At 72.3% G+C, this 43,098-nt stretch carries 39 protein-coding genes and 1 pseudogene; 16 read left to right on the forward strand and 24 right to left on the reverse strand.

What is annotated here, in order from left to right:
- Nucleotides 1–146 precede the first annotated feature (146 nt).
- Entirely contained in the window at nt 147–1,178 is a 1,032-nt protein-coding gene (locus ACIQIB_RS05225; protein WP_363613859.1) for a methyltransferase, read from the reverse strand.
- Between the two features lie 128 nt (nt 1,179–1,306).
- Nucleotides 1,307–2,446: a right-handed parallel beta-helix repeat-containing protein gene (locus ACIQIB_RS05230; protein ID WP_363613857.1), complete on the reverse strand. Its 1,140-nt coding sequence runs from the start codon at nt 2,444–2,446 to the stop codon at nt 1,307–1,309.
- A gap of 589 nt (nt 2,447–3,035) precedes the next feature.
- On the opposite strand from ACIQIB_RS05230, the gene ACIQIB_RS05235 reads away from it, so the two are divergent.
- Both ACIQIB_RS05235 and sph read left to right on the forward strand, forming a co-directional pair.
- Entirely contained in the window at nt 3,036–3,977 is a 942-nt protein-coding gene (locus tag ACIQIB_RS05235; protein WP_363613855.1) for a deoxyribonuclease IV, read from the forward strand.
- 165 nt (nt 3,978–4,142) lie between these two features.
- The gene (gene sph, locus ACIQIB_RS05240) at nt 4,143–5,156 is read left to right on the forward strand and encodes a sphingomyelin phosphodiesterase (protein WP_400756780.1); all 1,014 of its coding nucleotides are present in this window, start codon (nt 4,143–4,145) and stop codon (nt 5,154–5,156) included.
- A gap of 111 nt (nt 5,157–5,267) precedes the next feature.
- Here sph and ACIQIB_RS05245 read toward each other — a convergent pair whose 3' ends face one another.
- From ACIQIB_RS05245 to ACIQIB_RS05255, 3 genes are all read right to left on the reverse strand, one after another.
- Complete coding sequence (locus ACIQIB_RS05245; RefSeq protein WP_400756783.1) at nt 5,268–6,023, reverse strand: transporter substrate-binding domain-containing protein; 756 nt, start codon at nt 6,021–6,023, stop codon at nt 5,268–5,270.
- Nucleotides 6,024–6,124: 101 nt separating this feature from the next.
- On the reverse strand, nt 6,125–7,273 hold the full coding sequence (locus ACIQIB_RS05250; protein ID WP_400756786.1) for a hypothetical protein: 1,149 nt from the start codon (nt 7,271–7,273) through the stop codon (nt 6,125–6,127).
- Between the two features lie 280 nt (nt 7,274–7,553).
- Nucleotides 7,554–7,751, reverse strand: coding sequence for a hypothetical protein (locus tag ACIQIB_RS05255; RefSeq protein WP_400651352.1), 198 nt, complete (start codon nt 7,749–7,751; stop codon nt 7,554–7,556).
- A gap of 428 nt (nt 7,752–8,179) precedes the next feature.
- On the opposite strand from ACIQIB_RS05255, the pseudogene ACIQIB_RS05260 reads away from it, so the two are divergent.
- Nucleotides 8,180–8,698: pseudogene (locus tag ACIQIB_RS05260) on the forward strand (transposase); the annotation flags it as partial.
- Nucleotides 8,699–8,862: 164 nt separating this feature from the next.
- Here the strand turns inward: ACIQIB_RS05260 and cas2e are convergent.
- The 9 genes from cas2e to ACIQIB_RS05305 all read right to left on the reverse strand — a co-directional run bounded on the left by cas2e (nt 8,863) and on the right by ACIQIB_RS05305 (nt 18,411).
- The gene (gene cas2e / locus ACIQIB_RS05265; protein WP_400651350.1) at nt 8,863–9,141 is read right to left on the reverse strand and encodes a type I-E CRISPR-associated endoribonuclease Cas2e; all 279 of its coding nucleotides are present in this window, start codon (nt 9,139–9,141) and stop codon (nt 8,863–8,865) included.
- The gene (gene cas1e, locus ACIQIB_RS05270; protein WP_400756788.1) at nt 9,138–10,166 is read right to left on the reverse strand and encodes a type I-E CRISPR-associated endonuclease Cas1e; all 1,029 of its coding nucleotides are present in this window, start codon (nt 10,164–10,166) and stop codon (nt 9,138–9,140) included. The genes cas2e and cas1e overlap by 4 nt, the downstream gene beginning before the upstream one ends.
- A gap of 3 nt (nt 10,167–10,169) precedes the next feature.
- Entirely contained in the window at nt 10,170–10,931 is a 762-nt protein-coding gene (gene cas6e, locus ACIQIB_RS05275; protein ID WP_400651347.1) for a type I-E CRISPR-associated protein Cas6/Cse3/CasE, read from the reverse strand.
- Between the two features lie 5 nt (nt 10,932–10,936).
- Nucleotides 10,937–11,797 carry a type I-E CRISPR-associated protein Cas5/CasD gene (gene cas5e / locus ACIQIB_RS05280; protein ID WP_363613841.1) on the reverse strand — a complete coding sequence of 287 codons (861 nt, stop codon included), beginning with the start codon at nt 11,795–11,797 and terminating at the stop codon, nt 10,937–10,939.
- A complete protein-coding gene (gene cas7e, locus ACIQIB_RS05285) occupies nt 11,797–12,933 on the reverse strand; it encodes a type I-E CRISPR-associated protein Cas7/Cse4/CasC (protein WP_363613839.1) in 1,137 nt (378 codons plus the stop codon). Before cas7e ends, cas5e begins: the two co-directional genes overlap by 1 nt.
- A gap of 64 nt (nt 12,934–12,997) precedes the next feature.
- Nucleotides 12,998–13,603, reverse strand: coding sequence for a type I-E CRISPR-associated protein Cse2/CasB (gene casB / locus ACIQIB_RS05290; protein WP_363613837.1), 606 nt, complete (start codon nt 13,601–13,603; stop codon nt 12,998–13,000).
- Nucleotides 13,593–15,305, reverse strand: coding sequence for a type I-E CRISPR-associated protein Cse1/CasA (casA, locus tag ACIQIB_RS05295; protein WP_400756791.1), 1,713 nt, complete (start codon nt 15,303–15,305; stop codon nt 13,593–13,595). The genes casB and casA overlap by 11 nt, the downstream gene beginning before the upstream one ends.
- 215 nt (nt 15,306–15,520) lie before the next feature.
- Nucleotides 15,521–17,203 carry a CRISPR-associated helicase Cas3' gene (gene cas3, locus ACIQIB_RS05300; RefSeq protein WP_400756900.1) on the reverse strand — a complete coding sequence of 561 codons (1,683 nt, stop codon included), beginning with the start codon at nt 17,201–17,203 and terminating at the stop codon, nt 15,521–15,523.
- A complete protein-coding gene (locus ACIQIB_RS05305; RefSeq protein WP_400756793.1) occupies nt 17,095–18,411 on the reverse strand; it encodes a CRISPR-associated endonuclease Cas3'' in 1,317 nt (438 codons plus the stop codon). Before ACIQIB_RS05305 ends, cas3 begins: the two co-directional genes overlap by 109 nt.
- 826 nt (nt 18,412–19,237) lie before the next feature.
- Between ACIQIB_RS05305 and ACIQIB_RS05310 the strand changes: the two genes are divergently transcribed.
- The 6 genes from ACIQIB_RS05310 to ACIQIB_RS05335 all read left to right on the forward strand — a co-directional run bounded on the left by ACIQIB_RS05310 (nt 19,238) and on the right by ACIQIB_RS05335 (nt 24,720).
- Complete coding sequence (locus tag ACIQIB_RS05310; protein ID WP_400651337.1) at nt 19,238–19,429, forward strand: YegP family protein; 192 nt, start codon at nt 19,238–19,240, stop codon at nt 19,427–19,429.
- Nucleotides 19,430–19,551: 122 nt separating this feature from the next.
- Nucleotides 19,552–20,796: a glycosyltransferase family 4 protein gene (locus ACIQIB_RS05315; protein ID WP_400651334.1), complete on the forward strand. Its 1,245-nt coding sequence runs from the start codon at nt 19,552–19,554 to the stop codon at nt 20,794–20,796.
- Nucleotides 20,793–22,076 (forward strand): glycosyltransferase, encoded by a 1,284-nt coding sequence (locus ACIQIB_RS05320; RefSeq protein ID WP_400756796.1) that lies wholly within the window; start codon nt 20,793–20,795, stop codon nt 22,074–22,076. The genes ACIQIB_RS05315 and ACIQIB_RS05320 overlap by 4 nt, the downstream gene beginning before the upstream one ends.
- Nucleotides 22,073–22,972 (forward strand): SGNH/GDSL hydrolase family protein, encoded by a 900-nt coding sequence (locus ACIQIB_RS05325; protein WP_400756799.1) that lies wholly within the window; start codon nt 22,073–22,075, stop codon nt 22,970–22,972. Before ACIQIB_RS05320 ends, ACIQIB_RS05325 begins: the two co-directional genes overlap by 4 nt.
- A 148-nt stretch (nt 22,973–23,120) precedes the next feature.
- Complete coding sequence (locus ACIQIB_RS05330; RefSeq protein ID WP_400651327.1) at nt 23,121–24,269, forward strand: NUDIX hydrolase; 1,149 nt, start codon at nt 23,121–23,123, stop codon at nt 24,267–24,269.
- A gap of 37 nt (nt 24,270–24,306) precedes the next feature.
- Nucleotides 24,307–24,720 (forward strand): DUF6188 family protein, encoded by a 414-nt coding sequence (locus tag ACIQIB_RS05335; RefSeq protein WP_400756802.1) that lies wholly within the window; start codon nt 24,307–24,309, stop codon nt 24,718–24,720.
- Nucleotides 24,721–24,805: 85 nt separating this feature from the next.
- On the opposite strand, the gene ACIQIB_RS05340 is transcribed toward ACIQIB_RS05335, so the two are convergent.
- From ACIQIB_RS05340 to ACIQIB_RS05360, 5 genes are all read right to left on the reverse strand, one after another.
- On the reverse strand, nt 24,806–25,180 hold the full coding sequence (locus tag ACIQIB_RS05340; protein ID WP_400756805.1) for a hypothetical protein: 375 nt from the start codon (nt 25,178–25,180) through the stop codon (nt 24,806–24,808).
- Nucleotides 25,181–25,248: 68 nt separating this feature from the next.
- Entirely contained in the window at nt 25,249–25,644 is a 396-nt protein-coding gene (locus ACIQIB_RS05345) for a roadblock/LC7 domain-containing protein (RefSeq protein ID WP_400651322.1), read from the reverse strand.
- 82 nt (nt 25,645–25,726) lie between these two features.
- Nucleotides 25,727–26,815, reverse strand: a complete 1,089-nt coding sequence (locus ACIQIB_RS05350) for a DUF4388 domain-containing protein (RefSeq protein WP_400651319.1) — start codon at nt 26,813–26,815, stop codon at nt 25,727–25,729.
- A 94-nt stretch (nt 26,816–26,909) separates the two neighbouring features.
- Nucleotides 26,910–27,293: a hypothetical protein gene (locus tag ACIQIB_RS05355; protein ID WP_363613817.1), complete on the reverse strand. Its 384-nt coding sequence runs from the start codon at nt 27,291–27,293 to the stop codon at nt 26,910–26,912.
- Nucleotides 27,294–27,984: 691 nt separating this feature from the next.
- Nucleotides 27,985–28,602: a TetR/AcrR family transcriptional regulator C-terminal domain-containing protein gene (locus tag ACIQIB_RS05360; protein WP_363613815.1), complete on the reverse strand. Its 618-nt coding sequence runs from the start codon at nt 28,600–28,602 to the stop codon at nt 27,985–27,987.
- A 243-nt stretch (nt 28,603–28,845) separates the two neighbouring features.
- Between ACIQIB_RS05360 and ACIQIB_RS05365 the strand changes: the two genes are divergently transcribed.
- The 5 genes from ACIQIB_RS05365 (at nt 28,846) to ACIQIB_RS05385 (ending at nt 36,263) form a co-directional block, all read left to right on the forward strand.
- A complete protein-coding gene (locus ACIQIB_RS05365) occupies nt 28,846–30,459 on the forward strand; it encodes an amidohydrolase (protein ID WP_400756807.1) in 1,614 nt (537 codons plus the stop codon).
- Nucleotides 30,460–30,805: 346 nt separating this feature from the next.
- Nucleotides 30,806–32,326, forward strand: a complete 1,521-nt coding sequence (locus ACIQIB_RS05370) for an APC family permease (RefSeq protein ID WP_363613811.1) — start codon at nt 30,806–30,808, stop codon at nt 32,324–32,326.
- A 256-nt stretch (nt 32,327–32,582) separates the two neighbouring features.
- On the forward strand, nt 32,583–33,596 hold the full coding sequence (gene adhP, locus ACIQIB_RS05375) for an alcohol dehydrogenase AdhP (RefSeq protein ID WP_400756809.1): 1,014 nt from the start codon (nt 32,583–32,585) through the stop codon (nt 33,594–33,596).
- Nucleotides 33,597–33,701: 105 nt separating this feature from the next.
- Nucleotides 33,702–35,120, forward strand: a complete 1,419-nt coding sequence (locus tag ACIQIB_RS05380; RefSeq protein ID WP_400756812.1) for a hypothetical protein — start codon at nt 33,702–33,704, stop codon at nt 35,118–35,120.
- A 132-nt stretch (nt 35,121–35,252) separates the two neighbouring features.
- The gene (locus ACIQIB_RS05385) at nt 35,253–36,263 is read left to right on the forward strand and encodes a hypothetical protein (protein WP_400756814.1); all 1,011 of its coding nucleotides are present in this window, start codon (nt 35,253–35,255) and stop codon (nt 36,261–36,263) included.
- 154 nt (nt 36,264–36,417) lie between these two features.
- Here the strand turns inward: ACIQIB_RS05385 and ACIQIB_RS05390 are convergent, their stop codons facing one another.
- On the reverse strand, nt 36,418–36,939 hold the full coding sequence (locus ACIQIB_RS05390; protein ID WP_400756816.1) for a putative immunity protein: 522 nt from the start codon (nt 36,937–36,939) through the stop codon (nt 36,418–36,420).
- A 186-nt stretch (nt 36,940–37,125) separates the two neighbouring features.
- Between ACIQIB_RS05390 and ACIQIB_RS05395 the strand changes: the two genes are divergently transcribed.
- Entirely contained in the window at nt 37,126–37,788 is a 663-nt protein-coding gene (locus ACIQIB_RS05395) for an alpha-ketoglutarate-dependent dioxygenase AlkB (protein ID WP_400756817.1), read from the forward strand.
- A 48-nt stretch (nt 37,789–37,836) separates the two neighbouring features.
- On the opposite strand, the gene ACIQIB_RS05400 is transcribed toward ACIQIB_RS05395, so the two are convergent.
- The 4 genes from ACIQIB_RS05400 to ACIQIB_RS05415 all read right to left on the reverse strand — a co-directional run bounded on the left by ACIQIB_RS05400 (nt 37,837) and on the right by ACIQIB_RS05415 (nt 41,465).
- On the reverse strand, nt 37,837–38,037 hold the full coding sequence (locus ACIQIB_RS05400; RefSeq protein ID WP_400756819.1) for a nucleotidyltransferase domain-containing protein: 201 nt from the start codon (nt 38,035–38,037) through the stop codon (nt 37,837–37,839).
- Nucleotides 38,038–38,070: 33 nt separating this feature from the next.
- On the reverse strand, nt 38,071–38,919 hold the full coding sequence (locus ACIQIB_RS05405; protein WP_363609020.1) for a carbohydrate ABC transporter permease: 849 nt from the start codon (nt 38,917–38,919) through the stop codon (nt 38,071–38,073).
- Nucleotides 38,916–39,893 (reverse strand): carbohydrate ABC transporter permease, encoded by a 978-nt coding sequence (locus ACIQIB_RS05410; protein WP_400651298.1) that lies wholly within the window; start codon nt 39,891–39,893, stop codon nt 38,916–38,918. The genes ACIQIB_RS05405 and ACIQIB_RS05410 overlap by 4 nt, the downstream gene beginning before the upstream one ends.
- 261 nt (nt 39,894–40,154) lie before the next feature.
- Complete coding sequence (locus tag ACIQIB_RS05415; RefSeq protein ID WP_363609024.1) at nt 40,155–41,465, reverse strand: extracellular solute-binding protein; 1,311 nt, start codon at nt 41,463–41,465, stop codon at nt 40,155–40,157.
- 321 nt (nt 41,466–41,786) lie between these two features.
- On the opposite strand from ACIQIB_RS05415, the gene ACIQIB_RS05420 reads away from it, so the two are divergent.
- Nucleotides 41,787–42,701 carry an IclR family transcriptional regulator gene (locus tag ACIQIB_RS05420; protein WP_363609026.1) on the forward strand — a complete coding sequence of 305 codons (915 nt, stop codon included), beginning with the start codon at nt 41,787–41,789 and terminating at the stop codon, nt 42,699–42,701.
- Nucleotides 42,702–43,098: the final 397 nt, after the last annotated feature.

The raw sequence follows: 43,098 nt of genomic DNA on the forward strand, positions 1-43,098 counted from the left end.
CCGGGGGGGGGGGGGGGGGGGGGGGGGGGGGGGGGGGGGGGGGGGTTGGGGGGGGGCCGGGGGGGGGGGGGGGGGGCCCCCGGGGGGGGGGGGGGGGCGCCCGCGGCCCCGGGGGGCGGGCGCCCGCCCGCGTGTGCCGGAGCCGGTCAGCCGCGCACGGTGGCCTCGAAGGCGTGCAGGTACGGGTTGACCGGGTGGACGTCCGCGACGTCGAGGCCGGCCTGCTCCATCAGCCGCACCATGCTCGCCCTGGAGTGCTTGGCGCCGCCGACGTTGAGCAGCAGCATCAGGTCCATCGCGGTGGTGAAGCGCATCGAGGGGCTGTCGTCGACCAGGTTCTCGACCACCACGACGCGGGCACCGGGCCGGGCCACCGCGACCACGTTGGCGAGGGTGCGGCGGGTGCTCTCGTCGTCCCACTCCAGGATGTTCTTGATGATGTAGAGGTCGGCGCGGACCGGGATGTCCACCCGGCAGTCGCCGGGCACCAGCCGGGCCCGGGCGGAGAAGGCGCCGCCGTCCCGGAGTCGGGCATCGGCCCCGCTGACGACCTTGGGCAGGTCGAGCAGGGTGCCGTGCAGTGCCGGGTACCTCTCCAGCAGGCTGGCCAGCACATGTCCCTGGCCGCCGCCGATGTCGACCACGGAGTCGATCCCGGTGAGGTCCAGGTAGTCGGCCAGGTCCGCGGCGGACTGCCGGCTGGAGGTGGTCATCGCCTTGTCGAAGACCTTCGCCGAGTCGACTCCATCGCTGTGCAGGTAGTCGAAGAACTCCTTGCCGAACAGCTCGGGGAAGACGTTGCGGCCTGAGCGGACGGCCTCGTCCAGCCTCGGCCAGGCCTCCCAGGTCCACGGCTCGGTGCACCAGAGGGAGATGTAGCGCAGGCTGTTGGGGGTGTCCTCGCGCAGCAGGCGGGACATCTCGGTGTGCTCGAAGCAGTCGTCGCCGCTCTCGACGAAGATGCCGTAGCAGCTCAGGGCGCGCAGCAGGCGGCGCAACGGCTCGGGTTCGGTGTCGAGTCTGACGGCGAGGTCGGTGACGGTGGTGGGGGTGTCGCCGAGCGCGTCGGCGACACCGAGCCGGGCGGCCGCGCGGACGGCGGCGGCGCAGGCGGCGCCGAAGACGATTTCCCGCAGGCGCATCGCGGCCTGCGGGGTGGTGACGGGTGCGATGGTCATGGACCGTCTTTCTGCTGGTGGCTGGGGGTGTGCGAGCGCGGGGGCCGGAGGCCGGGGGTTTGGAGGCCTGGCGGGTCCGTGGGGCGGGACGTCGTGTGGCGGCGTGCCACGGAGCGGGCGGGCGCGGTTCAGCAGTGGCCGGCCGGCTCGGAGGTCTGGCACTGGTTGCGGGCGAAGGAGTTGCTGGTGCCGGTGTCGCGATCGGCGAGGTCGGCCGGGCCGTTGCCGGTCACGAAGTTGCCGGTGACGGTGTTACGGGCGTTGGGCACGCCGACCATGCTGGGGAAGAGGACGATGCCGCCGGACATCGGGGAGGCGCCCACGTTGTCGCGGACCTGGTTGTCCGTCACCGCGGTTTCCTCGGCGCCGGTGAGCAGGATGCCGGTGCCCTGGATGTAGTCCAGGCGCGGGTTGGGCGGGCAGTACTTGTTGTTGGCGACGACCTGGTTGCGGCTGACCGTCAGCGCGCCGGCCCGGGGCACGCCCTCGTCGCCGACGATGAAGACACCGCCGCAGTTGCCGTGGATGTCGTTCTGGTCGACGCTCAGGTCGCGCAGGCGGCGGACGGTGACACCGATCCGGTTGTCGGCGAGCACGTTGCCGCTGACCACGGTGCCCTCGGTGTCGATGGCACCGCCCTCGCTGTCCACGGAGTTGGCGAGGAAGACCCCGGACTGGCCGTTGCGGGTGGACTCGTTGCCGGAGATCACGGCCCGGGTGGACCGTTCCTGGCTGATGCCCTGCTGCCCGTTGTCGTGGACGTGGACCGAGCGCACGGTCATGCCGGTGGTCTCGGTGGCGTCGATGCCGTTCTTGCGGAAGCCGGTGACGGTGAGGTTCGCGATCTGGACGTCGGCGAGGCGGTGCCCCTCGGTGCCGACCACGCAGAGGCCGTGCCCGGCGGTGGCACAGGCGTTGGCGGCGGCATTGGCCGTGGTGGTGGCGTTGGCCGTGGTGGTAGTGGCGGTGGCGGGGGCGACGGCGCCGGGAGTGGCGGTGTCAGGGGTGATCACGCTCTCCGGGCCGGCGCCGCGCAGGGTGAGCCCGGGGGTGGTGATCCGGACGCTGCCCCGGTAGGTGCCGGGGAACAGCTGGATGGTGTCGCCGGGGAGGGCCGCGTCCACGGCCTGCTGAATCGATTCTCCTGGCTGGACGATGTACAGAGCGCCGACCGCGTGGGCCGGGGGCACGGCGGCCAAAGCCGTGGTCAGAACGGTGGTGGTGGCGGCGGTGGCCGCAGCGAGGTGGTGGACCCGTCGCGTGGGCATGAGTGACGACCTGCTTTCTTACGCGCTCGCGGGGATGCCGACACGGTGACGCGGTGTGCGCGCGGGACGACTGCCGGTAGGTGTCGGCCGAGTCGACGCTATGGGCCCGCGAGTGGCCCCGCCACCAGGGCTGGGCTACGGGGCTGACAGGGCGTCGGCCATGCGCCGTACCCGTCGGCGTGGCGCACGGCGCGGCGCGCGGGGCAGGGCGTAACGGAGGCGGGCGCGGGAGGAGGCGCGACGGCCCTCCGGCCGCGCGGGCGGACGGGCGGACGGGCGGACGGGCGGACGGGCGGAAGCGCTGGGGACAGCCATGACGGGGAGTGCCGTGACGGAGGATGCCGTGACGGGGGGGTCGGGCGCTGGGGGCAGAGGTCGGTCTGCGGCCGGGGCGGCACCGTCCGAGCCGAAGACACCGGCGCGCAGGTCGACCGTCTCGATGGGCTCGGCACTGGTCGTGGATGCCTCCGCCGGGTTGCCGATCTGTCACAGATGGTGACCGGGCCGGCGCCATCCGGTCTAGCGTTCGAGCCTGGCCTCACTCGATGGAGTGGAGCGGGCGCCCGGCGCGCGTGGCATGCTCGGGGCCATGAGCACCGCAGCCGCACCGCCCGTCAGCACCGTCCGCAACCCGATCGGGGCCCATGTGCCGGTGGCCGCGCGCGGGCTGGCGGGGACGGGTCTGGCGTACGCGCGGCGGGTGGGCGCCGAGACGGTGCAGGTGTTCGTGGCGAACCCGCGCGGCTGGGCCACTCCCCCGGGCAACCCGGTGCAGGACGAGAAGTTCCGCACCGCCTGCGCCGAGCAGGGCGTTCCGGCATACGTCCACGCGCCGTACCTGATCAACTTCGGCTCGGACAACGCGGCGACCCGCGAGCGCTCGGCCGACTCACTGCGGCACTCGCTGCTGCGCGGGCACGCGATCGGCGCGCTGGGTGTGGTCCTGCACACCGGTTCGGCGGTCGGCTCGGCGCCCGGCGGCGGTTCGCGGCGGGCGGAGGCGATGGCGCAGGTCCGCGCGGACGTCCGGCCGCTGCTGGACGAGCTGGACGCGCTCGGCGAGTCCGCGCCCCGGCTGCTGCTGGAGCCGACCGCCGGCCAGGGCAGTTCGCTCTGCTCGCGGATGGAGGACCTGGCCGAGTACCTGGACGCGCTGGACGGCCACCCCAGGGTCGGGGTCTGCCTGGACACCTGTCACGCCTTCGCGGCCGGCCACGACCTCGTCGCCCCCGGCGGCACCCGGGAGGCGCTGGACGCGCTGGTCGCGGCCGCCGGGCCGGGGCGGCTGCGGCTGATCCACGCAAACGACTCGGAGGACGTGGTCGGTGCCCGCAAGGACCGGCATGCCAACATCGGCGCCGGGTTGATCGGCGCGGAGCCGTTCCGGGAGCTGTTCGAGCACCCGGCGACGGTCGGTGTCCCCCTGGTCGTCGAGACCCCGGACCGCAAGCACGGCGGGGACGGCACCGGTCACGCGATGGACATCGCGACGCTGAAGGAGCTGCGCGCACGGGCCGCCGTGCCGGCGTAGCGCGCCGCCGGGGGGCCGGAAAGCAGAGGGTGGGGCGGGAAGCCGTCCAGGCAAGTCGGCCCGATCGAGGGAGAGTTGGCCAGACAGCTTTACATTACCGATGAGTTCATATGGTTATCGTCCGACGTCTTGCCGGGCGTGGCCGAGCGCGCGTTGACTGCGCGCATGCCAACTCCTGCCGCCCCCCGCCGGGCCCCGCGCCTCGCCCTCGTCTGCGCGGCCGCCGCCGCGCTGCTCGCTCCCTCCGCCGCCGCCACCGCCGCTGCGCCCGCACCCGTGCCCGTGCCCGCAGCGGCGCCGGCGCCCGTGCCGGCGCTCAACGTGCTGACGTACAACGTCTTCCTGATGAGCAAGAACCTCTACCCCAACTGGGGCCAGGACTACCGGGCGAAGGCGATCGCGGCCGCCGACGTCTTCCGGGGCCACGACGTGGTCGTGCTCCAGGAGGCCTTCGACAACGCCGCGTCCGACCTGCTCACCGCGCAGGCCTCCGCCGCGTACCCGTACCACACCCCCGTGGTCGGCCGCTCGACCAGCGGCTGGGACGCCACCAACGGCAGCTTCAGCGCCGCGACCCCGGAGGACGGCGGGGTGATCCTGCTCAGCAAGTGGCCGATCCTGCGCAAGGAGCAGTATGTCTTCAAAGACGCCTGCGGCAGCGACTGGTGGTCGAACAAGGGCTTCGTCTACGCGGTGCTGAACGTCAACGGCGTGCGCACCCACGTCATCGGCACCCACCTGCAGTCCACCGACAGCGGCTGCTCCGCCGGGCAGCCGGCGGCGGTCCGGGCGGCACAGCTGAAGGCGATGCGGGCGTTCGTCGACGGCAAGAACATCCCGGCCGCCGAACCGGTGCTGATCGCGGGCGACCTCAACATCGACTCGCACGGCTCCGAGTACCCCGCGCTGCTCGCCAACGCGGGCGTCGCCCCGGCCGACGCGCGGACCGGCTGGGCCAACTCCTTCGACACCGTCGACAACTCGATCGCCGCCTACCGCTACCCCGGCGAACCGAAGGAGGACCTGGACTACGTCCTCTACCGCGCCGACCACGCCCGGCCGGCGACCTACACCAACACGGTGGTCCGCCTCCACAGCACGCCGTGGACGGTGAGCAGTTGGGGCACCAGCTACACCTACCAGGACCTCTCCGACCACTACCCGCTGACGGCCGGATAGGGCCCGCCCACGGCCGGGGCCCCGGCAGCCCCGGAGGCCCCGGCCAGGTGGAGGCCGGGGCAGCCGTCAGCGTTCGTGCCCGCTCTGCGCGGGTGGACGGCCGACCACCCACTACCCGACTTTGTCACGGCACGAGAACGTGTCGATGTCGGTTTCCGAGGGCTTGTAGTGGCTCTGCCAGTTCGGATCGGCAGCGACGATGCTGGACAATTCGATGCTGAAGTCCTGGCTCCAGGCAGCCGTTTTCACATAGTTCTTCAGCTTCTCCTTGATCTTCTGACACTCCGAGCGATTTCCCTTGGGGATCCCGATGCCGTAGTACTGCGCCTCCCCGATGTGCAGATTCGGGACGACGGTGAGCTCCGGATAGAGCTGGGTGAAGCCGTACAGGATCATCTGGTCGGTGGAGACGGCGGCCGCCTGCCCTGACTTGAGATCCTCGACGCACTGGGAGGCGGTGGGCGCCTGGTAGGACACCATTCCCGTGGTCCTCTTGTCGACCACCCGCGTCGAGGTGGTACCCGACCAGGTGCAGACCTTCTTCCCCGCCAGGTCGTCCAGGGTGCGAACCTGCGGCCCCTTCGCGAGCACGAGGAAGCCCTGGTACGTGACGGCGTAGGGGCCCGCGAAGTCGTGGGCGGGCAACCCGTTGGTACCCTGCAGACGCTCGTTGTTGATCGAGTACGTGGCGACCACGAGATCGATGCCGTGCTTTCCGTCAAGTACCACCTGGCGGTCCTGGGACGGCACGTCCTCATACTGGGGCAGCTTGCCGAGCGCCCCGGCGACGGCCTCGGCGACCCGCCAATCGAACCCTGACCGCTTGTAGTCGTGTGAATAACCTGTACCCGGCTGGTCGTTCTTCATGGCGACTCGAATCGTTCCCCCCGCATCCGGGCCGCATCCGGATGCGACCCCTGCGACCAGCCCCAGGCACACCAGCGTGATCCGCCAAGTCCTCTGCTTCATCAAGGCAACCACCACTCGTTGTCATGAAGAACGACGGATTCAAGATGAAGATCCATCACGCAGCCCTCCCCCGCCCTGACCACCGCTTCCAGCTCTACGTGCTGTCGTGCTCCATGCAGATCGATGTCACCGGTCTGGTGATCCCCGCTCAGCGTGATCGACTTCGCGCCGTCGCCCAGGAGGCGGATTTCCGCCCTGGTGCCGTTCATCGCGGCACAGACCCCGTCCGGGTAGTGATCGTCCAGGCTGATGCGCACCCGCAGGAAGCTGCGGGGGCTGGGCCCATCAACCACCATCGTCGCCCTGCCGTTGTCGGCCAGCGACTGAACGTCGTGCGGGGTCACCTGGCTGGTGACGTTCACGGCCACATCACCGTGGCCGGCCAACGCCCTTTGCCAGGCAGCGGCGAGCACTCCGCTCACGATGACACCACTGATGAGCCCGAGGTACCCGACGGCCTTCCGCCTGGTCCGTCCGAGAAGCCACCAGAGGCAGAACCCGGCGACGATCGCGCAGATGACCACCAGCAGGACGTACGAAACGACCTGGCTGCCGGAGGCGGCGGGCGACAGGAGGATCCCGGCCACCGCCCCGACCAGCACCACGAGCAGTGCGATCAGTTGCGGCCCATGCCCCCCGAACCTGTTGTACTGGTCACCCGAACCGCTGTGCATGGCGGTCTGCCCGCCGCCGACCTCGACCTCCGTTCGATACGTGGGCGGCCCGTCCGGCCCCGTATCCACCATCAGTTGAAGGTGACGTTCTGGTCGCCGGAGCCACTGTTTGACGGCGGCCTTTCCACCGTTGACGGTGACACTTGTCTCGTGCCGTGCGGGTTCGCGGCCCAGGGCGGTCAGCTCGCCGACGAGTGCGTTCAGGTCCGCTGTACGCATCTGTGCCAGCGCTGCTCGGATCGTCTGCAGCCGCCGAGCGCGATCGCTCTCGTCCTCGCCCTCCGCACCGGTCAGCAGGTCCTGCCAGTTCGGAAGCCCGGCCTCCGGCTCCTGCGGTGACGGTGCGCCACCTCGGTGACGGACCAGAATCTCCCGCGCCCGCCCGACCAGTTGCCCCCAGTCAAGTCGAGTCATCAGAGCAGCAATTGCGTTCACGCCAGCTGTGACGGCAACCGCCCCGAGCTCCTCGCTCATCCTGAACTCCGATCATTCATGGCACTGTTGCGGCCCATCGTAAAGTGGAGAGGGCCGCCCGTCTGCCTCTTCGCAGCACCAAACATCGTCCGGTGGGGACGAGTTCGACACCGGTCGGGCATGGATATCATTCCCTGCTGTCGCAGCACGTCACGAGCCCGAGAGGCCCCGGATTCACGCCGCCCCCGGCCGCGTCGAGATCGGGACTCAAGGGGCGAAACAGGTCTCGGAAGGCATCACCGAGGCGGAGTCGGCGGAACGGAAGTCGCCTCACAACCCATCACCCCAGCCGGACCTGGCCCGGTTCCACCCTTGCTGTCGGCGAACCACTTCGAGCAGGGGTGCCGACCCGGCGATGCGCCTTCGGCTCCACCACCGTCGACCGGGGCGCCGTCCGGGTTTCAAGCGTGGCGGTGGGGGTGTGCGAGCCGTCGACGCCGTGGTCCTCCAGCCGTTGCAGCGTGGTGGCGACCACCACCAGCGCCTGGTGACAGTTACCGGCGGTCCCCCTCCCGCGGGTACGGGCGGACGAACCAGTACACCTCAAAGCTCCACCTGGTCGAGGCGGCGCAGCAGCCGCTCCTGGCCGGGCTTCGCCTTCGTGGCGTGCTCGGCCGCAGTGAGCGGCGGTCGGCCGGGCCAGGCCCGCTTGCGGCCAAGAGGCCAGAACGAGAACGACGGGCGGGTAGACCGTGCTCCAGTGTCGGCCGGCGCGGACGGCGCCGTTATGCTGGGCCGCCCTGGCCCAACGACCTGGTGCGTGATTGCGGTGGCGATGTGACTGCCTGATCGTGCGCTCTCAGTCAGGCGGTCCTACGTTGTTGATGGGTTGGACGGGCCAGTCGTACGGTCCTGAGGCCCAGAGACGCCGGGTATGGCTTTCAGGCGGTTGCCATCGATGGTTCGGTCGCCGACCAGGCCCGCATGCGCCGCGACCTCACGGTGCTGCGGCCGGACGACGAGCACGCCGTCGAGCTGCGGATCCTCACCGGCCGACGAGCGGACCTGAGCGCCGACCGAACCCGCCGGATCAACCGCCTGCGCGGCCAACTCAACGGGATCTTCCCAGCGTTGGAGCGAGGCCTCAACCTGGACAACCAGGGACCGCTGATCCTGCTGACCGGCTACCAGACCCCCGCCGCACTGCGGCGCACCGGCCGCACCCGGCTGACGACCTGGCTCCGCCACCGCAGGGTCCGCGGCGCCGAAGCGCTGGCCCAGGCCGCCACGGAAGCGGCCGAACGCCAGCACACCGCCATCCCCGGGAAGGAAACCGCCGCCCAGGTGATCCACACCCTGGCCAAGGAGGTGACGGGCCTCAACGAGCAGATCACCGAGATCAACAAGCTCATTGCGGCCCGGTTTCGCGAACACGACCTCGCCGACGTGATCGCCAGCATGCCCGGCATCGGCCCACTGCTGGGACAACCCCGCGAGCGCGGGGCCGATCAGCTCGCACGCACGCCAAGGTGATCAGCAAGAGAGCAACCCCCGCGAGCGCGGGGCCGATCTGTTGACGTTCGCTACCCCGTACCGGCTGGCCGAGCAACCCCCGCGAGCGCGGGGCCGATACTTCGTGACCTGCGGCGTTACCGACGAGGCCGGGCCGAGAGAATCAGTCCGTCAAAGTCGACGGGCTTCCAGCGGTCCTTTCCCGCTGTCCGCACAGTCCAGCCCTGCTCGTTGCCGGCAGGCTCGACGAGGACAGCCTGGCCGTCGCCAATGCGGGTGGCGAGGAGTTCCCAGAGGCGGTCGCGGATGCGACGGCTGGGGTTGCCGACGAAGACGCCCGCGTTGACCTCGACCATCCATCGGGTGAGGTGCCCACGTAGGCCTTCAGGGGCTGCGACGAGGATGATGACGGTCATCGGCTGTCCTCTGGTGTGTCCTGGTCGAATTCAGGCCCGATGATGGCCACGTGCTCGTCGCCCATGCCGGAATCAACGACCGTGTCGGCCGGCAGACTCACAGCGGCTGACCAGTTGACGCCGCCCTGAACCGTCCCGACCCGCTCGTCCCAGAGTTCGTTGACCTCGGCGTCGGGCATGTCGATGCCGTCCGGGCTGAGGAGTGCCTTCACATCGTGGACGATCCGGCCCAGGAGTCTGTCTTCGGCAATGCGGTCACGAAGACCGAGGCGGGCGTCTCGCTCTTCGGTATGTCCGAGTTTCGCGAGGTCGAAGGCCAGCGGGATGGTGTATTCGGCCTTGTACAGGTCGGCGATGTCGAGGACGAAGGAGGTGGCCAGGCCGGTGTGGACGAAGCCGAGGCCGGGGCTTGCTCCGAGTCCGGTGATGACGGCGTGGCAGATGCCGTACAGGGCCGCGTTGGCTGCCGAGAGAAGACGATTGAGGTCGTCGCCGGCGGCGTGGGCGTCGCCGGCCTTGTAGACGCGACCGTTCCACTCGACGCCGGTGCGGCGGGACTCGGCCTGGTACAGCTTGCGGATGCGGGCGCCTTCACGGCCGCGCAGTTGCTGCATGGTGGCGGCGCTGACGTCTTCGCCGGGGAACCGCATGCGGTACATGTTGCGTGCGACGGCGAGGCGTTCCTTGGTGCGGCTGACGAGCCAGGCCTGCCGGTTGAGGAGGGCGGCTCCTCTGCTGGGGCCGAGTCCGGCCGCGTACATGCGGACGCCCTGTTCGCCGACCCAGCAGATGGTGGTGCCGGAGTCGGCGAGGAGGTTGACGGCGCCGTGGGTGATACGGGTGCCGGGGCCGAGGAGCATGACAGCAACCATGGCGGCGGGGACGCGTACTGTCTCGCGTTTGTTGACGACCACCACGGCGTTCTCGTCCCGGTCGATGTGGCTGCGTTCGACGTAGACGCTGGAGACGCGGTCGGCGAGGCGGTGCAGGTCGTGGGGGTGGGCTTTCCACCAGATGTCGGCCATCGGTCAGCGCTGTCCGCTCGGCAGTGGGGCGAGGGTGAGCAGGCCGCAGCCGTAGGCCTTGGACGGGCCGATGCCGCCGAGGAGGGCGGTCTGGAGGAGGTCGGGGTCTGTGATGCGCAGGCGTCCTTCGAAGGTGGCGGTGGTGAGGGTGACGGGGGTGCGGGTGCCGGGTTTGGTGAAGGTGCGGCGGCTGCGGTCGGTGATCCTCACCTCCTGGGCGGGCGGGCCGTCGGTGGTGGAGGGTTCCAGACCGGGTGCCGGAACGTCGGTGCGGGCGGCGGGGACGGTGAAGCCCCAGCGGGGGGTGCGTTCCAGGAACCAGGTGAGTTGCTGGGCCGCGGTGCGGTGCGCGATGCGGTAGGAGCGGTGGTGGAGTTCGGCGGCGGTCTTGGTGCGGTGGGGGCTGGACTTGTCCGGCGTGGAGGTGTTCTGGACAGGGCTCGCGGTGAGCCGGAAGCCGAACTCGCGGCCCGTGGCGAGTTGGGCGATCAGCGGGCTGTAGTCGCGGATCGCGTAGTGCTCGCCATCGGCGTCCGGCCATCCGGCCTGTTCGACGATGTGGGTCCAGTCCGGTTTGGCCGGGGTGAGGACCAGGAGCACGGGGCGGCGCGGATGGTCGGCGTCAAGGCGCCAGAGGATCCGGTCGCCCGGGGCCTGGTCGGGGATGCCGGCCATGACGGCGCCGTGCAGGGCACGCGGGTTGGCGAGCAGGGTGCGGCTGGCCGCGCGCAGGGGGTTGATGCGGACGCGGGAGAGATAGGTCATCGGGGTCACCAGCCCAGCAGGGCGAACGGGTCGTGGCCGCCGTCGGTGGCGGGCGGTTGGGCGGCCCGGGCCGCCGCGGAGGGGGTCAGGCCGGTGGGGACGTTGAGCCAGGTATGGCGGATACGCCGGGCAGTGAAGCCACGCCGGTGCGGGGCGAAGGACAGCGGCACGTCCTGCAGGACGTCGTCGCCGGCCGGATCGTCAAGGGTTGCTGCCAGGTCGATGCGGTCCACGGGGAACGGTACGAGGCCTCGCTCGGCACGTCGACGATAGACGTCCATGGCCGATCCGCCGGCCTGCCACGGTTCCTTGGCGAGGACGGCTTCCAACGTGTCGGCGCGAGGCATGCCGAGGACGACCGGTTGGGTGGGGACGCAGGAGCGCCGGCCGAGCGCGAGGGGGAAGGCCGGGTGGCGGATCGCGTCGCAGAGCGCCGTGACGAGGCCGGCCGGACCTTGAACCGCGGCGAGGAACACCGCGTCCTGGAGGTAGTAGCGGTGCGTGACGTGGGTCTCTTTGGCCGGCGAGGTGAGTTTCTGGACGCCTTTGGCGTTGACGCCGGTCTGGGGCAGCGGGCGGCCCCGGTAGTCGCTGACGGTGTGGTAGTCGCGCAGGAGGGTACCGGGCTGGTCGATGCGCACGCCCAGGCGCAAGCCGACGAGGTCGGTGATGTCTGCCTCGCGGGGGCGTCCGGCGGCTGCGGCGAGCAGCCCGACGACACCGGACTTGGTGGGCTGTGGTGGGGTGTCGCGGCGGTTGAAGGCGCTGCGGTCTCCCCAGGACTGGAGGGGGCCGGCCAGGCGCAGGACGAGCACGGCCTGTGCCTGGCCGGTCAGTTCCTCGGCGGCTGTGGGGTCGGCGGGCATCAGTTGTCCTTCACCCGCTCGGTGAGGGCGGCGCGCAGACCGTCGCGGAGCTTGGCGAAGGTCTGGTTGGGGCCGAACGCCTGCTTCAGCTGGGCCGCCTCGGCGCTCTCGTCGCCCAGGGTGTGGCAGATTCCCACGTACTTCGGGGTGTCGCCCCACTGGCTGGTGGCGACGGTGAATTCCTCGGCGAGGCGGCTCGCCGATGCGGCGACGATGCCCTCGCCGGTGGGGACGGCCTTCTCGTAGGCGGAGACGAGGTTCACGGGCTGGTCGGTGCGGACGACGACCGCGACCAGGCTGGGTCGGGTCCGGTGGGCGAAGGAGTTCCCGTAGCCGGTGGGCATGGATCGGGCGAACGAGTCGACGAACAGGTCGATGGCGTCGACGGCGGCCTTGTCCTCGCCGAGGTTGTCGACCAGTTGGTGCAGGCCGACGGTGGCATAGCGGTAGAGGGTGGCGGAGTTGAAACCGATGGTGCCGATCATTCCGGCGCCGGTCTCATCGGCGGTGTTCTCGTCGTCGACGGCGGTGTAGTAGTCGAATTCGAGCTCGGTGGCGTGGGTGGAGATGGCGTGGGCGACCTGGGTGGCGGCGTCGACGTTCAGGCCGGGGATGTCGGCGACCATGCGGCCGAACAGGGCGACGTCGGCGGGGTGCCCGGTCTGCAACTGTTCGCGGACCGGGAGGTCCTTGACCGCTTCGTCGAGCTGTTTGTCGTCGAGTGCGGCGAGGTCGGTGGCGGTTCCGGCGACGAGGTCGACGATGTTCTCCAGCTGGCGGCGGCCGAAGAAGAGCAGGTACGCGGTGTCGCCGGCCTTCTTGCCGGCGGCGATGCCCATCGGCTTGAGGAGCGCGCCGACGATGCGCTGGGCGTCGTCGGCCGTGATCTGGGTGCGCTGGGCGAGACGCTTCGCGAGCTGGGCGGCGATCCGCTTGGTCCGGGTGCCGAGGTCCTCCTCGTCGCGGCTCTCGGCGAAGTGCATCCGGGTGGCTCGCTTCCAGGCCTGTGAGGAGACGCGGGAGCGGCGCTTGCCGCCGAAGTACGCCTCCTTGGGGTTGCCGTTGTCGTCCCGATTGAGGTTGGCCGGCGGGACGGTCTGCAGGATGTGTACGTCGATGTACAGGCGGTCGGTCATGCGCTTCTCCTCGGGAGTGACGGGACAGGGTCGTGCCGGTGCGGGTGGTGCGCAGGGGTGTGGTTCAACTTGTGGACGGAGCTGGGGCCTTGCTCTTCCACGCCTGGTAGCCGAGGGCCCACTTGAGGCGGACCTGCGGCCGTCGGTCGGTGCTGTGCCAGTCCTGGATGTCGGCCATCAGGTGGTTGTAGTCCAGGGGTTGGCCGATGGTCCGCAGTTGGGTGATGAGGCCGCGCAGATGGACCAGCAGGGCGGAGACGCTGGTCGCGGCGGCCAGTTGTGCCACGCGGGTGTCGAGCGCGTCCTCGCTGTACTTGCCGCTCTGGCGCAGGTGGCGCAGCGCGCCGCCGAGTTTGACGCCTTGGCGGTGCATCGGCTGGGCCTGGCTCTGCTGGTGGAGACCGAAGAGGGCGAGGGCCGCGTGTTCGGCCTTCTGTTCGTCGGAGACCTCGTCGCGCAGCGCGAGTACGTCGTTGACCTGGCTGCGGTAGTGCGGCCACATCTTCGGGCTGTCCATCACCGGGCGTCCGAGGCCGGAGCGCAGAGCCGCCAGTTCCTCGCCGGGCGGGCGTCGTGGTTGTCCGGAGAGCGGGTCGATCCGCCAGGTGTGGTCGGGGGCCGTGTACCGGTCCCAGTAGCGACGTTCTGTGGTGGCCTTTTCAGTAGTCAAGGTCGGCTCCGGGGAATGGTTCTGTGAAGTCCTGCGAGTAGGCAGGTCGGGCGGCGGCGGCTGCCCGCACGGCGTCGGTGTAGCGGGGAAGGATGTCGCGAACCTGACGCCGGAAGTTGTCGGCTGCCGTGCCGAGGGAGAAGGTGTGCTTCTTTCCCGCCTTGCCGGGCTGGTCGGCGGTCCGGCCACCGAACGCGTTCGCCGGTACGGCGAACAGGAGGGCGTTCGCCCGGTCCCATGCCTTGCGGGCAGCCAGTTGCTCCCACGCCAGCCGGCCGCGTTCCAGGAGCTCGTCGTCGCGTTCGGCCCGACGGACGCCGACCAACAGCCGGCGGACCACGGGATCGAGGTTGTGCAGGAGGAGTTCGCCGGGCCGCTGGCCCTTGTCCCAGGGGATCGGTTCGGCTCCGGAGGCCCGGCGCAGGTCGGCGGAGAGGTTGTTCACCGCCCGGGAGAGCAGCTCCGCCTGTTCGGCGACGTCCAGCAGGAGCTGGTGGGCCTCGCCGTCCTGGTGCAGGGCGAGCAGGGGCAGGGGGATGGCATCGTGGATGACGTCTTCCACGACGGAGGACTGGTTGCCGTAGACCATGCCGAAGGTCTCGACCTGCAGTGGGTAGTCGGCGGGGAGTTGGCCGGCTTCCTGCAGGGCGCTGATCTGGTCGAGCAGGACGCTGGTCTCGAAGACGCCGCCGTTGCTCTGGCGGATCGGTGCGAGCAGTGCCTCGAGGCCACGCCACGCGGCCTTGCCCTGGACGTGGCGGCGCGGGCGGCGTTCGGGCAGGGCCGAGGCCGTCTTCTTGGCGGGCGGGGTGAACGTCCAGGCGGTGTGCGGCTCCAGTTCGGGCACTGCGGTGAGCCGGTCGCCCGCGCTGATGACCACCCGGGTGACCTTCAGTTCGCCGGTCTCGTCCTGGTGCGGGATCAGCCGGATGCGCCGGGCCTGCCACGTCCACAGGTCAAGGAGTCCTTCGGCGGCACGCGGCGTCCACGCCGGGCCGCGCGGGTCCTGTTTCCACTGCGGTAGGCCGAGTTCGGTCGGCGGGGTGATGGGGATGTTCAGCATGAGGGTGTCGTACAGGGTGGGACCGGCGGGGACGATGACGCCGAGCTGTCCGAGGGGGCCGGTGGGGTTCCCGGTCGTTTTTCCGGCCTTGACCTGTGGGTCTCCCACCACTCCGGTCTTGATGGCCGCGGTGTCCCAGCAGTGGGTGTGCAGCAGCCAGTGGGCGGCCTGGGCGGGCGTCAGGTCGAGCGGGTCCGCGTCGGTGCGGCTGGCGAACAGCGGCACGTTGTTGCCGCTGGCTGCGGTAGCCACCAGGGTGGCGGTGCCCTTCGTCTCGTCCTTGGCCGTTCGCAGACCGGCCACCTGTCCGAACGGGGCGACGGGATCGAACAGGTCGAAACGCGTGCGGTGCTCGTCGAGGTAGGCCAGGATCTTTGTCTTCTCGTCCCCGGTGAAGCCGCTGCGCGCGAATCGGGCGGCCTGCTCGGGCAGGTTCCGCGGTGCACCAATGGCGTCGGCGACGACGGGCAGCAGGATCTGGCGCAGAAGGGCCGGGAGTTGCGTGGCGAACTCGACGGCCAGGCCCTCGAACTCGTCCGCCCGCGTCAGGGTCTCGGCGAGTCCCATCGGGGCGGGGGGTCCGCCGCCCAGCGGACGCGGTGTCAGCCACGGTTCGTCGACAAGGTTGTACCCAGGCACGCGCTTTGCTCCCAACTGGCCCTGTTTTAAGCCTGCGTGAGTTCATGGTGGCACCAACCGTCACTCGCTGCGGGGTGAATGCTTGAATTGCCCCTCAGCCCTGCGGCCTGTACCGGCAGGGATGGCCCGTGGCCGTGTTTACGAGCCCTTGTGGGCCGCAAGTCGGCCCCGCGTTCGCGGGGTTGGGGGTGGGCCGGGCGTGTACCGGCCCACCCTCATCCGAACCGGCGTCCGCCGCTCACCACGAGTCCGAGCAGATCGTCGTAGCGCAGGCGGTAGTCGCCCAGGACGGCCTCGCCGCGCTCGTCGAGTTCGAGCGCCAGGCTGTAACGGAGCCATGGGTGGTCGCGCCAGCCCGGCAGCGGTCCGAGCTCCTGCTCTGCCAGGGACGTCAGGGAGACGGGCAGCCGCACGGTCCCCGCGAGGACGTCGTCCACCACCTCGGCGGCCACCTCGCCGCCGGGCCCCAGCTTCCGGCCGGTCATCGCGTACACACCCTTGTCGTCCCGGCGGACCAGGACCACCTCGGCGCTGCGGTCGCCGTCCCGCACCAGGGCCTCGAACTGCCCTTCGGCCAGGGTGCCGTGGCCCCCGTAGTGCAGCCCGGCCAGCGTCGGCTCCCCGTGTTCGCCGGCCCGGGTGAGCAGGTACTTCGCAGCTTCCGCCCGACGCTTTTCCTGGCGTTCCTCCCAGTCCTGCCGGGCCTGTGCCTCGGCATCCGCCCACTCGGCGGGGACGACCGGGCCGGTGCCGTAGACCCGTGCCACCAGCTCCGGCACCTGTCCGGGGACGCTCCACACTCCTCCGTCGGCCTTCGTCACCTCGGCTGCCGTGCGCAGCAGGAGGTACCGTCCGTAGATCTTCTCGGTGGCCGGCAGGATCCACGGTGGGCCGTCCCCCGAGAGACGGGTGCCGGTAATGAGGACGGTGGGCTGCGCCAGCAGGGCCGGTCGCTTCACCCCGTCGTGGCGGTGGAGGCGTCCGATGCGTTGCAGGAGCAGATCGATCGGTGCGAGATCGGTGATCAGCAGGTCCGCGTCGACGTCGAAGGACTGCTCAGCGAGTTGGGTGGCGACGAGGATCAGCCTGCCCGTACGCTCCGTCCCCGCGCCGGGCGGCCCGAGCACGCGCAGGGCGCCCTGCGTTCGGTCCGCCCGGTGCCCGGCGTGCAGTCGACCGTGCAACAACCGCACCTCCTTGGTGCCGAACTCCTTCCGGAGGGCCTCGAAGGTGGCCTGGGCGCGGGCGACGGTGTTGCGGATGACCAGAACGCGCCCGCCCCCGGCAAGCCGCTCCTTCAGGTGGTCGACCACGGCGGCATCAGCCGCACTCGTGCCCGCCTGCTCGACCGGGGAGCCCGAGTCGGCGGCCGGCTCGTCGATTACCTCGACACGCACCGGCAGGTCCTCGCGCCAGGACTTCGTACTGTCCACCAGCAACTTCGGCCCGTCCTGGTCCAGCCAGGCCGCCGTGACGCTCGGGTAGCCCACCGGTTCAGGCAGTTCGACCGCCGCCGGGGCCTCGGCCGACTGCGCGCCTGCCAGGTAAGCGGTGACCAGACTGCGCCGCTGGTCCGGCGGCAACGTGGCCGAGAGCAGCAGCACGGGGACACCTGCCTGCCCGAGCCACCACAGGCCTTCCAGGAGGAACTGAGACATGTAGACGTCGGCGGCGTGCACCTCGTCGAGGATGACCACCTTGCCGACCAGGCCGGCCATGCGCAGCATCACATGCTTCGTGCGGGTCGCGGCGTACAGGAGCTGGTCGATGGTGCCGACGGCGAAGGGGCTCAGCAGCCCGCGGCGGCGCCCGAGGAACCACTCGGCGGGGGCTCGGCGCTCCGGGCCCCGTGCGGTCTCGCCGAACGAGGAGGGCAGGCCGTACTCGTCCTCACCCACCGAGGAGTAGCAGGCGTCGGCGTCCTGCCCCACTCCCCCGCGTCGTCGAGGAGCCGGCGCCACTCCTTGTTGAACATCCTCTTGCCGTGCAGCAGGGCAACCTGGTCCTCCAGCCCCTCTTCGATCTCCCTCAGCCACGACCGGACCTGGGTGAACATGGGATCTGCGGTCGCCTGGGTCGGCATGCCCAGAAAGACGCCGTCCGCGCCGTGGCGCGCCGCCGTCAACTCGGCCGCCGCCAGAGCGGCCTTCGTCTTCCCCTCCCCCATCGGCGCCTCGACGATCACCAGGCCCGGGCCCTCCATGCGGCGCACCACGTCCAGTACCAGTTCCTGTGACTGCCTGGGTCCGTGGCCGAAGCGGTCCTGGAAGGTCTCGGGTCCGGGCACCGCCAGCGAACCCCAGCCACCGCGCAGCCCCAGCTTCGACCAGGCAGCGGCCGCCCGCTTGCGCGCGCCGGCCATCGTGACGCGGGACAGGTCGGAGATGCCCTTGAAGTGCCGCTCGTCGCTGGCGATCCAGTCCGCCATCACCACGAACCCGGACAGCTGCAACTGCACGGCGCGAGACGGCACATCGATCGGTTGCACCCCGCCGAGCACCGGCTCACCGGCGAACCCCAGCTCCCGGGAGAACACCTCGACCAGCGCCGACTGCGCCCGCCGCCACGCCGGGGTTTTCCCCTGCAACTCCTCGTTCCGCTTGGGCGGAGTCAGCTGCCCCAGACCAGGGAACGAGCCGTGGTGGCCTGCCACCAGCGGCCAGACCCAGTCGACGTGCTCCTGGGGCCACTTCGCCTCCGCGAGCAGGCCCCGCAGGATGCGGCCGCCCGCCTTGTCGTGCCGCCAGGACTTCCCGGCCACCGCGTACTTGTTCCACGACAGCCCCGCCTTCCGTACCGTGGCAGCGCCGGCGGCGTCGACGTGCTGGAACGCGGGAGTCGCTTTCCCGCAGTCATGGATTCCACAGAGCCAGACGAAGAACCGCCGCCCCTTGTCCCGACCACCCGCCAGGGCTTCCAGGCGCCAACGGGTCACTGGTGGAAGGTAGTTGTCCCAGATGATCTCCGCCACGGCCGCGGTGTCCAGCATGTGGGAGAGCAGAAGGTTGGCCTCCCCGCCCGCCCTCCCGGCGGACTTGCCCCACAACGCCCCCAGCCAGCCCACGACTTCAGGCGGGATCCCACGCCAGCGGCTATCACCGGTCATGCACTGCCTCCCATCCCGTAGGCTTCGGCAGCGTAGGGCACTGCACTGACAATCCACCAAGCGGGCGGGGAGGCCTGGTAATGAGCCATCCTGTTCCAGCGCGACCGAAGCGCGAACCAACTAACTCAATCGCGGCCCTGTAGTCCGCAACGCCCCAGGTCAGCAAGTGTCGGCCCCGCGCTCGCGGGGGTTGCTCCAAGGTCCCGTCCGTACGTCCAGCCCTCACCACGTCGGCCCCGCGCTCGCGGGGGTTGCTCCTAGCCACCTCTGCCATGGAGTTCTTCGTCCGGCCAAGGTCATGATGTGGACACCGCAACTCGTCGGCCGGTTCGTCGACGCCACGCCGACCACGCGCTATCCGATCTGGGGCACTTCATGGCTTTCGAGGACCACGCCGAGCGAAGCTGTGCCCTGCCCTGGAGCGAAGTCGGTCTGGTCGAGCGCCAGTGCACGACCAACCAGCAGGCCGCAACCCGGCCGACGCCTGCGGCGACGGATCCGCCCACCAGCCCGGAGCTCGCGGCGATATGCAGCGTCCGTGCGAAGAAGACCGGCGGGAATCGGGGGCAGCCGATTCCCGCCCGGGCCGCGGAGGCTGCCGAAGGTGGTGACCGGCGCCGTGTCGGTCGCCACCTTTCTCCACCCTGGGGCGCTCGGGTGGGCAGGGCTGCGGCCGCAGCCCCGGGGAGGGGCCTCCGGCGGCTTCGGGTCCGGCGCGGCCGATCGGTGTTCGGTGACCCGGATGGCTCATCTGGCGTGCGGTGAAAGGGATTTGGACCTACGGTGCCGTTCGAGGGGGCCACCCGCACGAGAGGTATCAACTGCCATGGCAGGAAAGTTCGAACTTTACACCGATGAGAGCGGCATGCACCGGTTCCGGCTCAAGGCGAGCAACGGGTCCGTCGTGGTGACGGGCGACCCGTACGAGAACCGGGACGACTGCATCAGGAGCATCGAGTCGATCAGGAAGCTCGCGCCCTACGCGGAGCTCAAGGAGACGGCGGCCGGTCCGGCCTGAGGCTCCGAGCGGCCCTGTCGCAGGCAGGACGGCGGGTCGGTGGTGCAAATCGCCGACCCGCGTTCGTTTGCGCGACAGATCCCTTTGGCCGCGTGCACGCCGGGCCCGGACAGAACACTGGCATGCGCGTCGTCATCGTCACCGAATCCTTCCCGCCCGAGGTCAACGGAGTCGCCCACAGCGTGCTGCGGACGGCCGAGCATCTGGTCCGCCGGGGTCACCAGCCGCTCGTCATCACCCCGGCTCCCGCGCACGGCGCCGACTGCCCGCCGCACACCTTCGGGGCCGGTCCCGGGGCGGCCGAGCTGCCGGTGGTCCGGATCCCGTCCGTCCCGCTGCCCGGTTATCCGCAGGTCAGGATCGCCCTGCCCAGCCGCCGGCTGGGTGCCGCCATCGCCGGGCACCGGCCCGATCTGGTGCACCTGGCCAGCCCGTTCGTGCTCGGCGCGCGCGGTGTGCAGGCCGCCGCCCGGCTCGGTGTCCCGGCCGTCGCCGTGTACCAGACCGATCTCGCCGGGTACGCGCACGCCTACCGGGCCGGGCGCGGTCTCGGTGAGGCCGCCGCCTGGCACCGGATCCGGGCCGTCCACCGCGCCGCCGCGCGTACTCTCGCGCCGTCCACCCCGGCCGCGCAGGACCTCACCGCGCACGGGGTGCCGAGGGTCCAGCTGTGGCCGCGCGGGGTGGACTCGGTCCGCTTCCACCCGCGTCACCGTGACGAGGCACTGCACCGGGCGCTGGCCCCCGGCGGGGAGGTGCTGGTCGGGTACGTCGGGCGGCTCGCGCCGGAGAAGCGGGTCGACCTGCTGGCGGCCGCCTCGGCGTTGCCCGGGGTGCGGGTCGTGGTGATCGGCGACGGGCCGTCGGCGCCCGGGCTGAAGGCCGCGCTGCCCGGCGCGGTCTTCCTCGGCCGCCGTACCGGGGACGAACTCGCCCGCTGCTTCGCCACCTTGGACGTGTTCGTGCACACCGGCCCGCTGGAGACCTTCTGTCAGACCATCCAGGAGGCGATGGCCAGCGGCGTCCCGGTGGTCGGTCCGGCCGCCGGCGGTCCGCTGGACCTGGTCGCGCACCGGCGGACCGGCCTGCTGGTGCCACCCCGGGACGGCGAGGCCGTCGCTCGGGCGGTCGCGACGCTGGCCGGGGACAACGCGCTGCGGGCCGCCTACGGGCGCGCCGGACGGGCGGAGGTGACGGCCCGCACCTGGGAGGCGGTCGGCGATCTGCTGCTGCGGCACTACGCGGAGGTGCTGGCGGAGCACGGGGGCGGACCGGCGGAGGGGCCGTCGCTCGCCGCGGACCCGCCCGCGCCGGTGGCTGCACCCGCGGTGGCTTCGGCGGTGGTGACGGAGGGGCTGTCGGCATGACCGGGGACGCACTGCGGATCGTCAGGATCGCCAACTTCGTCACCCCGGTCTCGGGCGGGCTGCGGACGGCGCTGCGGCACCTCGGCGCCGGGTACCGGGCCGCCGGGCACCGGCCGGTACTGGTCGTGCCCGGCGCGACGCGGTCGGAGGAGGAGACCGGGCAGGGCCTGGTGGTCACCCTGCCCGGGCCGGTGCTGCCCGGCAGCGGCGGCTACCGGGTGCTCACCGACCGGCGGGCGGTGACCCACGAACTGACCCGGCTGGCGCCCGACCGGCTGGAGGTCTCGGACCGCACCACGCTGCGCTGGACGGGCGCCTGGGCACGGCGGCACGGCGTCCGCTCGGTGATGGTGTCGCACGAGAGCGCCGCCGGGCTGCTCCGCAACTGGGGCCTGCCCGGCCCGGTCGCCGACGCCGCCGCGGACCGGCTCAACGGCCGCACCGCGCGGGCGTACGACACCGTGGTCTGCACCACGGACTGGGCGGCCGCCGAGTTCCACCGCCTCGGCGTCCGAAACCTGGCACGCGCACCGCTCGGAGTGGACCTGACCGCCCTGCGCCCCCTCGCGGCCGACGAGCGGGCGTACGAGCGGGCGCGGTACGCGGAGCCGGCGCAGGTGCTGCTGGTGCTCTGCTCCCGGCTCTCGACGGAGAAGCGTCCCGAGCGTGCCGTCGACGCCCTCTCCGCGCTGCGCTCGCGCGGCCTGCCGGCCGTCCTGGTGGTGGCCGGGACAGGACCGCTCCGGACGGGGCTGGCCGCCCGTGCCGCCCGGCTGGGACTGCCCGTGCGCTTCCTCGGGCACGTGGCGGGGCGTGCCGCGCTGGCCCGGTTGCTGGGCTGCGCCGATGTGGTGCTCGCCCCCGGGCCGGTGGAGACCTTCGGGCTGGCCGCGATGGAGGCCCTGGCCTGCGGCACACCGGTGGCCGTCAGCCGCTCGTCGGCGCTCCCCGGGCTGGTCGGGCCGGCCGGGGCGGTGGCGGACGACAGCGGCGAGGGTTTCGCCGAGGCGGTCCGGGAGGTGTTGTCCCGCCCGCCGGACGCCCGGCGGGCCGCCGCCCGGGCCCGGGCCGAGCGGTTCGGCTGGCCGGCCGCGGTGGCGGCGTTCCTCGCCGCGCACGGGGCGCGGACAGGGGACCCGAGCGCCGGCGCGGACAGAAACGCGGACACGAACATGAACGGGAACCCCGACGGGGACGGGGCGCCGGTGGGACTGCCGAGCAAGGACGCGGGCCGGGAGGCGGACCAGCCGGTCCGCCGCTCCGCCGGGGACGCCCGGTGAACGCGGGCGGACCGGCGGCGCTGGGGGCCGGCCGGCGCGGGGCCCCGGCCGGCGCCCGGCGGGTCGGCGGCCCCGTACGGTTCGTGGCACTCGGGGACTCGCTCACGGAGGGGGTCGGCGACCCGGTCGCCGACGGGTGGCGTGGCTGGGCGGCGGTCCTGGCCCGGTCGTTGGCCCCGGCGGAGGTGGGCGTCGAGTTCACCAACCTCGCGCGCAGCGGCGCCCTGGCCGTCGACCTGGCGGCCGAGCAGCTGCCGGCCGCGCTCGCGCTGCGCCCGCAGCTGGCCGCCGTGGTGGCCGGGGGCAACGACACGCTGCGGGCCGGTTTCGACATCCGGCGCACGGCCCGGGAGTTGGACGCGGTGCTCGGCGAACTGTCCGGCAGCGGAGCACGGTTGCTCACCGCCTGTCTGCCCCACCCGGGCACCCTGCTACGGCTTCCGCAGCCGTTGGCCCGCCCGCTGGCACGACGGATGCACGCCGTGAACACGGTGGTGCACGCCCTCTCCGCGCGCCATCGGACCGTACACCTGCACCTCGCCGAACTGCCCTGGTCGGCGCAGCGGCACCTGCTGAGCGTGGACCGGCTGCACCCCAGCGCCGAGGGGCACCGGCTGATCGCCCGGCACTTCCACGAGCTGCTCGGCTCGGCCGGGCGTCCGCTCGGCCCCGCACCCGCCCCCGGCCCTGCCGGACCCCCGCCCGGCCGGGCCGCCGACCTGTGGTGGATGGCCACCCGGGGCACCCGCTGGGTCGCCGCCCGCAGCACCGACCTCCTCCCCGGGCTGCTCGCCCTCGCCACGGTGGAGGGTGTCGCCCGGCTGCGGGGCACCACCGGCCGGTACGACGAGCAGATGGCCCGGGCGGCGGCCGCGGCGCTCGCCTCGCTGGGGTGACGCGCCCCGCCGGGCGACGGTGCGCCGCCGGGGTGACTCCGCGCCCGGCGGCGGGTCGGGTGACGGCGGGGAACCGCCCGGGTAGAAGTCAGTGTCGTTGCGGGGAACGGTCGGGCGTGCGCCCGGTCCGGCGGAGGGAGTTGCGTTGGTGGTCTCACCGCCTGCGGGCGATCAGGGTGCACCGGGTCAGGACGGGCGTGCCGGGCGCGAGTTGCTGGCCGCGGCCGGGGTGCTGTTCCCGGACGAACAGGGTCGGGTGCTGGTGGTGCGGCTGCCGTACGACCGGGAGCATCCGGTGGCCGTCCCCGGCGGGGGCTGGGAACCGCAGGACCTGTCGCCGCGCCGGACGGCCGTCCGGGAGATCGAGGAGGAGCTGGGGTTCACGCCCGGGCTGGGGCCGCTGGCCTGCGTGGACTGGACGCTGGACCACTTCCGCCCGCCGATCGCGGCGTACCTGTACTGGGCCGATCCGCTCACCCCGGCGCAGCTGGCCGCGATCACTCCGGACCCGGCCGAGGTCGGCGGCTGGGTCTGGCTGACGCCGGAGCAGGCCGGCCACGCGCTGCCGCCCCGGCTCTCCCGGCGGGTCACGGCCTGTCTGCGGGCCCCTCGCTCGGCCGGTCCGCTGGAGCTGGAGGACAGCCTGCCGGCCGGGCACACCCTCGACCACCTGACGGTCGAACCGCCGCCCGAGTACACCCGGCTGGCGGGGCTGCCCCTCACCGGGGCGGCCGCCCTGGCCGCGGTCCGTCCGGCGGCCGAACCCGTGCCCCCGCTGGACCGGGACACCTACATCGCCACCCGGCCCCGGATCCGGGCGAAGGCGCGGACGGTGTTCACCGACCGGTCCGGGCGCGTCCTGCTGGTGCGGCTCAGGCCCTGGCCGGGGACCGGGGGCGAGGTGCCGTACTGGGTGCTGCCGGGCGGCGGTATCGAGGCGGACCGCGAACTGCCCCGGGCGGCGGCCCGGCGCGAGGTCCGCGAGGAGCTGGGCTGGGACCGCGAGCCGGGCCGGCTGCTGGCCGTGGACTGGCTGCCCGGGCACGCGGCGGCCCCGGCGAGCGGGCGGGACACGGCCGTGCTGGTGTACCTCTTCGACGGGGGCACGGTGGCGGAGGACCGGCTCGCCTCGATCGCCCTGGCCGAGGACGAGTTGGCGGAGTGGCGGCTCTGCGCTCCGGCGGAGGCCCGGGCGCTGCTCTCCGACTCCTCCTGGGCCCGGACGGAGGCCGCCCTCGCCGCCCGCGCCAGGACCGGCGGGCCGGCCGAGCTGGTCCGGGGGCGGCCGGCGGACTGACCGGGCCCCGCGGTCCCCGGTGGGCCACACTGGGGGCATGACGAACGGGATCGGGAGTGTGCTGGCCGGTCGCCGGGTGGAGTCCGTCACTGGCGGCGCCCGGCTCGACATCACGCTCGCCGGGGCGGTGACGGTCCGGGTGACGCACGAGTTCAGGTTCGCCGTGCCGTCCGGGGTGGAGCGCTTCTACCCGGCGCTGACCGTCCGGCCGTCCAGCCCGCTGCTCGGGCTGGTGGGCCGGTCCGTCGGCGCCGCCCGGGTGACGATGGCGGGCGGGCTGGAGCTGGCCTTCGACGGGGGTGGCGAGCTGTCCGTTCCGCCGCACGCGCTGGTGGCACCGTGGAGCGTGTTCACCCCCGGTGGCACGGTCTGCTCCGGTCTGCCGGGTGGCGAGGTGGCGTGGGCGGAGCCCGAACCGCGGCGACCCGGGCGGTGGTTCACCACCGGGTGATCCGGGTGCGGGCCGGCACGGCGGCAGCCCCGGCGGGACCCCGCGCCGGGCGGTGCGGGGTCCGTACGCCGCCGGGCGAGCGCCGTCAGACCTCCAGGTCCGCCTCGATCCTGGTCAGTTGGTGACGGGCCATGGCCAGGTTGGCGCGGCTCTTGTCCAGCGCGAGGTAGAGGAAGAGGCCCTTGCCGCCCCGGCCGGTGAGCGGTCGGATCAGGTGGTACTGGCTGCTCAGCGTGATGAGGATGTCGTCGATGCCGTCCTGCAGGCCCAGCATGTCCATGGTGCGCATCTTGGCCCGGACCACGTCGGTGTTCCCGGCCGCGGCCACGTTGAGGTCGATGCCGCCGGGGCCGTCGAGCGTGGCGAGCGCCATACCGCTGCTGTAGTCCACGAGCGCGGCGCCGATGGCGCCCTCGATCACGGTCATGGCCTGCTTGAGCGCGCCTGCTGCGTCCGTCATGTCGGTCACTCCAGTTCGTTCGGTGGGTGCTGGTACTGGTGCTGGTGTTTCGGATGGGGCGGGCGCGGTCAGCCCACCTCCTTGGGGTCCTTGGGCGCGAGGGTGTCGCTGAGGAGCGCGGCGACGCGCTGGGCGGAGCGACGGGCCTCCAGGTGCAGTCGGCCGACGTTCACGTCCGGGTGCGCCAGCAGGGTGAGCACGCAGCTGCCGCCCGCCGTGTAGGTGGCGACATAGCCGTTCTCACCGCGGACCAGCGACTCCCGGAACTCCCCCTGTCCGGTGGTGTCGGCTAGCCGCTGCGCCAGTCCGAGGGAGGCGGCCGTCATGGCCGCCAGGCCCGAGGGCTCGGTGCCGTGGGTGTCGTGCGCGACCAGCAGGCCGTCCACGCTGGCCACCAGACCGCCCGCGAGGTGCGGGACCCGATGCCTGAGGGCGCGGAGCTCGGCCAGCAACTCGGTCTCCAAGGCGATCAGTTGTCTCCTTCCGACACGCTGCTTGAGCGCCCGCCTCATGACCGCGAGGGCGGGGTCGCGGGCGGAGAGTGGTTCAAAGTCGGGCCTCCAGAAGGGTCAGGACCCGGGTCAGCAGCGCGATGTCCGGGTCGGGGGCGGTCAGCGGGTGGGCCGCTGCCGTGGTCGGTGGGTGGGCCGCCCGGACGGGCCCGGCCTGGGCCGGCCCGGTCAGTGTGGCCCCGGGGACGCGGCGGTGGAGCCCGCCGGCGGTGCGGCCGGGGGCGGCACGGTCGGCAGGGCTCCGGTCGGAGGAACTCCGGTCGGCAGGGCTCCGGTCGGGGGTGGTGCCGCCGGACGGGGCGGCGTGGCGGGGACCGCCGCGCCCCGGGGTGCCGCAGCCGGGCGTGGCGAGCAGTCCGGCGGCGGCGAGGCGGCGGACGTCGGCCGTGGTGGCGAAGGCCGAGTGACCGAGCAGCCGGGCCAGCTCCCCCGGGGTCCTTCGGCCGTCCGCGTGGTCGAGCAGTTCGCGCTGGCGGCGGCTGGGCGAGCGGCGGTACCGGCCTCGGGCACCTGGTCCGGCACACGCCTCGCGGCTCTCGGGGATCCCCGCCTCGGACGGGCGGACCGGCTCGGTGTCGAGCTGCGGCCAGGGCCAGATGCGCTCCAGCAGCTGACGCCTGCGCTCGACCTCGCGGCGCAGCCGGTGGGCGCCGACCGCCGTCACCGGGCCGAGCCAGTGCCGCACGCCCGGTTCGAAGCGCCAGGGCCCGGCGGTGGCATCGAGGACGAAGAAGGCCGCGTCGTAGAGCGCCCCGAGGTGACAGAGCTCGAGCTCGCCGCGGGTGAGCCGGCCCTGCTCGACCAGGGCGTCGCCGACCCGGCAGCGCGGGCCGTGGACGCGGAGGATCTCCTGCCAGGCCTCGGGGGTGATCCGGCCGCAGCCGGTCAGCAGGGCGGCCAGGTCGGGCGCACGGTCGGATTCGGCGTGCACCACCTGGCCGGCGGCGAGGTAGACCGTGCCGGCGGGGCCGCGCAGGGCGCCGGTGGCCCTCTCCCCGGCCAGTCGCTCGACGGCGTCGGCCGGAGTGGCCGGGGCCTCCTGGACAGCCGGGGCGCCCTGGGGCTCCCGGGCGGCCGGGTGGCGCGCCGGCGCGGCGCCGAGTGGCGACGATGTAGCGTTCATGCCAACCACCTCCGGTCGTCGGACAGTTGACGCGATGGCCGAATCCTGACGGCGAATGCCGGACACCCGGCCGACCGGGCCGCGAGCAGGCGCATCACCCCAGCACCAGCTCCTCGGCGAGCGCCTGGAGGCGATACCGGGCCGCGGCGAGGTTGCCCTCCGAGCGGTCCAGCCAGAGGTGCAGGACGAGCCGGCTGTCGAAGACGGTATCGATGAAGCAAAGGAGGTGGTAGCTACGGCCCGCGGTGACGATGATGTCCTGCAACGGCGCCCGCTTGTCCTCCGCCCCGGTGAAGGTCTGGCTCTCAACAGCCGCCCGCACCAAGTCGGTTGCCTCCGCCGCCGCAGTCTCGTGCTCTCCGGTGGGGCTGATTCCGAGGCTACCGAGGGCAAGTCCGCTGCTCCAGTCGACCAGGCTCGCGGAGCGGGCACCGGCGATCGCCATCGCCCCGGACAGGCATTCGTCGATACCCGGCACACCGGCTCCTTCGGAGGGTTCTGGGGTAGCCGGAGACGCTGGGCAGACACCGGCCGAACTGCCACGACCGGTGGCTGGTTCGACACGGAAGGCTACTGCCGGATTCCATATGACGAACATTCCAATGGCATATTCACATCACAACCGACCACTTCCAGCCAACCTATGACGGTACGTCAGGCGTGACGACCCGACGAACCCGCTGGCCGAACCGGAGGATGGAGAGCGGCCCACCGGCCCACCTGGATCGGGACCTTGGCCGATTGTCGGCCGCTCCACAGGGTTTCGAACGCCCGATGCGCTAAGGCCGGCCACCCCCGTACCCGGGCACGGGAACCGGATTCCGCCGCCGGGCGTCCGAACGCCCGGGAAACGACAAAGCGGCCGTTCCGGGAAGGAACGGCCGCCTTGGGGTGGAGCGCCAGGCCCGGGTCGAACGGACTCTTCCTACTGAAAGTAGGACGTGCTCCGGTAGCACCTCTGACGCCTGTCCGAGAGATCATTTCCTCTCGACGAGTAGAACATTAGCAGGTCATCACACCTGATCAGAAATCGAACGAGAGGAGGCCGCGGATGGAACCGGCAGAGCTTCAGCCGCGCGCGACGCGCATCCACGACCGGTACGACGAGCCGAACCGGCGGGAGCGCGGGCAGGTCCGGACCAGGAAGGAGTTCATGGGCGACAGGACGGTCAGCACCTCGCGGACAGCAGCGCGCGGTAGCCGGCGATCAGGGCGGTGAGCCCCAGCTCGAAGGCCTGGTCGGCGCGGTGACGGCCGGTGGGAACGGCCTCCAGGGCGGCGGCCAGGCGCGGGGTGGTGCCGCGTTCGACGGCGTCGACCATGACGGCGGGGGCGACCAGGTCGAGCGCGGAGCCGAGGATGAAACTCTCCAGCGCGGTGATCACGCTCATCACGTCCTGCGGCGCGAAGCCCGCGCCCTCCAGGGTGGTGACGGCGCGCTCGTACAGCTCGTGCATGAACGATTCGGCGAGCGGGGCCGTGGCGAGCAGCCGGATGATGCCGGGGTGCTCGGCGAAGGCGTCGCGGTAGGCGTGCGCCCAGGTGCGCAGCGCGTCGTCCCAGGGCTGGTCCCACATGGACTGCTCGCCGATGGTGCGGACGAGTTCGGCGCGCATCAGGGCGACGATCTCGGCCCGGCCGGCCACGTGGTGGTAGAGCGCCGAGGGGCTCACCTTGAGCGTCCCGGCGAGGGCCGGGATGGTGAGATCGCCCGCCTCGTCCACCAGCCGCAGCGCGGCGTCCACGATGCGCTGCCGGTCCAACAGTGGTGTGCGCGGCCTGGCCATGCGCGTCCCCGCCCTTCGCTTCCGCTTCCCGTCCGGACCGTCCGTCCGTCCGTCCGTCCGCACGACTCGTCCGCGCGGCCCGCCCGCGCGGCCCGGCAGGACGATCATCACTCAAGATCATCGTTACCAAAATGTAACCGAATGACTTTCAATAAAACTCTTCCGCAGCTCGCGGCGACGCGCCTACGGTAACCGAACCCCATTCGGTTAGACAGGTCACACTGGGAGAGGACGCACCCCCGCATGCGTGCCGACACGATCTTCACCGGAGGCCGGATCCACACCGGCGACCCCGCGAACCCGCACACCACCGCCCTGGCCGTCACCGCCGGCCGGATCACCGCCCTCGGCGCGGAGGCCCTGGCCCTGCGCGGCGAACGGACCGAGACCGTCGACCTGGCCGGCGGCGCGCTGCTGCCGTCCTGGGGCGACGGCCACGTCCACCCGCTGCTCGGCGGTATCGGTCTGCGCGGCGTACCCGTCCGCGACTGCACCAGCCTCGAGGAGGTCGTCGAGGCCGTCCGGCTCTGGGCCGAGCAGCACCCCGAGGCCGAGTGGATCACCGGCGACGCCTTCGACCCGTGGCTCGCCGAGGGGGGCCTGTTCGACGCCGCGCTGCTCGACGCCGTCGTCCCCGACCGCCCGGTGCTGCTGCGCACCATGGACCACCACACCGGCTGGGCCAACAGCGAGGCCCTGCGCCGGGCCGGCTACACCGCCCGCACGCCCCAGCCCGTCAACGGCGAGATCGTCCGCCGCCCCGACGGCAGCCCGCTCGGCACCCTGCGCGAGTTCGGCGCGCTCAACCCCGTACGCGCCCTCGTCCCGCTGCCCGAGCTCGACGAACAGGTCGCCGCCCTGCGCGACACCACCACGGCGCTCGCCTCCGCCGGCATCACCTGGATCCAGGACGCCTGGGTCGAACCCGCCCAGGTCGACACCTGGCTCGCCGCCGTCCGGGACGGCCACCCGCTGGCCGTCCGGGCCGGGCTCGGCCTGCTGCTGGAGCCGGACGGCTGGCGCGAGCGGCTGCCCGGCCTGGCCGCCGACCGGGCCCGGATCGAGGCCGAGGGCGGCGGGCAGCTCACCGCCCGGGCGATCAAGTTCTTCGCCGACGGCGTCATCGAGTCCGGCACCGCCGCGCTGCTGGAGCCGTACAGCGACTGCCCGCACTCGCACGGCGTCGCCAACTGGACCGGCGACGAACTGGCCGAGGCCGTCACCGCCGTGGACGCGCTCGGCTTCCAGCCGCACATCCACGCCATCGGCGACCACGGCGTCCGGATCGCCCTGGACGCCGTCGAGGCCGCCGCCCGCCGCAACGGCCCCCGCGCCCGCCGCCCCGTGATCGCCCACGTCCAGCTGGTCGACCCGGCAGACCTGCCGCGCTTCGCCGAACTCGGCGTGATCGCCAACTTCGAACCGCTCTGGGCCCAGACCGACCCGCTGATGACCCAGCTCACCCTCCCCCGGCTCGGCCCCGAGCGCGGCGCCCGTCAGTACCAGATCGCCGCCCTGCTGCGCAGCGGCGCCCGGGTCTCCTTCGGCAGCGACTGGCCGGTCACCCGGTACGAGCCGCTGGCGGGCCTCGCGACCGCCGTCACCCGGCAGACCCCGGACGGCCTGCCGGACGGCGGCTGGGTCCCCGAGGAGCGGATCGGCCTCACCGAGGCGCTCGCCGCGTACTCGTCCGGGGTGGCGCACCAGGCGTTCGAGGAGGACGACTGGGGCGTGCTGCGGCCCGGTATGCGCGCCGACCTGGTGCAGCTGGCCGCCGACCCGTACGAGGTGGCGCCCGGCGAACTGGCCGAGGTCGCGGTGCTGGGCACCTGGCTCGGCGGGCGGCGTACGCACTGACCTGACCGACCCGACCCCACCTGCACCACTTGTCCCAGCTGCACCACCTGCACCACCCGCACCACCTGCCGTAGCCGGCCCGGCCCGGAGCGGCGCTGCCGGGGGCGGGCGGGCCCCGGGCCCCACCCCGGGCGCTCCCTCGCGCTCCCGGCGCTCGCGCCTCGCTCCGAGCGCCCCCTCCCACCCCCGCGCCCACGTCCCACCCCGGGCGCCCCGCGGGCGCCCCCATCCGCGGCGCCGTCGTACCGCGTCTCCCCGCTCGCACCACTCACGGCCGTGCCCGTCCTCGGCACCGTCCGGCCGGATCGTCCTACCCTCGTTCGTACGACCCCAGGAGAGCTCCCCCATGAACCTGCCCTCCGACGCGGCCACCCCGGCCGCCACCCCCACTCCGACCAGGCCGCCCACCACCGCCACGTCGGGGACGGCCCCGGCCACCGGGTCCCGGCTCGGGCGCGGCGTCCTCGGCACCGGCGACATCGTCTTCTTCGTCGTGGCCGCGGCCGCGCCGCTGACCGTGATGGCCGGGGTGGCACCCTTCGCGATCGCCTTCGGCGGCATCGGCGCACCCGTGGCCTACCTGGCCACCGGCGTCATCCTGGCCCTGTTCGCGGTCGGCTTCACCACGATGACCGCTCATGTGAAGAACGCCGGCGCGTTCTACGCGTACGTCACCCGCGGCCTCGGGCGACCGGCCGGTCTCGGGGCCGCGCTGCTCGCCGTGTTCTCGTACAACGCCATCCAGATCGGCATGTTCGGCGCCTTCGGCTACTTCGCCCACACCACCGCCGCCGACCTGCTCGGTCTCGACCTGCCCTGGCCGGTCTGGGCACTGATCGGGGTCGCGGTGGTCTGGTTCCTCGGCTACCGCTCGATAGACCTCGGTGCCAAGGTGCTCGGCGCGCTGCTGATCGCCGAGACCGGCATCCTGCTGGTCCTCGCCGTCGCCGTCCTGCTCAAGGGCGGGGCGCACGGCCTGAGCCTCTCCTCGCTCGCCCCTGGCAACGTCTTCTCCGGCGGGATGGGCGGCGTGCTCGGCCTCTCCTTCGCGGCCTTCGTCGGCTTCGAGGCCACCGCGATCTACCGCGAGGAGGCCCGCGAGCCGCACCGCACCGTGCCCCGGGCCACGTACGCGGCGATCGCCTTCCTCGGCCTCTTCTACACCTTCATCACCTGGATGATCGTGCAGGCCTTCGGCGACGCGGAAGCCGTCGCGACCGCCACCGCCGACCCGGCCGGGATGTTCTTCACGGCGATGACCGACTACGTCGGTGCCTGGGCCACGGACGTGCAGCGGGTGCTGATCGTCACCAGCCTGCTGGCCGCCCTGCTGGCCTTCCACAACACGATCACCCGCTACGGCTACGCGCTCGCCGGTGAACAGGCCGCGCCCGCCGCCCTCGGGCGGGTCCACCCGAAGCACGGTTCGCCGTGGATCGGCGGCATCGTGCAGTCGGTGCTGGCCGCGGTCGCGGTCGTCGTGGCGGCGCTGATCGGGGCCGACCCGTACAACCAGTTCTTCCTCTGGGTGAACTCCCCCGGTGTGGTCGGCATCCTGCTGCTCCAGGCGCTGGCCGGGCTCGCCGTGTACGTCTTCTTCCGCCGCAACCGGGCCGCCGCCGCCAGCGCCGGTGTGTTCCGCACGGTGGTCGCCCCGCTCGGCGCGACCGTGCTGCTGTGCGGCGCGACCGCGCTGGTGGTCTGGCGGCTGGATCTGTTCACGGGCGCCGGGCCGGAGGTCAACTGGCCGCTGGTCGCGATCGTGCCGGTGGTCTTCCTGACCGGCGTCGGCATCGCGCTGCGGCTGCGCGCACGGCGGCCCGAGGTGTACGCCCGGCTGGGCACCACCGAGGTGGACGCGGCCTGAACCGCCGGGCGCTGTACGTTCCGCCGTATGGCGTCCCCCACCCGTTCGGCTCAGTCCGAGCTGCGGGCGATCCCTCTTTCGGGTGAAGCTGCTGGCGGCTGCGTCCTGTGCGCGGCCGCCAGAGCGCTCATCGTCTTTCGCGCTTTCACGTCTTTCGCATCGTGACGGCCGGCGCGCCGCCGCGGCTGTCGCGACATTCGTGTCCTCGCGTTCTCCACGGTGGGCGCACGCGCGCCGATCGTCCGAGGGAGAGACCATGAAGGCCGCCGTCGTCCGGGACTTCACCGCACCGCTGGTCATCGAAGACCGCCCGGTGCCCGCACCCGGCCCGCACCAGGTCCGGATCCGGCTCGAAGCCTCCGGGATCTGCCACACCGACATCCACGCCGCCCATGGTGACTGGCCCGTCAAGCCCAGTCCGCCGTTCGTGCCCGGCCACGAGGGTGTCGGCATCGTCGAGGCGGTGGGTGGGCAGGTCCGCCACACCAAGGCGGGGGAGCGGGTGGCGATCGCCTGGCTGGCCGACGCCTGCGGGCGCTGCGACCACTGCGTCTCGGGCTGGGAGACGCTCTGCCTCGGCCAGCACAACAGCGGCTACTCGGTGGACGGCGCCTACGCCGAGTACGCGCTCGCCCACGGTGACTACGTGGTGCCCGTCCCCGACGGCATCGACCCGCTGGACGCCGCACCGCTCACCTGCGCGGGCGTCACCACCTACAAGGCGCTGAAGGTCTCCGGCGCCCGCCCCGGCACGCGCGTCCTGGTCTCGGGCATCGGCGGCCTCGGCCACCTCGCCCTGCAGTACGCCCGCGTCTTCGGCGCCGAGACCATCGCCGTCGACATCACCGACGACAAACTCGCCCTCGCCCGGGAACTCGGCGCCGACCACGTCCTCGACGCCCGCACCCAGGACATCGCGGCCGAAGTCCAGAAACTCGGCGGCGCCGACGCGGCCATCGCGCTCGCGGTGAGCAACGCCTCCTTCCAGGCCGCCTACGGTGCGCTGCGCCGCGGCGGCACACTGGTGCTGGTCGCCCTGCCCGCCGGAGGGAAGCTCGAACTCCCCGTCTTCGAGACCGTGCTGAACGGCACCAAGGTGACCGGCTCGATCGTCGGCACCCGCCAGGACCTCGCCGAGGTCTTCCGCCTGCACGCCCTCGGCCGCACCCGCGTCATCCGCGAAACCCGCAAACTCGACGACGTCAACGCCTGCATCGACGACATCCTCGCGGGCAGGATCAGCGCCCGTCTGGTCTTCGACCTGCGCTGACCGCCCTCTGGCCCCCGCCGGCCTTCGTCCGGGGGCTGGGGGGCTGGGGGCTGGGGGGCCGAAAAGAAGGTGCCCGGGTCGGCGGGAGTCCGTCAGGATGCCACCGTGGATCACGTCCTGTACGGGCTCGCCGCCAACCCGGCTCTGCCGTCCGCCGTCGTCGACCGTCTCATCGCGGAGGCGGGCACAGCTGCGGACGTCCCGGCGTTCGCTGAAGCCGACGGCACTGAGCTCGCCGAACATCTCGCCGCCCGGCCGGACCTCAGCCCTTCGCAGGCACGCGCCCTGGCCGCGCATTCGGAGGCCGTCGCCGTGCGACTCGCCTACGACGGCCGGATCGGAGCCGCCGACATCGACCCCGGCAGGCGGCCGGGCGCCGCACTCGCCCTGCTGGACGAGGGCCGCGGGCGGCCGGAGTGGGCGCGCCGGTTCGCAACGGACCCGGTCGTGGAGCGCCGGGTGAAGCTGGCCGGCTGCCCGGGCCTGCCGTCCGAGGTGGCCGAGGCACTGGCGGCCGACCGGGAGACGACCGTCGTCGAGGAGCTGGCGCTCTGGACCGAACGCGCGGACCTGGCCGCCCGGTTCGCCGCCCACGCCGATCCCGGCGTCCGCCGCGCGGCGGCGGCGAACGAGGCGACTCCGGCGGACGCGCTGGCCGTCCTGCTCACCGACTCCCCCGAGATCCAGCAGCCGGCGCTGCGCAACCCGAGCACGCCCGCGCAGGCCGCCGCCCGCTTCGCCGACCACCCCGCACTGCTGCTGCGCCAGGAACTCGCCGCCCGCCCCGATCTGCCTGCGGAGGCCGGCCGACGGCTCGCCGACGACCCCGTTCCCTGGGTGCGGGCGAACCTCGCCGAGAACCCCGCCATCGACGAGCCCCTGATCCGCCGGCTCGCCGCCGACCGCGGCCACGACGTCCAGCGCAGCCTCGCGCACAACCCGCACGTGCCCCTCGACGTCCTGGCCCTCCTCGCCGGCGCCACCCGGATCGGGCCGACGCTGCTCCCCCGGATCGCCGCAGCGTCCCCGGCCGAGGTCGAACAGCTGGCGGTCTCCACCGTCCCGGCGCTGCGGATGCTCCTGGCCCGCCGCCGTGACCTGCCCGCCGCGGTCCGCGACACGCTGGCCGCCGACCCGGACGCCAAGGTGGTGAAGTCCATCGCCTCGCACCCCGGTCTCTCCGAAGCCCAACTGCGCTCCGCAGTCGACCGGTTCGGAGCACAGACCGCCGCAGCGGCCGCCGCCAGCCCCAACGCGTCGCCGGCCCTGCTGGAGTATCTGGCCACCGGCCGACTCGCCACCCACCGGGCCCTCCACGCGATCGCCCACCACCCCGACGCCACGCCCCTCGCCCTCCTCGCCTGTCTGGCCCACCCCAAGTCCCGCCGCCCGGCCGCCGCCCATCCGGCTCTGCCCCTGGACACCCTGATCACGCTCCTCGCCGCACCCGACCGGGAGACGGCGCAGGCGGCAGCGGCCAACCCCTCGCTCCCCCTCGGCACCCTGCTGGCCCTGCTCCCCTGACCGGCCCCCGCCCCGGCCGCCCCGGCCGACCGAGCGCCGCCAGGACCGCCCCCGCACCCGGCGGGCCGTGATTGGGTCGGGGCGCGCACGGGGATCGTGCAGACAACTACTCATGCCACAGGGGGAGTTGTCATGGTAGACGGGCAGGATCTGGTCAGGGCCGTGGTCGGTGCTCTCGTTCGGACGGCCGCGAACAGCGCGACCTCGACGGGAGGCGCGGCAGTCGACGTCGTGCGGGCTCGGCTGCGCGGCACCCCGGACGGGGCTCAGGCGGTGGACGCGGTGGAGGCGGCCCCGTCGGACCGGCACGCACAGGCCCGGCTGGCCGCCGCCATCGGCCAACTGCTGGCCACGGACCAGGCGTTCGCCCGCTACCTGGTCACCACCGAACTGGGTCACCCGGCGCACCAGCCCACCCCTCCGAAGCCCGGGGCAGCGACGACGCTGACGCTCCGGGCGGTCGGCGGCATCCCGGGCGACGGCCTCGCCACGGCCGGCCGCCGCGCCGGCGGCAGTGTCCTGGTGGCGCTGGTGCTGATCGTCGTTGCCGCGCTGGTCGCCCTCGGGATCCACCTGGGGTCGCGCCCCGTCCTCCGGCCCGGTGTGCCCGGCCTCGCGCACGGCGCGGTCGCGCTGCGCGACCCCGGACAGGTGCGGGGCGTCCTGCCGGACCTCCAGGCCATGCCCGCCGGGTGGACGCTGGAGAGCGGCCCGAGTGCGGGCACCGGGTCCGGCGGAGAAGTCCGCTGCCTGCTGCCGGACGCCTGCGACCAGCAACTGGGCTACGCGTCAGTGACCTTCCGCGGCGCCTCCCCGTACACCGTGAACTTCACCGTCGTGAGTTTCGCGTCCACCGAGACCGCGCGCCGGGCCTTCGACCTCACCTCCCAACGGGCCGACGGCGCCGCCACAGCCGTCCCCCTGCCCCGGATAGGCGACCAGAGCACGGCCCGGACGACCGGCGGCCACGAGGTGGAGGCCCTGGTCAGGGTCGGCACCACCCTGCTGTACACCCGCGCCACCGCCCCGGACGAGCCCACGTCCCACGACGCGACGGTCCTGACGGCGTTCGCCCACCTGCTGGCCGAGCGGGCCCAGCAGGCCCAGGACGGCCTCACCCCCGACGCCGTCGACCAGGGCTGACGGCGGGCCGTGCCCGGACGCGCATTCGATCACGACGCGCACCGGCTGCTCACAGGCGGGCTCGTCGGGACCGGCGTGGCGGCGGCCGAAGGCCCGTCCGAACCGGCGAGATGCTTGTCGCCCCGGTCGCCCGGGGCGACGCCCCCTTCACCGGTCAGCGGCGAAGGGCCGCGTCGAGCTGGTGGCGAAGCGCCTCCAGTCGACTGCGGCCGGGGCTGAAAACCGGCATCTGCCGCACAATCCCACGAACCGCCGACGGTGCGTGCTCGATCGCCCACCGGATCTCCTCGTCACCGGCGCCGACGTCGTCGCCCGCCGCGAGCTCACGAGCGCGCGCCACGTACATCGCCGGCCCAAGAGCGTGTTTCGCCTGGTGAGGGGTGGCCAATGGGTGGATGTAAGGGGTCGCCGCCGCGTAGCCCGCGGCACGAGCGGCGGCGGTGGCAGCCGGATCGCCGACCTCGCGTGCGGCCACGAGAGCCGCAAAGGCAAGGGAGCGCAGTCGTGCCGTCCGCTTCCCGTCGCGCGCGAAGAACCGGATGCCCTCGATCGCCTCACGTGGGCGGGTGTCGGACGGAGCCTTCGCCTCGAACAGTGGCAGCACCCGCTCGGCGCAATCGGCAGCCCAGAGCCCGAGAAGCCGACGGTCTTCGTCGCTTATGGTCACGCTGTTCACCCGGACATCCTGCCGGTTCCGGTGCCCCCTGTCGCCGCAATTACGTCCCGCTGCTACGTCCCGCTGCGCAAATGACGTTCCGCTGCGTCGCGCAGAGCCGACCAGTCCGCGCGGGCCCGCCCGGCCCGGTGTCGCCGGTCGCTCGACTAATCGCTCAGGTGTTCGAAATGGGCGTACGCTGGAACCATGCACAGCACCGTTCACCGCCAGCCCTCGTTGTTCGACGACGCCGACGGGGGCGGGGCCGGGCTGGGCCCGCTGGCAGGCGTACGGCGGGTGGTGCTCGGGGCGGGGGCCTGGCTGGACGTGCTGCCGGGGTGGCTCGGCGGGGCGGACGAGGTGTTCGAACGGCTGGCGGTGGAGGTCCCGTGGCGGGCCGAGCGGCGGGAGATGTACGAACGGGTGGTGGACGTGCCACGGCTGCTCGCACACTACGGGGAAGCCGACGAGCCGCCGCACCCGGTGCTGGGCGAGGCCCGGGCGGCGCTGAGCGCGTACTACGCAACGGAACTGGGCGAGCCGTTCCGGGCGCTGGGGCTCTGCTACTACCGGGACGGCCGGGACAGTGTCGCCTGGCACGGGGACCGGATCGGGCGTGGCAAGCGGGAGGACACCATGGTGGCGATCCTCTCGGTGGGCGAGCCGCGCGCACTGCTGCTGCGACCCCGGCCGGGCGGTGCCCAGGGAGGCAACGAAGGCACGCACGTGGTGCGGCAGGTGGTCGGCCACGGGGACCTGGTGGTGATGGGCGGCTCGTGTCAGCGGACCTGGGAGCACGCGATCCCGAAGACGGCCCGGCCGGTGGGACCGCGGATCAGCGTCCAGTTCCGGCCGCGCGGGGTCTCCTGAGCCACCCTTCCTGGCAGGACCGAACACCCGGAACAAGCTGACTGACCATCAATGATTCAGCACTGCACGTAACTTGGCCATGCCCCCGTGATCACGGGTGAGTTCACCGAGGAAGAAGTCCATCGCCCAGCCGCCGCGCAGCCAGACGCGGACGCCGAGACGGCGGGCGAAGCCCACCGTCTCGGCGATCTGGACGAGTTGCCGGTCGGCACGCCCCTGGTCCGAAGACCGCACAGACCCCACATCCATGGTCGGGACGCTAGCAGGAACCGGCCGGGCGGCTCAGTCCTTCACCGCGCCCGCGAGCCCGGAGACCAGCTTGCGCTGCACCGCGATGAAGAAGATCAGCACCGGCACGGTCATCAGGGTGGAGGCCGCCATGATGCCGCCCCAGTCGTTCTCGTCCGGCTTGAAGAACACCAGCAGGGCCGAGGGGAGGGTCTGGTTGTCGGTGGCGCTGATGATGAAGGTCTTGGCGAAGACGAAGTCGTTCCAGGCCGCGATGAAGGAGAACACACTGGTCGCGGCGAGGCCCGGCGCGACCAGCGGCAGCAGGATCCGCCAGAGGATGCGGGACCGGCTGGCGCCGTCGATCTGGGCGGCCTCCTCGATGGAGACCGGTACGGCGGCGACGAAGCCGCGCATCATCCAGATGCCGAACGGCAGCGAGAACGCCAGCTGCACCAGGATCAGCGAGGCCAGGGTGTTGAGGCCGATCCCGGGGGCGAACCGGCCCGCGTCGCGGAACATGAAGAACAGCGGGATGGTCAGCGCCTCGACCGGGATCATCTGGGCGATCAGGAACATCACCATGATGGTGGTGCGGAACTTGAACCGGAAGCGGGTCACCGCCACCGCCGCCAGGAAGACGACCAGCGCCGACAGCACCACCACCGACAGGGCGATGACCAGGCTGTTGAGGAAGTACCGGCCGAACCCGTCGACGCTCAGCACCTGGCGGAAGCTGTCCAGCGTGGGGTGGGTGGTCCACGGCTTGGGGTCGAGGGACTGCACCTCGCCCTTGGGCTTGAAGGCCGAGAGCACCATCCAGAAGATCGGGAAGGCGGTGATGACGGCCACCACGATGGCGGTGGTGTTGGCGGCGAACCGCCAGCGGCTACGGGCGCTCACAGTTCATTTCCCGTCCGTCGCAGGGTGCGGATGTAGAAGACCGTCGGGATCACCAGGATCAGCAGCATGATCACACCGATGGCCGCGCCCAGTCCGTACTGGGAGGAGGCGAAGGCCTTCTGGTACGCGTACACGTTGAGGACGAGGTTCTGGCCGGCGATGCCGCCGCCCTCGGTCATCACGTAGATCTGGGTGAAGACCTTGAAGTCCCAGATGACCGACTGGATCACCACGATGGTGAGGATCGGCCGCAGCATCGGGGCGGTGATCCGGCGGAAGGTGTTCCAGGTGTTGGCGCCGTCCAGGGCGGCGGCCTCCAGGATCTCCTCGGGGATCGCCCTGATGCCCGCGTAGAGCGTCACCATCACGAAGGGGAAGGAGTGCCAGACCACCACGGCCCCGACGATCAGGAACGCCGTCCACTTGTCGTAGAACCAGTTGAACTCGTGGAAGCCGCTGAGCCCGAGGTTGACCAGGGTCTTGTTGACCAGGCCGAGGTTGGTGTCGAAGAGGAAGCTCCACACCGTCGACCCGGTCATCGCCGGCGCCGCCCACGCCGCCATCGCGGCGGTGGTCAGGACCAGCCGGGCCACCCGGCCGACCTTGGTCAGCAGCACCGCCAGGGTGGCGCCGACGGCCAGGGTGGCGACCACGCAGAAGGCGGCGAAGCCGATCGTCTGCAACAGCACCGACCAGAACTGGCCGTCGTTCAGGATCTTCTGGTAGTTGCCGAAGCCGACGAAGCTGGTCGGCGCTCCCCCGGACGCCTGGGCCTGCCCGAAGTCCAGCACGGACAGCAGACCGAGCTGGTAGATCGGGTACGCCACCAGCGGGATCATGATGATCGCGGCCGGCAGGAGCAGCAGCAGCGGGGTGCGGCGCCTGCCGCGCGGGGGCGCGGCCGGGCCGGCGCCCCGGCGACGCCCGCTCGGGGAAGTCGGCGCCGCCGGGACGGTCGTGGTGGATGCGGACACGTACGGGACCTGCTCTCTACGGGGCCGGCCTCGGGGACCGGCCGCCAGGGAACCTGCTCTCAGTGAGTGCCGAGTCGGCGCCCGGTCGGGCGCCGGGTGGGCGGCCGAGTCGCCCGGCGGCGGCTGAGTGGCCCGGCCGTCGGGCCACTCAGCGGGGTGTTCTGCGGGGTTCGGCGGGTGCTCGGCCGTTGGCCGGGTCGCTGAACGAGCAGCTCGGCGACCCGTGCGGTGAGCCACTCGGTGAGTCGCTCACCGAGTAGCTCAGTGGCCCGCGAAGGCCGAGGTGATCTGGGTTGCCGCGTCGCCCGAGGCCTTCGCCACATCCGCCTTGCCGGTGACGATCTGCTGGAGCATGGTCGGGATGACGGCCTGCGCGTCGATCTGCGCCCACGCCTGGTCCATCGGAACGAACCTGGTCCCGGCCGCGATGGTGTCGGTGAACGGCTTGAGGAAGGCGTCCTTGGCGGCGACCTTGTCGTTGACCGACTTGAGGGTCGGCAGGTTGCCCATCGCGTCGTACATCTGCTCCTGGTAACCGGGGCTCGCCAGCAGTTCGGCGAACTCGACGGCGAGGGTGCGGTGCTTGGCCGCCTTCATCACGCCGAGGTTGTTGCCGCCGCCGAACGCCGGGGCGATCGAACCGGCCTTCTCGCCGGGCAGCGGGACGACACCGTACTTGCCCTTGACCGCGCCCGCGTCGACCTTGCTACGGCTGGAGTTGGGCAGGATCGCCATGGCGGACTTGCCGGCCGCGAACAGGTCGACCGTCTTACCGCCGGTGAGGTCCGCGCACTGCTGGGCGGGGCAGCCGTCGGCGCCGAACAGGTCGGTGTAGCGCTTGATACCGGCCTGTGAGGCGGCCGAGTTGATGTCGGCCTTGTACTTGTCGCCGTCCTTGGCCGCGATGTCGCCGCCCGCGTCCCAGACGAAGGGCAGCGCACCGAAGGTGTACTTGCCGCCGACCGCGATGCCGAAGGTGTCCGGGTGCGCGGCGTGGATCTTCTGGTTGGCGGCGACCAGTTCGTCGTACGACTTCGGCGGGGTCAGCCCGGCCTCGGTGAAGAGGTCGGTGCGGAAGTAGAGGGCGCGCACGCCGACCCACCAGGGCAGGCCGTAGGTCTTGCCGTCCAGCACCGCGGTCTTGGCGATCGCCGGGTCGAGGTCGCCCTTGTCCTTCCACTTGTCGAGGTCGGCGCCGATCTCGGCGAGGCCGCCGGCCGCGACGTAGCCCGGGAGATCGGTGTTGCCGAACTCGACCAGGTCCGGGGCACTGTTCGGGTCGTTGAACGCGCCCTTCATCTTGGCGGCGCGGGCCGAGGCGTCGGTGTCGATGTAGCTGACGTTGACGGTGACGCCCTGGTGGGAGGACTGGAACTCGGCGACCGCCTTGCTGATCACCGCTTCCTTCGCCGCGTTGCCGGCCTCGTTGTACAGCCAGACCTGCAGCGTGCCGGTCTTGTCGTCGCCGGCCTTGTCGCCGGCCGGCAGCGCGGTGCCCGGCGAACAGGCGGCCGCCGCGATACAGGTGGCGGTGAGAACGGCGGCCGCAGCGGTCCGTCTGATGAGTCGCATGGGTGGAGACCTCCCCTCCCGACAGTTGCCGCCGAGACGTGCGCCGCTGGGGACGGGCGCGTCGAAGCAGGCCCTGACCGGGGCCGATGGTGGGTGCGTGAACGCGTTGATGTGGGGGTACGGCAGAGCGACCGCTCGGGTGGGCTGCGTCGCCTGCTCGATGCCAGGGACGTTAGGCGGGGGCCCTCGCGGGCAACAAGAGGCACTTCGGGAAGTTTTGCACTGCACAACGCCGTGTCGAAGAATCGGCGAACGCGACGCGAACGGGTACGGTCTGACAACCGCCGCAGTCCAGCGGTGATACGAGAGGGGATCGGGCCGATGACGGAGACGGGGACCGGGGCGGAGGCCGGCGCCGAGGAGCCGCCGGCCGCCGGTACGGCCGACGCTGCAGCCGGTGGTTCGGCTGGTGGTTCGGCTGAGGCTTCGGCCGGTACGAAGCCGAAGAAGGCCACGACCGGCGACCGCAACCAGTCGTCCTCACTGCGCCGCGCGCTGGCCGTCCTCGGCTACGTCCGCGACCACGGCGATGGCCGCGGCGTACCGCTCGGCCAGCTCGCCGACGCGCTCGCCCTCAACAAGAGCACCGTGCTGCGGCTGACCGGCCCTCTGCTCGACGAGCACCTGCTCGACCGCGACCGGGAGACCGGCTGGTTCCGGCTCGGCCACGGCTCGCTCCGCCTCGGCCAGGCCTACCTCTCCACCCTCGACCTGCGCGCCGTCGCCGCCGAGCACCTGCGCCGGCTCCAGCGCGAGGCCGGCGAGACCGTCCACCTCACCGTCTGGCAGGCCCCGGGGATCGTCTACCTGGACAAGGTCGAGGACGAGACCAACGTCCGGATGGCCTCCCGGGTCGGCAGCCGGGCACCGGCCTACTGCACCGCCACCGGAAAGGCGATCCTGGCCTGGCTGCCCGAGGAGGCCGTCACCGAGGTGGTCGCCGCCGGACTGCGCCCGGTCACCGCCTGGACCATCGCCGACGAGACCCATCTACGCGCCGACCTGGCCAGGATCCGGGCCCGCGGCTACTCGATCGACGACCGGGAGAACGAACCGGAGGTCCGCTGCGTCGCCGCCCCGATCTTCGACCACACCGGCGAGGTGACCGCCGCCCTCTCCGTCTCCGGCCTCACCTCCCGGATGACCGCCGCCCGCGTCCGCACCCTCGGCCCCGTGGTCGCCCAGGTCGGCCTGCGGATCTCCCGCGAACTCGGCTCCGACCGCCAGCCCGGCTGACACCCGCCGGCAGGCCCGCCGAGACAGCCGGAAAACGGAAGAGGCCCGGTGCCTGAAACGGCACCGGGCCTCACCCGAATGTAGAGCGCCAGGCCCGGGTCGAACGGACTCTCCCTACTGAAAGTAGGACGTGCTCCTGTAGCACCACTGACGCCTGACGAGGAATCATCTCCCTCGCGACAAGAAGAACACTACCAGCCCAGAACACCCACCCGAACCCGCCCGCGACCCACACGGAAACCCCCACGGAAACGAACAAGGCCCGGCACCAGAAACGGCACCGGACCTCACCCGAAAGTGGAGCGCCAGGCCCGGGTCGAACGGACTCTCCCTACTGAAAGTAGGACGTGCTCCTGTAGCACCACTGACGCCTGACGAGGAATCATCTCCCTCGCGA

This window comes from Kitasatospora sp. NPDC092286 (genome assembly GCF_044755565.1).
Lineage (GTDB): Bacteria > Actinomycetota > Actinomycetes > Streptomycetales > Streptomycetaceae > Kitasatospora.

Coding starts and splice junctions, on each gene's coding strand:
- ACIQIB_RS05310 (WP_400651337.1), top strand. CDS start 19,238: ATGGCAGGAAAGTTCGAACTTTACACCGATGAGAGCGGCATGCACCGG.
- ACIQIB_RS05315 (WP_400651334.1), top strand. CDS start 19,552: ATGCGCGTCGTCATCGTCACCGAATCCTTCCCGCCCGAGGTCAACGGA.
- ACIQIB_RS05400 (WP_400756819.1), bottom strand. CDS start 38,037: ATGGATGTGGGGTCTGTGCGGTCTTCGGACCAGGGGCGTGCCGACCGG.
- ACIQIB_RS05340 (WP_400756805.1), bottom strand. CDS start 25,180: ATGACGGACGCAGCAGGCGCGCTCAAGCAGGCCATGACCGTGATCGAG.
- ACIQIB_RS05320 (WP_400756796.1), top strand. CDS start 20,793: ATGACCGGGGACGCACTGCGGATCGTCAGGATCGCCAACTTCGTCACC.
- ACIQIB_RS05335 (WP_400756802.1), top strand. CDS start 24,307: ATGACGAACGGGATCGGGAGTGTGCTGGCCGGTCGCCGGGTGGAGTCC.
- sph (WP_400756780.1), top strand. CDS start 4,143: ATGCCAACTCCTGCCGCCCCCCGCCGGGCCCCGCGCCTCGCCCTCGTC.
- cas6e (WP_400651347.1), bottom strand. CDS start 10,931: ATGACCTATCTCTCCCGCGTCCGCATCAACCCCCTGCGCGCGGCCAGC.
- ACIQIB_RS05235 (WP_363613855.1), top strand. CDS start 3,036: ATGAGCACCGCAGCCGCACCGCCCGTCAGCACCGTCCGCAACCCGATC.
- cas5e (WP_363613841.1), bottom strand. CDS start 11,797: ATGCCCGCCGACCCCACAGCCGCCGAGGAACTGACCGGCCAGGCACAG.
- cas2e (WP_400651350.1), bottom strand. CDS start 9,141: ATGACCGTCATCATCCTCGTCGCAGCCCCTGAAGGCCTACGTGGGCAC.
- adhP (WP_400756809.1), top strand. CDS start 32,583: ATGAAGGCCGCCGTCGTCCGGGACTTCACCGCACCGCTGGTCATCGAA.
- ACIQIB_RS05395 (WP_400756817.1), top strand. CDS start 37,126: ATGCACAGCACCGTTCACCGCCAGCCCTCGTTGTTCGACGACGCCGAC.
- ACIQIB_RS05305 (WP_400756793.1), bottom strand. CDS start 18,411: ATGACCGGTGATAGCCGCTGGCGTGGGATCCCGCCTGAAGTCGTGGGC.
- ACIQIB_RS05385 (WP_400756814.1), top strand. CDS start 35,253: ATGGTAGACGGGCAGGATCTGGTCAGGGCCGTGGTCGGTGCTCTCGTT.
- ACIQIB_RS05245 (WP_400756783.1), bottom strand. CDS start 6,023: ATGAAGAACGACCAGCCGGGTACAGGTTATTCACACGACTACAAGCGG.
- ACIQIB_RS05230 (WP_363613857.1), bottom strand. CDS start 2,446: ATGCCCACGCGACGGGTCCACCACCTCGCTGCGGCCACCGCCGCCACC.
- cas7e (WP_363613839.1), bottom strand. CDS start 12,933: ATGACCGACCGCCTGTACATCGACGTACACATCCTGCAGACCGTCCCG.
- ACIQIB_RS05365 (WP_400756807.1), top strand. CDS start 28,846: ATGCGTGCCGACACGATCTTCACCGGAGGCCGGATCCACACCGGCGAC.
- ACIQIB_RS05420 (WP_363609026.1), top strand. CDS start 41,787: ATGACGGAGACGGGGACCGGGGCGGAGGCCGGCGCCGAGGAGCCGCCG.
- ACIQIB_RS05225 (WP_363613859.1), bottom strand. CDS start 1,178: ATGACCATCGCACCCGTCACCACCCCGCAGGCCGCGATGCGCCTGCGG.
- ACIQIB_RS05360 (WP_363613815.1), bottom strand. CDS start 28,602: ATGGCCAGGCCGCGCACACCACTGTTGGACCGGCAGCGCATCGTGGAC.
- ACIQIB_RS05350 (WP_400651319.1), bottom strand. CDS start 26,815: ATGAACGCTACATCGTCGCCACTCGGCGCCGCGCCGGCGCGCCACCCG.
- ACIQIB_RS05415 (WP_363609024.1), bottom strand. CDS start 41,465: ATGCGACTCATCAGACGGACCGCTGCGGCCGCCGTTCTCACCGCCACC.
- ACIQIB_RS05370 (WP_363613811.1), top strand. CDS start 30,806: ATGAACCTGCCCTCCGACGCGGCCACCCCGGCCGCCACCCCCACTCCG.
- ACIQIB_RS05250 (WP_400756786.1), bottom strand. CDS start 7,273: ATGAGCGAGGAGCTCGGGGCGGTTGCCGTCACAGCTGGCGTGAACGCA.
- cas1e (WP_400756788.1), bottom strand. CDS start 10,166: ATGGCCGACATCTGGTGGAAAGCCCACCCCCACGACCTGCACCGCCTC.